This is a genomic window from Alsobacter sp. P4_H11, from assembly GCF_056400925.1.
This window is the reverse complement of record NZ_JBFUKI010000019.1, coordinates 1-56519: the sequence shown is the minus strand read 5'-3', so window position 1 is coordinate 56519 and position 56519 is coordinate 1. Positions and strand designations below refer to the sequence as shown.

52 protein-coding genes (1 of these 52 running past the window's edge) are annotated in these 56519 nt (G+C 68.9%); 25 read left to right on the top strand and 27 right to left on the bottom strand.

Features of this window, described 5'->3' with window-relative positions; all coding sequences use genetic code 11:
• From flhB to flgB, 6 genes are all read right to left on the bottom strand, one after another.
• Positions 1-969, bottom strand: partial view of a flagellar biosynthesis protein FlhB gene (flhB, locus tag AC1DSZ_RS23750; RefSeq protein WP_476840777.1) — the 5' portion only. 99 nt of this gene lie to the left of the window's left edge; only the first 969 of its 1068 coding nucleotides appear in the window; its start codon is at positions 967-969; its stop codon lies beyond the left edge, outside the window.
• A gap of 3 nt (positions 970-972) precedes the next feature.
• Positions 973-1734, bottom strand: coding sequence for a flagellar biosynthetic protein FliR (fliR, locus tag AC1DSZ_RS23745; RefSeq protein WP_476840776.1), 762 nt, complete (start codon positions 1732-1734; stop codon positions 973-975).
• A gap of 76 nt (positions 1735-1810) precedes the next feature.
• Positions 1811-2077 carry a flagellar biosynthetic protein FliQ gene (locus AC1DSZ_RS23740; protein WP_476840775.1) on the bottom strand — a complete coding sequence of 89 codons (267 nt, stop codon included), beginning with the start codon at positions 2075-2077 and terminating at the stop codon, positions 1811-1813.
• Between the two features lie 250 nt (positions 2078-2327).
• Positions 2328-2651 (bottom strand): flagellar hook-basal body complex protein FliE, encoded by a 324-nt coding sequence (gene fliE, locus AC1DSZ_RS23735; RefSeq protein WP_188518913.1) that lies wholly within the window; start codon positions 2649-2651, stop codon positions 2328-2330.
• Positions 2652-2697: 46 nt separating this feature from the next.
• Positions 2698-3108 carry a flagellar basal body rod protein FlgC gene (gene flgC / locus AC1DSZ_RS23730; RefSeq protein ID WP_476840774.1) on the bottom strand — a complete coding sequence of 137 codons (411 nt, stop codon included), beginning with the start codon at positions 3106-3108 and terminating at the stop codon, positions 2698-2700.
• A 6-nt stretch (positions 3109-3114) separates the two neighbouring features.
• Positions 3115-3504, bottom strand: a complete 390-nt coding sequence (flgB, locus tag AC1DSZ_RS23725) for a flagellar basal body rod protein FlgB (RefSeq protein WP_476840773.1) — start codon at positions 3502-3504, stop codon at positions 3115-3117.
• A gap of 191 nt (positions 3505-3695) precedes the next feature.
• Between flgB and AC1DSZ_RS23720 the strand changes: the two genes are divergently transcribed.
• The gene (locus tag AC1DSZ_RS23720) at positions 3696-5402 is read left to right on the top strand and encodes a hypothetical protein (protein WP_476840772.1); all 1707 of its coding nucleotides are present in this window, start codon (positions 3696-3698) and stop codon (positions 5400-5402) included.
• 956 nt (positions 5403-6358) lie between these two features.
• Positions 6359-7117 carry a flagellar type III secretion system pore protein FliP gene (fliP, locus tag AC1DSZ_RS23715; protein ID WP_476840771.1) on the top strand — a complete coding sequence of 253 codons (759 nt, stop codon included), beginning with the start codon at positions 6359-6361 and terminating at the stop codon, positions 7115-7117.
• Between the two features lie 33 nt (positions 7118-7150).
• On the opposite strand, the gene AC1DSZ_RS23710 is transcribed toward fliP, so the two are convergent.
• The 5 genes from AC1DSZ_RS23710 to AC1DSZ_RS23690 form a co-directional block, all read right to left on the bottom strand.
• Positions 7151-10669: a hypothetical protein gene (locus AC1DSZ_RS23710; RefSeq protein WP_476840770.1), complete on the bottom strand. Its 3519-nt coding sequence runs from the start codon at positions 10667-10669 to the stop codon at positions 7151-7153.
• Between the two features lie 143 nt (positions 10670-10812).
• Positions 10813-11667, bottom strand: a complete 855-nt coding sequence (locus AC1DSZ_RS23705) for a MotE family protein (protein ID WP_476840769.1) — start codon at positions 11665-11667, stop codon at positions 10813-10815.
• A complete protein-coding gene (locus tag AC1DSZ_RS23700; RefSeq protein ID WP_476840768.1) occupies positions 11667-12188 on the bottom strand; it encodes a DUF6468 domain-containing protein in 522 nt (173 codons plus the stop codon). Before AC1DSZ_RS23700 ends, AC1DSZ_RS23705 begins: the two co-directional genes overlap by 1 nt.
• Positions 12188-13300 carry a flagellar motor switch protein FliM gene (gene fliM / locus AC1DSZ_RS23695; protein ID WP_188518918.1) on the bottom strand — a complete coding sequence of 371 codons (1113 nt, stop codon included), beginning with the start codon at positions 13298-13300 and terminating at the stop codon, positions 12188-12190. The genes AC1DSZ_RS23700 and fliM overlap by 1 nt, the downstream gene beginning before the upstream one ends.
• Positions 13301-13312: 12 nt before the next feature.
• Positions 13313-13873: a flagellar basal body-associated FliL family protein gene (locus AC1DSZ_RS23690; protein ID WP_476840767.1), complete on the bottom strand. Its 561-nt coding sequence runs from the start codon at positions 13871-13873 to the stop codon at positions 13313-13315.
• Between the two features lie 342 nt (positions 13874-14215).
• Between AC1DSZ_RS23690 and flgF the strand changes: the two genes are divergently transcribed.
• Genes flgF through flgH form a run of 4 tightly spaced genes read left to right on the top strand, consistent with a single transcriptional unit; the run spans position 14216 to position 17604 of the window.
• The gene (flgF, locus tag AC1DSZ_RS23685) at positions 14216-14959 is read left to right on the top strand and encodes a flagellar basal-body rod protein FlgF (RefSeq protein WP_476840766.1); all 744 of its coding nucleotides are present in this window, start codon (positions 14216-14218) and stop codon (positions 14957-14959) included.
• A 12-nt stretch (positions 14960-14971) separates the two neighbouring features.
• The gene (gene flgG, locus AC1DSZ_RS23680) at positions 14972-15763 is read left to right on the top strand and encodes a flagellar basal-body rod protein FlgG (protein WP_188518921.1); all 792 of its coding nucleotides are present in this window, start codon (positions 14972-14974) and stop codon (positions 15761-15763) included.
• A gap of 3 nt (positions 15764-15766) precedes the next feature.
• Positions 15767-16813 carry a flagellar basal body P-ring formation chaperone FlgA gene (gene flgA / locus AC1DSZ_RS23675; protein ID WP_476840765.1) on the top strand — a complete coding sequence of 349 codons (1047 nt, stop codon included), beginning with the start codon at positions 15767-15769 and terminating at the stop codon, positions 16811-16813.
• 23 nt (positions 16814-16836) lie between these two features.
• Entirely contained in the window at positions 16837-17604 is a 768-nt protein-coding gene (gene flgH / locus AC1DSZ_RS23670; protein WP_476840764.1) for a flagellar basal body L-ring protein FlgH, read from the top strand.
• A 151-nt stretch (positions 17605-17755) separates the two neighbouring features.
• On the opposite strand, the gene dksA is transcribed toward flgH, so the two are convergent.
• From dksA to AC1DSZ_RS23655, 3 genes are all read right to left on the bottom strand, one after another.
• Positions 17756-18166 (bottom strand): RNA polymerase-binding protein DksA, encoded by a 411-nt coding sequence (gene dksA / locus AC1DSZ_RS23665; protein ID WP_476840786.1) that lies wholly within the window; start codon positions 18164-18166, stop codon positions 17756-17758.
• Between the two features lie 268 nt (positions 18167-18434).
• The gene (locus AC1DSZ_RS23660) at positions 18435-19805 is read right to left on the bottom strand and encodes an MBOAT family O-acyltransferase (RefSeq protein ID WP_476840763.1); all 1371 of its coding nucleotides are present in this window, start codon (positions 19803-19805) and stop codon (positions 18435-18437) included.
• 941 nt (positions 19806-20746) lie between these two features.
• Complete coding sequence (locus tag AC1DSZ_RS23655; RefSeq protein ID WP_476840762.1) at positions 20747-21160, bottom strand: flagellar assembly protein FliX; 414 nt, start codon at positions 21158-21160, stop codon at positions 20747-20749.
• A gap of 197 nt (positions 21161-21357) precedes the next feature.
• On the opposite strand from AC1DSZ_RS23655, the gene AC1DSZ_RS23650 reads away from it, so the two are divergent.
• The 12 genes from AC1DSZ_RS23650 to flaF (AC1DSZ_RS23595) all read left to right on the top strand — a co-directional run bounded on the left by AC1DSZ_RS23650 (position 21358) and on the right by flaF (AC1DSZ_RS23595) (position 32799).
• Positions 21358-22482 (top strand): flagellar basal body P-ring protein FlgI, encoded by a 1125-nt coding sequence (locus tag AC1DSZ_RS23650; protein WP_476840761.1) that lies wholly within the window; start codon positions 21358-21360, stop codon positions 22480-22482.
• Positions 22482-22916, top strand: coding sequence for a rod-binding protein (locus AC1DSZ_RS23645; RefSeq protein WP_476840760.1), 435 nt, complete (start codon positions 22482-22484; stop codon positions 22914-22916). Before AC1DSZ_RS23650 ends, AC1DSZ_RS23645 begins: the two co-directional genes overlap by 1 nt.
• A complete protein-coding gene (locus AC1DSZ_RS23640) occupies positions 22906-23376 on the top strand; it encodes a hypothetical protein (RefSeq protein ID WP_476840759.1) in 471 nt (156 codons plus the stop codon). Before AC1DSZ_RS23645 ends, AC1DSZ_RS23640 begins: the two co-directional genes overlap by 11 nt.
• A 261-nt stretch (positions 23377-23637) precedes the next feature.
• Positions 23638-24021: a hypothetical protein gene (locus tag AC1DSZ_RS23635; protein ID WP_476840758.1), complete on the top strand. Its 384-nt coding sequence runs from the start codon at positions 23638-23640 to the stop codon at positions 24019-24021.
• Between the two features lie 268 nt (positions 24022-24289).
• Positions 24290-25141 (top strand): flagellin N-terminal helical domain-containing protein, encoded by an 852-nt coding sequence (locus tag AC1DSZ_RS23630; protein WP_476840757.1) that lies wholly within the window; start codon positions 24290-24292, stop codon positions 25139-25141.
• A 203-nt stretch (positions 25142-25344) separates the two neighbouring features.
• The gene (locus AC1DSZ_RS23625) at positions 25345-26751 is read left to right on the top strand and encodes a flagellin N-terminal helical domain-containing protein (RefSeq protein ID WP_476840756.1); all 1407 of its coding nucleotides are present in this window, start codon (positions 25345-25347) and stop codon (positions 26749-26751) included.
• Positions 26752-26923: 172 nt separating this feature from the next.
• The gene (gene flaF / locus AC1DSZ_RS23620) at positions 26924-27298 is read left to right on the top strand and encodes a flagellar biosynthesis regulator FlaF (RefSeq protein ID WP_476840755.1); all 375 of its coding nucleotides are present in this window, start codon (positions 26924-26926) and stop codon (positions 27296-27298) included.
• A 282-nt stretch (positions 27299-27580) separates the two neighbouring features.
• Positions 27581-28873, top strand: a complete 1293-nt coding sequence (locus AC1DSZ_RS23615) for a flagellin N-terminal helical domain-containing protein (protein ID WP_476840754.1) — start codon at positions 27581-27583, stop codon at positions 28871-28873.
• A 302-nt stretch (positions 28874-29175) separates the two neighbouring features.
• Complete coding sequence (locus AC1DSZ_RS23610) at positions 29176-30480, top strand: flagellin N-terminal helical domain-containing protein (RefSeq protein ID WP_476840753.1); 1305 nt, start codon at positions 29176-29178, stop codon at positions 30478-30480.
• 199 nt (positions 30481-30679) lie between these two features.
• Positions 30680-31990: a flagellin N-terminal helical domain-containing protein gene (locus AC1DSZ_RS23605; RefSeq protein ID WP_476840752.1), complete on the top strand. Its 1311-nt coding sequence runs from the start codon at positions 30680-30682 to the stop codon at positions 31988-31990.
• A 58-nt stretch (positions 31991-32048) separates the two neighbouring features.
• Positions 32049-32441: a flagellar biosynthesis repressor FlbT gene (gene flbT / locus AC1DSZ_RS23600; protein ID WP_188518936.1), complete on the top strand. Its 393-nt coding sequence runs from the start codon at positions 32049-32051 to the stop codon at positions 32439-32441.
• Positions 32425-32799 (top strand): flagellar biosynthesis regulator FlaF, encoded by a 375-nt coding sequence (gene flaF, locus AC1DSZ_RS23595; protein WP_188518937.1) that lies wholly within the window; start codon positions 32425-32427, stop codon positions 32797-32799. Before flbT ends, flaF (AC1DSZ_RS23595) begins: the two co-directional genes overlap by 17 nt.
• Positions 32800-32881: 82 nt before the next feature.
• Here the strand turns inward: flaF (AC1DSZ_RS23595) and AC1DSZ_RS23590 are convergent, their stop codons facing one another.
• The 10 genes from AC1DSZ_RS23590 to AC1DSZ_RS23545 form a co-directional block, all read right to left on the bottom strand.
• On the bottom strand, positions 32882-34312 hold the full coding sequence (locus AC1DSZ_RS23590) for a flagellin N-terminal helical domain-containing protein (protein ID WP_476840751.1): 1431 nt from the start codon (positions 34310-34312) through the stop codon (positions 32882-32884).
• A 14-nt stretch (positions 34313-34326) separates the two neighbouring features.
• Positions 34327-36177: a flagellar hook-associated protein FlgK gene (gene flgK, locus AC1DSZ_RS23585; RefSeq protein WP_476840750.1), complete on the bottom strand. Its 1851-nt coding sequence runs from the start codon at positions 36175-36177 to the stop codon at positions 34327-34329.
• 26 nt (positions 36178-36203) lie between these two features.
• A complete protein-coding gene (locus tag AC1DSZ_RS23580) occupies positions 36204-37553 on the bottom strand; it encodes a flagellar hook protein FlgE (protein ID WP_476840749.1) in 1350 nt (449 codons plus the stop codon).
• Between the two features lie 293 nt (positions 37554-37846).
• Positions 37847-37939, bottom strand: a complete 93-nt coding sequence (locus tag AC1DSZ_RS23575; RefSeq protein WP_476840748.1) for a flagellar basal body rod C-terminal domain-containing protein — start codon at positions 37937-37939, stop codon at positions 37847-37849.
• Complete coding sequence (locus AC1DSZ_RS23570; RefSeq protein WP_476840747.1) at positions 37936-39195, bottom strand: flagellar hook protein FlgE; 1260 nt, start codon at positions 39193-39195, stop codon at positions 37936-37938. The genes AC1DSZ_RS23575 and AC1DSZ_RS23570 overlap by 4 nt, the downstream gene beginning before the upstream one ends.
• Positions 39196-39333: 138 nt before the next feature.
• Complete coding sequence (locus AC1DSZ_RS23565; RefSeq protein ID WP_476840746.1) at positions 39334-40383, bottom strand: YcjF family protein; 1050 nt, start codon at positions 40381-40383, stop codon at positions 39334-39336.
• 13 nt (positions 40384-40396) lie between these two features.
• Positions 40397-41854, bottom strand: coding sequence for a YcjX family GTP-binding protein (locus tag AC1DSZ_RS23560; RefSeq protein WP_476840745.1), 1458 nt, complete (start codon positions 41852-41854; stop codon positions 40397-40399).
• A gap of 227 nt (positions 41855-42081) precedes the next feature.
• Entirely contained in the window at positions 42082-42594 is a 513-nt protein-coding gene (locus tag AC1DSZ_RS23555; protein ID WP_476840744.1) for a SixA phosphatase family protein, read from the bottom strand.
• 73 nt (positions 42595-42667) lie between these two features.
• Positions 42668-43513 carry an AAA family ATPase gene (locus AC1DSZ_RS23550; RefSeq protein ID WP_476840743.1) on the bottom strand — a complete coding sequence of 282 codons (846 nt, stop codon included), beginning with the start codon at positions 43511-43513 and terminating at the stop codon, positions 42668-42670.
• 248 nt (positions 43514-43761) lie between these two features.
• Positions 43762-45015, bottom strand: coding sequence for a TIGR03862 family flavoprotein (locus AC1DSZ_RS23545; RefSeq protein ID WP_476840742.1), 1254 nt, complete (start codon positions 45013-45015; stop codon positions 43762-43764).
• 237 nt (positions 45016-45252) lie between these two features.
• On the opposite strand from AC1DSZ_RS23545, the gene AC1DSZ_RS23540 reads away from it, so the two are divergent.
• From AC1DSZ_RS23540 to AC1DSZ_RS23520, 5 genes are all read left to right on the top strand, one after another.
• The gene (locus tag AC1DSZ_RS23540) at positions 45253-45564 is read left to right on the top strand and encodes a hypothetical protein (protein ID WP_476840741.1); all 312 of its coding nucleotides are present in this window, start codon (positions 45253-45255) and stop codon (positions 45562-45564) included.
• A gap of 31 nt (positions 45565-45595) precedes the next feature.
• Positions 45596-46771: a vWA domain-containing protein gene (locus AC1DSZ_RS23535; RefSeq protein ID WP_476840740.1), complete on the top strand. Its 1176-nt coding sequence runs from the start codon at positions 45596-45598 to the stop codon at positions 46769-46771.
• A 45-nt stretch (positions 46772-46816) separates the two neighbouring features.
• The gene (locus tag AC1DSZ_RS23530) at positions 46817-47155 is read left to right on the top strand and encodes a type II toxin-antitoxin system RelE/ParE family toxin (protein ID WP_476840739.1); all 339 of its coding nucleotides are present in this window, start codon (positions 46817-46819) and stop codon (positions 47153-47155) included.
• A complete protein-coding gene (locus AC1DSZ_RS23525) occupies positions 47152-47448 on the top strand; it encodes a helix-turn-helix domain-containing protein (protein ID WP_476840738.1) in 297 nt (98 codons plus the stop codon). The genes AC1DSZ_RS23530 and AC1DSZ_RS23525 overlap by 4 nt, the downstream gene beginning before the upstream one ends.
• Before the next feature lie 80 nt (positions 47449-47528).
• Entirely contained in the window at positions 47529-48107 is a 579-nt protein-coding gene (locus tag AC1DSZ_RS23520) for a hypothetical protein (protein WP_476840737.1), read from the top strand.
• Between the two features lie 19 nt (positions 48108-48126).
• On the opposite strand, the gene AC1DSZ_RS23515 is transcribed toward AC1DSZ_RS23520, so the two are convergent.
• Positions 48127-48564: a universal stress protein gene (locus tag AC1DSZ_RS23515; protein WP_476840736.1), complete on the bottom strand. Its 438-nt coding sequence runs from the start codon at positions 48562-48564 to the stop codon at positions 48127-48129.
• Between the two features lie 208 nt (positions 48565-48772).
• Here AC1DSZ_RS23515 and AC1DSZ_RS23510 point away from each other — a divergent pair, with 208 nt between their 5' ends.
• Positions 48773-49756 (top strand): tripartite tricarboxylate transporter substrate binding protein, encoded by a 984-nt coding sequence (locus AC1DSZ_RS23510; protein ID WP_476840735.1) that lies wholly within the window; start codon positions 48773-48775, stop codon positions 49754-49756.
• Between the two features lie 326 nt (positions 49757-50082).
• On the opposite strand, the gene AC1DSZ_RS23505 is transcribed toward AC1DSZ_RS23510, so the two are convergent.
• Both AC1DSZ_RS23505 and AC1DSZ_RS23500 read right to left on the bottom strand, forming a co-directional pair.
• A complete protein-coding gene (locus AC1DSZ_RS23505; protein WP_476840734.1) occupies positions 50083-50403 on the bottom strand; it encodes a 2Fe-2S iron-sulfur cluster-binding protein in 321 nt (106 codons plus the stop codon).
• A 133-nt stretch (positions 50404-50536) separates the two neighbouring features.
• Complete coding sequence (locus AC1DSZ_RS23500) at positions 50537-50953, bottom strand: Hpt domain-containing protein (RefSeq protein WP_476840733.1); 417 nt, start codon at positions 50951-50953, stop codon at positions 50537-50539.
• Between the two features lie 441 nt (positions 50954-51394).
• On the opposite strand from AC1DSZ_RS23500, the gene AC1DSZ_RS23495 reads away from it, so the two are divergent.
• Positions 51395-56519: apolipoprotein A-IV repeat region-like domain-containing protein (locus AC1DSZ_RS23495; protein ID WP_476840732.1), on the top strand; the 5125-nt coding region annotated here is incomplete at its 3' end.

Here is a 56519-nt window from a genome sequence, read left to right as displayed (position 1 = left end):
GTAAAGCGCACGCGCGAGCGGTGGATTCTCCACCACCGGCACGTCGTTTTCCTCGGCCAGCGCGCGGATGCGCAGCGCCACGGCGTCGAGGCCCTTGGCGACGCATTGCGGCGCGGCCATGCCGGGTTCGTATTGCAGCGCGACCGCGAAGTGGGTCGGGTTCATCACCACCACGGTGGCGGTCGGCACCTTGGACATCATCCGCTGGCGCGCCTGCTTGGCGCGCAGCTGCCGGATCTTGGCCTTGATCTCGGGGTTTCCGTCCGTTTCCTTGTGCTCGTCCTTCACTTCCTGCTTGGTCATCCGCTGCCGGTTGTACCAGGTGAAGCGCTGGTAGACGTAGTCGCCGCCGGCGATCACCGCGTAGATGATCAGCACGGCCTTCATCAGCGTGACGGCCTCGGCCTTGGTCGCCTGCAGCAGCATGGCGACGTCCATGGTGGCGAAGCTTTCCAGCCGGGCCATCTCGGGCCACACCGCCATGTAGATCGCGACGCCCACCACGCCAAGCTTCAGGAGCCCCTTCAGGAACTGGACCAGCGCCTCCTTGCCGAACACGCGCTTGAAGCCCGACAGCGGCGAGATGCGCGACAGCTGCGGCGCCAGCGGCTGGGTCGAGAGCGAGGGCTTGTGCTGCACCATCCCGCCCGCCAGCCCGGCCAGCATCAGGATGCCGAGCGGAAAAGCGAGCGCGCTCAGCCCCGCCCATAGCCCGTATTCGCCGTAGATCTTCACCGCCCCGGGCTCGGCCGAGACCCGCCCGGCCTGCGCCAGCAGTCCGCCCAGCATCACCTTCAGCGAGCTCGCGGCGCTGTCGGCCACCGCCACCAGCGCCAGCGTGCCGCCGGCCAGCACGAACCAGGTGTTGACCTCCTGGCTCTTGGCGATGTCGCCTTTCTCGATCGCCTGTTCGAGGCGTCGGAGGGAAGGTTCTTCTGTGCGGTCTTCCTGGTCGTCCTCGCCCGCCATGGCTCACCGCGCCATGAAGGGCAGCAGGAAGTCCGAGACCTCCCGGAGGAACACCGCCATCATGGTCCCGATGGCGGCCAGAAGAATGATGAAGCCGATCATGATGGTGGCCGGCATGCCGAGAAAGAACACCTGCAGGGCCGGCATCAGCCGCGACAGCACGCCCAGCCCCAGATTGATGATCACCCCGAACACGATGAACGGCGCGGCGATCTGCACCGCGATCGAGAAGCCCTTGCCCATGGTGCCGAGCGCCAGCATGGCGGCGTCCCCGGTGGGCGGCGCGGCGCCGGGCGGCAGCGCCGTGTAGCTGCCCCCGATGGCGGCGATCACCATGTGGTGCCCGTCGGTGGCGAACAGCAGCGTCACGCCCAGCATGGTGAGCAGGTTGCCGAGCGCCGCCGCCTGCCCGCCCTGCGATGGGTCCACGGTCTCGGCGAAGCCCAGCCCCAGCGCCTGCGAGACGAAATTGCCCGCCGTCTGCAGGCTGGCGATCACGATGCGGGCGCAAAGCCCGATCATCAGCCCGATCGCGAGCTCCAGAAACAGCGTCGTGAACACCGCATTGCCCTGCAGGGCCTGCGCGGGCAGAAGCGGCCGCACGATCGGCATCATCGCGAGCGTCAGGAACACCGCCAAGGCCAGCCGCACCCGGGCGGGCACGAAGCGCTCGCCCAGCGCCGGCATCAGCATCATCAGGACGCCGACGCGCGCGAACACGACCATGAACAGGGCCGCGACCGCCGGCCCGAAGGTGAACCCCATCCCCGCCCCGTTCCGCGCGCCGGCCCCGGCATGAAGCCGCGAACCGAATCCGCCCGCCAGCGCGCCGGGGCTCATTCTAGCCGCCCGTTGCGATTCGCGTCGCCACCCGGGTCATGTATCCGGCCAGCGCATCTCCCATGAACGGCAGCAGCAGGATCATCGCCAGCCCGAGCACGATGATCTTGGGCACCGCCACAAGCGTCTGCTCCTGGATCTGCGTCAGCGCCTGGATCAGCGAGATCACGACGCCCACCGCCAGCGCGATCAGCATCAGCGGGCTCGCCACCTTCAGGAAGGTGAAGATGCCGTCGCGGGCGACGTCGAGAACTTCCGGGCCTGTCACGCTTGCTGTTCCAATTCCTGTTCGATCAAGGCCGCAACCGGCCCCCTCTTCCCACCAGGGGAGAGGGCTGGGGTGAGGCCTTCGCGCGCCTGGCGCCCGGCCGCCCAAACCCGTCATCCGGCCCTTCGGGCCACCTTCTCCCCGTGCCGGGGCGAAGGGCGCGCCCGGCGCCGCAGCCGCAACCGGCCCCCTCTCCCCACCAGGGGAGAGGGCTGGGGTGAGGGTCTTCGCAACCCTCCTCGGCCAAAAACTAGATCTGCATCCGCATGATTTCCTCGTAAGCCGCGATCACGCGGTCGCGCACCGCCACGAGGGTCTCCAGCGCGGTTTCGGTTTCGGCCACGGCCGTCACCACGTCCACCATGTCGGCCTTGCCCATCGCGGCCTTGCTGGCCTGCTGGTCGGCCTGCTTGCCGGCGTCCGCCACCGTCTGCAGCACGTTGCCGAGCGCCTCCGCGAAGCTGGGGCCGCCGCCGCCGGCTCCGCCCACGCCCGGCATCGCGCGTCCGGCGGTCGGGTTGGCGAGGCGCTGGGTCGCCGCATAGGCGCCGGCCGCGATTGTTGGGCTGGCCATGGTGGGCGTCTCCGTGGAAGGTCGGGCGGGTGGGTGTCAGGCGCGGCTAGATGCGGAGGATGTCGAGCGTCTTGGCGAGCATGCGGCGCGTGCTGCTGATCACGTTGAGGTTGGCCTCGTAGCTTCGCTGCGCCTCCCGCATGTCCATCTGCTCCACCAGCGGATTGACGTTGGGATATTTCACGTCGCCGTTGCGGTCGGCGGCCGGATGCCCCGGCTCGTGCCGCATCTCGAAGGGCTTCTGGTCCTTGCGCACGCGCCCCATCGTCACCGTCTGGGCTTCGAGCTCGCGCTCGAATTTGTGGTCCATGGTGGGGATCTTGCGCCGGTAGGGATCGCCGCCGGGCTTCAGCGCGGTGGAATCCGCGTTGGCGATATTCTCCGAGATGATCCGGATGCGGCCAGCCTGGGCCTTGAGGCCCGACGCCGCGATGGAAAGCGAGCGGAGGAAATCCATGATCCGTCAGCCTCTCTTGCCGATGGCGATCTTGAGAAGCGACAGGCTCTTGGAATAGAGGCTCGCGACGGCCTGGTAGTCCATCTGCGTGTCGGCGAGCTTGGTCATCTCGTCTTCCAACGTCACCGAATTGCCGGAAGGACGCGTCTCGAACTTCTGGCCGGCCTTGCCGCCGGGCGCGCCCGGGCCGCCGCCCGTCGTGATGTGCCCCGCCGACGTCGCCTCGAGCTGGATGCCGCCCGCCTGCCCGGGCGCCGACAGCGCCTGGAGATCGCGAGGCCGGAAGTTCGGCGTATCCGCGTTGGCGACGTTCTCGGCCAACAGCTTCTGGCGCGTCTGCAGCCACTGCATCCGCGTCTTCAGCTGGTCGACAAGGGGAAGTCCCATTCCGCTCATGGCGGGTCTCCGCGGCAGGTGGGCAAAAAATGCCGCCCCCATGGTTAACGTCGAGTAAACGAACTGTAGTGGAGCAGGCGTGTTGGGGGCTTGACGCATGCTGTTGAACGACGGCGTGCTATGTTCAACTCGCGGGTGGGGACCTTGCGGGCCAGTCGGGGAGTGTTTCAGCGTTGCAATCGATCTTTGGAGTGACCTTGCCGACGCCGGCCGTTTGGGCGGTCGCGTTCGTCGTCATCTTCATCCTTCTGGCCCTGTTCGCATTGCTGCTGCGCCGTCTGGCCGGCGCCAGGCTCAACATGGCCGGGGGCATGTCCCGCAACCGGCAGCCGCGCCTGGGCGTGGTGGACGCCTATGACCTCGACCGGCAGAGGCAGCTCGTCATCGTCCGCCGCGACAATGTCGAGCACCTGCTGATGATCGGCGGTCCGAACGACCTCGTGGTCGAGCAGACCATCGTGCGCGCCGGACTGAGCGCCCGCGAATACGCCGAGCAGCTGCAGCAGCGGCCCGAGGTCGCGCGCCCGGACGCGCCCCGCACCGAACCCGCCGCCGAAGCGCCCCCACGCGCCGAGCCGCCGCGGGCCGAAAACCTGCGCCCCGAAGCGCCCGCCGCCGCCGACCTGCGCGCCGAGACCCGGCCGGAGGCGCCGCGCCTGGATGCTCAGCGGCAAGAGCAGCAGCGGCATGAGCCTGCGCGGCAAGAATCCGCCCGGCAAGAGCCGCCGCGCTTCGAGCCCCCGCGCGCCGAGCCCCCGCGCCCGAACGGCTACCGGCCCGAGGCGCCCGTTTCTCCCGCGGTCGCGCCCGTGCCGCCCACCGCCGCCATGCCGCCGCGCCTGCCTGTCGACACGCCGCGCAACGTTCCGCCGCCTCCCCCGCCGCGCCGTCCCGACGTGATCCGCCCCGAGCCCGATCTCGGCGCCGAGCCGCTGCTGCGCGCCGAAGCGCGCCCGGAGCCGCCCCGCGCGGCCCGTCCGGAGCCGATGCCGCCCATGCGCCCGCAGCAGGCGCCGCCTCCGCCCCAGTTCCGTCCCGAGCCGGCGATGCGGCAAGACCCGCCCATGCGGCAAGACCCACCCATGCGGCAGGACATGCCCATGCGGCAGGATCCCCCGATGCGGCAAGACCCGCCGATGCGCCCGGAGCCCTCGCTCCGCCCGGAGCCTCGGAACGCGCCTGACTTCCGTCCGGTCGACGCACGACCCGCGGCCGAACCGCGGCCGAACGCTGGGCCCGGTCAGGATACGGGGGCGGCCGCTCCGGCCAGCCAGGCCGCCAGCGCGGCGGCCGCCCAGGCCGAGTTGTCCGACATGGCCCGCAAGCTCGAGGCGGCGCTGAAGCGCCCCTTCGCGGCGCCCGCCGACGCCCCGCGCCCTCCGCAGCCCGCCGCACCGCCTCCGCCCGCGGCCCCTTCGGCGCCCGAGCGGACTTCGCCGCCGGAGCGGTCTTCGCCGCCGGAGCGGTCTCTGCCGCCGGAGCAAAGCCGCCCGGTCCCGCCGCCCGCCCCCGAGCCGGCTGTCCAGGCCACTCCGCCTGCGCCTCCGCGTCCCGCCGAGCCCGCCATCCCGCCCGCTCAGGCCTTCACGCCCCCGCCCCAACCCCGGCCGGAACGACCCGCCGAGCCCGCGCCCCGCGTCGAGCCGCAGCCGCAGCCACAGCCGCCGGCTTTCACCGTCCCGACGCCGCCTGCGCCCACGCCGGCCGCCCCGCCGCCGGCCGCTCCGCAAGCCGCCGCTCCGCCGCCGACCCCGGCTCCAGCCGCACCGGCGCCGGCCCCCAACCCGGCCGCGGCGGCCCAACGCCCCGCCCCGCGCCCGACGGACCTTGTCGACTTCGACTCCCTCGAAGCCGAGATGTCCCGCCTCCTCGGCCGCGACGTCAGCCCCAAGGGCTGACGCCAAGCCGCCCGCCGCCGTTCCGGCGGCGCGCAGCGGGCGGGTTCCAGCCTTTGTGCGAAACGTCGGGCCACCCTCCCGTCATTGCGAGCGACAGCGAAGCAATCCAGCCTAAAGACCCGGCCATTAGGCTGGATTGCTTCGCCTCCGGCTCGCAATGACGGCGAGGCGTTGAGACGGTCGGGCCACCCCCCGTCAATTCCTCGGTGGGGCGCAGCTGGCGGGTCTAGCCTTCGTGCGAACCGCCGGCGCCACCCTCCCGTCATTGCGAGGGACAGCGAAGCAATCCAGTCTAACGCCAGCCCATTAGGCTGGATTGCTTCGCCTCCGGCTCGCAATGACGGCGAGGCGTTGAGACGGTCGGGCCACCCCCCGTCAATTCCTCGGTGGGACGCAGCTGGCGGGTCTAGCCTTGGTGCGAAACGCCGGCGCCACCCTCCCGTCATTGCGAGCGACAGCGAAGCAATCCAGCCTAACGCCAAACCCTTGGGCTGGATTGCTGCGCCTCCGGCTCGCAATGACGGCGAGGCGCTCGACCGGAGTGGTTCATCCTCCGCCCCTGAACGGTGCTGCTTCCGCGAAGCCGGGCCACCCTCCCCGTCATCCCCGGCGGCGCGCAGCGCCGGGAAGGGGATCCAGGGGTGAGCGCCTTTGCTCTGGATCCCCTTCCCGACCTGCTCCGCAGGTCGCCGGGGATGACGGCGAGACGGGCTTATCCTTCGTGCAAACCTCGGGACACCCTCCCGTCAATGCGAGCGACAGCGAAGCATCCCGTCTAAGACCCGGCCATTAGGCTGGATTGCTTCGCCTCCGGCTCGCAATGACGGCGAGGCGCACCACGGAGGGGCCCCAGACTTCCAGGGCCAGAAGCCGCACACTCGGTTCTCCACAGCCCACGCTTGCCTGCGACAGCTCCGCGGGTGCCCCCCGCACTGCGGATCTCCTAGGGTCGCAAGATGGCACGAGGGATTCGCTTCCGCATGATGCGCGGCCCGCTCGCCGCGATGCTGGTCGCGGCGGGCGTGCTCGTGGCCGGGGCCGCCGCCGCGCAGACGCTGTCGCTGGATCTCGGCGCCGGGCAGAGCGTCAACGAGCGGGCGCTGCAGCTCGTGTTCCTGGTCACGCTGCTGTCGCTGGCGCCCGCCGCCGTCGTGATGGTGACGTCCTTCACCCGCATCGTCGTCGTGCTGTCGCTGCTGCGCTCGGCGATCGGCGCGCCGACGGCCCCGCCCAACGCCGTGATCGTCAGCCTGGCGCTGTTCCTGACCGCCTTCGTGATGGCCCCGACGCTGCGCACCGTCTACGACACCGCCGTCACGCCCCTGCTCGCCAACCAGATCCAGGCCCAGCAGGCCTTCGACCGCGGCGCGCAGCCGATCCGCACCTTCATGCTCAAGCACGTCCGCGAAAAGGACCTCGAGCTCTTCATCAACCTCTCGCGCGAGGCGCGGCCGGCCACGCCCGAGGCGACGCCGCTCACCACGCTGATCCCGGCCTTCATGATCTCCGAGCTCCGACGGGCCTTCGAGATCGGCTTCCTGTTGTTCATCCCGTTTCTGATCATCGACCTCGTGGTCGCGTCGATCCTGATGTCGATGGGCATGATGATGCTGCCGCCCGTCACGGTGGCGCTGCCGTTCAAGCTGATCTTCTTCGTGCTGGTGGACGGCTGGAGCCTGGTGGCCGGCAGCCTGGTGCAGAGCTACGGCAGCTGAGCGCGGGCGCTCGCGCCGGACGACCACGGAGCGTCAGGCCTTGCCGTCGCCCGTCTTGTTCTCGGCCTTCTTGCCTTCGCCGGGCTCGGTCTTGCCGGGTTCGGTCGCGCCGGCCTGCGGCGGCACGGCCGGGGGCGGCGGCGCGGGGTCGCCGGGCTTCGGCTTGCGCGCCGCGCGCGGCGGCAGCGCGGGGGTCTCGGGATAGCGCTTGCGGTATTCGCTCAGGAACTCCGACAGCGTGTCGGCGCTCGCGACCGAGCGCGCCACGTCGCGGTATTCGCCCGACCGCATGCCGCTCGGCGACGTCACGATGCTGAAGCTCTTGGCGTCGGCGCTGTCGGCCATCTTGGTGGAGAACTTGGCGCGGAGTCGCTCCAGCGCCAGCCCCTCGTCGCCCAGCCCATACGCGATGGCGGCCCGCATGACGTCGGCCCGCATGCCGTCGGTCAGCGGGGTCGCGCCCTGCCACCGGTCGCCGACCATGCGCTCGAACACTTCGCCGGCCTCGCGCCAGCGCCGGCCCTGCCACAGGATGTCGGCGCGCAGGCGCTCCACGTCCGGCCCGGTTTCGGGGTCGATGATCTCCAGCGCCAGGTCGGTGCGCGACAGGTCGGACAGCGCGCGCGCCTCCAGCAGCGTGCGGCCGCGCTTCATCTCCTGCGGCAGCTCGGCCAGCCGGCTCTCGGTGAGCGCCCGGTAGGCCTTCGCGGGCTGGCGGTTCATCAGGTAGAGCACGGCCAGCCGCGACGCGATGGCGGCCTTGGCGGCGCCGTTCAGGCGGTTGTCGACCTGGTACTGCATCAGGTCGGTGGCCTCGCCCAGGAGGTCGAGCGCCACGAGCCGCTCGGCCAGCCGGCGGATCATCTCGTCGCCGCGCCTTCCGGGCGGGGTGAATTCCTTGAAGTCGAAATACAGCGCCAGCGCGTCGAGGCGCGGGATCGTGTCGGCCTTGCCCTCGAGGAACAGCGCTTCAAACCGGGTCGCCGCCTCGTCGTAGAGCGAGCGCGTGACCTCGTGGTCGGGGTAGAGGAGGCTCGCCTGGCGGGCGACCTGGAACGCGTTGCGCCAGCGCTCCTCCTCGGCGTAGAGACGGCCGAGCGTCGCCAGGGTCCTGATCTCGATGTCGTCGCCGCGCCACGCCACCGAGAGCACCTCGAGCGCCGGCACGGCCGCCTTGCGGTCGAGCGTGTGGTCCTTCAGGCCGAGCACGATGCCGTAGAGCCGCGCCGCCGCCTCCACGGGCCGCACCGCCGTCTTGGCGAGCTTCTCGTAGGCGTTCTGCGCCTCCTCGACGCGTCCCACGCCCTCCGCCACCCGGGCCGCCACCAGCAGGGCGTAGTCCCGGTCCGCCTTGGTTCCGGCGTGGCCCTGCACCTGGTCCAGCAGCCGCTGCGCCAGGCTGAAGTCCCGCCCCTCCAGCGCCGCCTCCGCGAACGCCGGGAGCATCATGGCCTGGAGGTCGTCCGGGTAGGCGGCGAGCACGGGCGCGGCGCGGCGGTAGCCCGCGAGCGCCTGCGGCCAGCGGCGCTGCTGCGCGTCCGCGTAGGCGCGCCACAGGAGCGCCTCGGGCTCGTTCGCGAGCGCGTCGGTGGACAGGAGGCGCACGCCCTCCGAGGCGCGACCCGCCATCACCTGCGCGGCCGCCAGGAGCACCTGCGTGGACTTGTCCACGCCCACGTCCGGGCTGTCCGCGACCGCGACCTCGATCGTGCCCACGGCCTCCTGGGCGAGCCCGGCCGCGAGCTCGAAGCGCGCGAGGTTCAGGCGCGCGTCCGCGCGCGAGGAGCGCGGCGCGTCGGCGGCCGCCCGCTCCAGCGCCCGGCGGTGATCGCGCACCGCGCCGGCGCGGCCCTGCGCCCACGCCTCCTTGTCCACGGCCAGGCGCGGGCCCTCGGCGCCCTCGCGCGCCGGCAGGGGCAGCTCCGGCAGCGCGGACACCACGAGCCCGCCGTCGCGCGTGATGCTCACGTCATCCACGCCCGCGCGCACGGCCACGTCGTCCGAGCTCGGGATCACGACCACGCCCTGCGCGCTCGGGAGCACGCGGAAGTCCACGAACCCCTGCGCCTTCACGACCCCGCGCGCGCCGCGGCGCCCGGCCACGATCGCGAGCTTGTCGCCCGCCTCCGGGTCCTCGACCCAGTGCACGGACGCGACGTCCGGGTAGGCCGCGCGCACCACCGTGCGGCCGTCCGGCGCGGCCCCGCGCGTGAACGCCACCTGCCCGCTCTGGGCCACGAGCTCGTCCCCGATCGTGACCACCCACTCGCGCTCGGTCGCGGCCGCGCGCACCAGCGCGGGCTTGCTCAGCGACAGGCGCAGGATCGAGAGCCGGCCCACGCGCCGCACGTCCGCCTTGGTGATCAGCCCGGGCGCGACCATCCCGATCTGCGACGGCTCGAACGGCGCTTCGGTTTCGGCCGCGATCCAGACCACGCCGGCGCGGTCGAACACCGCGAGGCCGACGGCGGGCGAGATCGGCAGGTTGAGCCGCACCGAGCCGCGCTCGGCCGACACGCCGACCTTGATCTCTGCATATTGCGCCGGAGTGGCGCTGAGGCCCCGGTCCTCGGCGTCTGCCGCGCGCGGGAAGGCCGGGATCGGCGCCGTGACGGCGTTGAAGGGCGTCGGCGCCGGAACGGCCGCGGCCTCGGCCGGCTTCGCGCCTGCCTCACCCTTCGGGGCGGCTTCCGGGCTCGGCGGGTTCTTGCCGCCGGCCGTCTTGGCGGGCGGCTTGGGCGGCGCGAGATCGAGGACGTAGTTGTCGTCCTCGCGAAAGCCGCGCACATCCACGCCGGGCGCGGTGGTGAGCCCGATCTTGAGCTGGCCGTCGGCGGTCTCGACCTGCACGTCCTTGATCAGGCTCGGCAGCGCCGCCTTCAGGCGCGCGGCGTCGAGGCGCAGATTGGCGAGGAACGCCAGGTCGACCCTGTCCTGGTCCTTGGACAGGTCCACGGGCGCGAACACCGGCAGCTCGAAAACGAGGCGCGAGAAGGTGGGCGTCGTCCCGACCCGGAAGGTGAGGTCCTTGACCTCCTCGCTGGCCTTCTTGCGCACCAGCTTGCGGGCAAGGTCCTCGGCCTCCTTGGCGCGGCGGCTGAGATCCTCGATCACCTCGCGCGGCAGGCTCGGCGGCAGGCCCTTCCAATTGTCGGGCAGGAAATCCAGGAACAGCTTGTCGCCGGCTTCCATCAGATTGGCGCGCAGCGGCTTTTGCAGCGCCATGCGGACCGTCTTGTTGTCCGGATCGAGCCTCACGGCGGAGATGTAGCTCGGCAACTCGGAGGTCAGCTTCTCGACCGAGAAATCCACCGGCCGATCAAACGTCACCAGCATGACGCCGTTCACGGACTTCACCGTGGCCTTGGGCAGGTCCTCGAAGCTGAACACGGCCCGCCCGTAGCCGTTCATCTCCATGGCCCGGAGGGTGGACTTGGCCGCAAACGCCGAGCCGCCGTCGAACAGCAGCGCGGCTGCGACGCACAGGCCCACGATCGCGCGGCTCGCCGGCCGCACGCCCGCATCGGATCCTCTCCAACGGCGCAAGGACATCCCGTCTCGACTTGGATCGACGCCGCCCAAAAACGCCGGGCGACCGGCAAAACCTATGGTGAAAGGGCTAACGGGCGATTACCGCGACGTGTAAAAGGGCCGCCGCCCTTAACGGTTGAGCCGCCGGCGGGGCCGCCCAGAGGTCAGTTCCGGCGCGGCTCGATCGCCGGCAATTCGCCGGCCGGCAGCGCCGCATCGCGTCCCGGTGGCATGGGCGCGGCGGCCCGCAGGCTCGGGCGCGCGAGCTCCACGGTCAGCTTCTCGGCGGCCTCGGGCGACATGGCGGCCAGCACCTCGGACATCTTGCGCGGGTTCATGGCGTTCACCACCGGCACGAGCACCTGCAGGCTCAGCCGGTCGAACACCTTGGCGGCGTCCTTGGGCTTCATGGCCTCGTACATGGTCACGAGGTTTTTCAGGCCGGCCGCCGCCGTCGGCGGTTTCGCGGGCGCGCCCGGCTCGGCGGGAGCAGCGCCGGGCTGGGCCCCGTCTTCGGACGCCGCGCCCTTGCCCTCCAGCTCCTTCAGTTCGTTGATGCGCGCCTCGATCTTCTTGTCGGCCGCCTTCAGCAGGTTTTCGCGCGTATCGAGTTCGCGCTGGCGATCGTCCAGCTGCTCGCGGCGCTCCCCGAGGCGCTGCAGCAGCGACTTCTCGGCCGGCGACAGCGGAACCGGCTGGTCCAGGTCCACGGCGCCCGCCTTCGGGGCGGCAGCGGGATCGGCCTTGTCGGTCTTGTCGGCCTTCTCGGCTTTTTCGTCCTTTTTCTTGGCCGGAGCCGTGGACCCGGTCGTCTCGGGATCCTTGAGCGGGTTGCGCAAGCTCGCCACCGCGGCGGTGCTCGCCTGGGCGAGCGGCGACGGCCCCGGAACCTGGGTCGAAGCGTCGATCATCTTGATCAGCAGCAGCGCGGCCGCCGCGCCGGCCACGGCCGGCAGCAGCCTCAGCCTGAGGTCAGAAGCCTTCCGCCGGCGAGTCGCCAGGGAGACGAACGGGCCCATCAGGCGGCCTGCCCGTTGACGCGGCGATGCGCGCGCTCTGCGAACGCTTCAGCGGCCGCGAGCGTGGCGGCGAGCCGGTTCTGGGCGGCCCCCACAGGGTTGTTGGCCGCCGCCGCCGCGACGGGAGCCGGCGCCGGCGCCACCGAGGTCGAACCCTGCCGCGCCACCGTTTCGCGCTCGGCCACGCCCGCCCCGAGACCGTTGCGGGCGCTTTCGACGATGCGCGAGATCCTGGCGATCACGTCGTCGCCGGAGCGGATCTGGCCCGCAAGGTCGGCCGATTGCTGCTCGGCCACGCGCAGATGGTCCGCGATGGTCTTGTCGCACTCGTCCACAACCGAGCGCAGGCCCGCCACGGCGCGCTCGGCGTTCTCGGTCGCGAGCATCAGGTCCATGATGGTGCGCCGCATCGCGCCCTCGTCGGCCTTGAAGGAGCGCAGGCGCCGGTCGAGCATGATGCAATAGGAGATCGTCGCCGCCAGAAGCACGCAGACGAGAAGCTCGATGAGGACGCCGATCATCACTTGTCCTTGGGGCCGGATGCGCTCGCCTCGTAGGCGGTAAACGTCGTCTTGGATTTTTTCAGGGGCTTCATCACCCGGATGGCGATCTTCTCGCCCACCCGCCCCATGCGGCCTTCGGTCAGGAACACGTCGCCGCATTTCAGCTTCACGGGCGCTTCCGGGCCCATGTCGAACATCAGCGTGTCGCCGACGCGCAGTTCCAGCATGCGCCGCAGCGGCAGCTGGGTTTCATAGAGGATCGCCTCCACGTCGCTGCGGGCCTGCCAGATCTCGGTCGCGAGGTGATCCTCCCAGATCGGGTCGCGGCCGAACTTCTCGCCCATGAAGCTCTGCAGCAGGAGCTCGCGGATGGGTTCGATGGTGGCGTAGGGCAGCAGGATCTCGACCGCGCCGCCGCGGCCTTCCATGTCGATGCGCAGCTCGATCAGGATGGCGGCGTTGGCCGGGCGCGAGATCGACGCGAAGCGCGGGTTCGTCTCGATGCGGTCGATGTTGAAATGCACCGGCGACAGCGGCCGGAAGGCATGCTCGGTGTCGCTGAGCACGATGTCGAGCATGCGGCGGACGAGGCTGGTCTCGATGGTGGAGTATGGCCGGCCGTCCAGCCGCGCCGCCGTGGTGGCGCGCCGGCCGCCCAGCAGCACGTCGATCACCGAATAGGCCAGCGTCGAATCGACCGTGATCAGGCCGAAATTGTCCCACTCCTCGGCCCGGAACACGGCCAGGATGGTCGGCAGCGGGATGGAGTTGATGTAGTCGCCGAAACGCACCGAGGTGATGTCGGAGAGCGAGACCTCGACGTTGTCGGAGAAGAAGTTGCGCAGGCTCGTCGTCAGCAACCGCACGAGGCGGTCAAAGACGATTTCGAGCATCGGCAGGCGCTCGTAGGACACCATCGCCGAATCGACGATGGCCCGGATGCCGGACCGCGCGCTCGCGCTGGCGTCCTCGCTGCTGAAGCCGAGGAGGTTGTCGATCTCGTCCTGGTTGAGGAGGCGGTCAATGCCGGTGTCCGGCACGTTGGCGGTCGCGGCCGCCTCGATCATGGCTGTCCATTCGGCCGCAATCGCGTCCGCGTCGCCTCCGCCTGTGAGCTCCTCGTCAGCCATGCGCGGGGCCGTTCACTGGATCAGCATTTCTTTGAACAGGATCGCCTCGACCTTGGACGGGTAGATGGCGATGTTGATGCGGCGCAGCAGCTCTTCCTTCAGCCGGTACACGCCGGCCGAGCCCTCGAGGTCGGACGGCCGCAGCTCGCGCGTATAGACCTGGAAGGTGTCCTCGATGCGCGGCAGCAGCGGCGTCACCTCGGTGACGAGCTTGGGGTCGGACACTTCCAGCGCAATCTTCATCTTCAGGAAGCGCGGACGCTCGCCGGTCTGCTGGGTGTTCTGCCCGCCCAGATTGACGATGAGCTCCTTCATGTCGACGAAGGCGGCCTTCTTGACCACCGCGGCGGCCTGGCTTTCGCCATGCTCGCCAGCCTCCGCCTGCGCGGCGGCCTGCTTCTTCTTCCACCACCAGAAACCGCCGCCGCCGGCGCCGCCCAGCAGCAGCGCCGCCGCCGCGACGATGATGATCAGCTTCTTGCGGCCGCCTCCGACCGCGATCTCGCTGGCTTCGGCCGGAGCCTGGGCTGCGGCGGGTTCTTCCGTAGCCCCCTTTTTCGGCTTCTTGGCCATGGTCGAACGATCCCTCACACGCGCGGCGATGCCTGCAACCCAGACCTTCGCCTCGGCACGGTTAATGAAGGTTTAAATCCGCGGCCAAACCGGCAGTTTCTGCCGGGTCGTTCGCGCCGAGGCGCCAGCCCTTGCCGGTCGGAACGGCAGGCCAGAGCGGCCTAACTCATTGCAATAACGACATTTCTGTTCGGAGCGGCTTGTTGGCACGCAGGTTGCGAACCTTCTCGTTGCGGCAGTCGGCGCTGGGGAGCGTCGCGGCGGTCGCGGGACAAGGGAGCGGAGGTCGCAAGGCCGCCGCAGCGGGGACTGGAAGGTCGCCGCCCAACGGGAGATCATCCGGTGGAGAACGCGCTTCTCATCGGCTTGTCGCGTCAGGTTGCCCTGGCGCGCGAACTGGACGTCATCGCCAACAACGTGGCGAATATCGGCACGACGGGCTTCAAGGCGCGTTCGCTTCGGTTCGAGGAATACCTCATGCCGAAGGCGAGCGGCGACAGCTTCCCGCGTCCCGACAAGCGCATGTCCTATGTGCAGGACCGCGAAACCGTTCTCGACCTTTCCGGCGGCCCCGTGGAGCGCACCGGCAACCCGCTCGACGTCGTCGTGAACGGCGACGGCATGCTGGCCGTGCAGACGCCCAAGGGCGAGCGCTACACCCGCAACGGCGCGCTGCAGATCAACGCCCAGGGCAATCTTGTGACCAGCGACGGATACCCGGTGCTGGGCGAGAGCGGCCCCATCGCGTTCACCGGAACCGAGAAATTCATCGCCATCGGGGCCGACGGCACGGTTTCGGCCGAGGACGGCGCGCGCGGCAAGATCAAGATGGTCGGCGTGAAGGACCCGCGCTCGCTCACCAACGAGGGCGGCAACGTCTTCGCGGCCAGCACGGCGCTGCAGCCGGCCGACAAGACGGTGCGGCTGGAATCCGGCGCGCTGGAGCGCTCCAACGTGAAGCCCGTGATCGAGATGAGCCGCCTCATCGAGGTCAACCGCTCCTACGCCACCGTGTCGGCGATGCTTCAGCGCAACGACGACATGCGCCGCTCGGCGATCGAAAAACTCGCCGCAATCCCGTCCTGAGGAGCCTGAACCATGCGCGCCCTTTATACCGCCGCGACCGGAATGGCCGCCCAGGAGCTGAACGTCCAGGTCATCTCCAACAACATCGCCAACCTGCGGACCACCGGCTTCAAGCGCCAGCGGATCCAGTTCCAGGACCTGCTCTACGAAAACCTGCGCCGCGCCGGCGCGTCCACGTCCGACCAGAACACCATGGTGCCCTCGGGCGTCGCGATCGGCTCGGGCGTCAAGACGGTGTCGACCGCCCGCGTGATGGGCCAGGGCACGATCACCACCACCGAGAACGAGAACGACGTCGCGATCCGCGGCGAGGGCTTCCTGCAGGTGACGATGCCGGACGGCCGCACGGGCTACACCCGCGACGGCTCGCTGGAGCGCGACCCGACGGGCCAGCTCGTGACGCATGACGGCTACGTGGTGTCGCCCGCCATCACGGTGCCGAGCACCGCGACCTCGGTGACCATCAGCGCCGACGGCCGCGTGCAGGCCAGCCTGCCGGGCCAGACCGCGCCGCAGCTGCTGGGACAGCTTCAGCTGGCGCGCTTCGTCAACAAGGCGGGCCTGGAATCCATCGGCGACAACCTCTTCGTCGAGACGGCCGCCTCCGGGCCGGCCACCTCCGGCAACCCCGGCAGCGAGGGCTTCGGCAACCTGCAGCAGGGCTACCTGGAAGAAGCCAACGTCAACGCCGTGACGGAAATCTCCTCGCTCATCGCGGCGCAGCGCGCCTACGAGATGAACGCCAAGGTGATCACCGCCACGGACCAGATGCTGCAGTCCACCACCCAGATGTTCAGGGGCTGAGCCATGGCGACCATGACCCTTCTGCGCGCCGCCGGGCTCGCCGGCCTCGCCTTCGCGGCCGCCCTCGACGCCCCCGCGCCCGCTTTTGCGCAGGCCGGCGCAACGCAAGCCGCCACGGCGCAAGCCGCCACGATGCGCCCGGCGCTTCGCCGCGACGTGACGGTGAGCGGCGAGGTGATCACGCTCGGCGACCTGATCGAGAATGTCGGCCCCGTGGGCGTCACGGCGGCCTTCCGGGCGCCAGCGCTCGGCCGCGCCGGCACCATCCAGGCGAGCCGCATCGTCGAGGCGGCGCGCGCCGCCGGCGTCGTGGTGGACGCCGGCGCCCTCGCCCAGGTGGTGGTGAGCCGCGCCTCGCGCCGGGTCGGCAAGAGCGAGATCGAGAGCGCGATCGCGCTGGCGCTAACCGAGCGCTACGGCCTCGACCGGCCGGACGTCACGGTCGGGCTGGAAGGCGGCGAGCAGGCGCTGCACATCGAGCCCGAGGCGACCGGGGCCCTGCGCATCGCCGAGCTCGCCTTTGATCCGCGCTCGCGGCGCGTCGATGCGTTGATCACGGCGTCGGGCAGCCGCTCGCTGACGCTGAAGCCCCTGCGGGTGATCGGCCAGACGGTCGAGATGGTGTCGGTGCCGATCCTGCAGCGCCCGGTCGTGCGCGGCGAGGCCGTGACGGCCGCCGACGTGGTGGTGGAGCGCCGTCCGCGCGCCGACTACCCGACGGGCGGCTTCGTCGACCCGGCCGCGCTGGTGGGGCGCATCGCCAAGGCGCCCATTGGCGCCGGCGCGGCGCTGCGCGACGCCGACGTGATCAAGCAGGAGATCGTCGACAAGAACGGCTTCGTCACCGTGCTTTACGAGACGCCCGGCGTGCAGCTCGCCATGCGCGGCAAGGCCATGGAGGCCGGCGGCATGGGCGATTCGATCCTGGTCCAGAACCCGCAATCCAAGCGCACCCTGCAGGCCGTCGTGACCGGCGCGGGCGTCGTGAAGGTCATCATGGCCGTGCCCGGACGCATGGCCGACGCCGGCTCCGCCCCGGCCATCCGTTGAACATGAACCCGCAAGGCTCCGCCATGACCGTTGTTTCGCGTTCTTCCCGCGCTTCCTGCCGCCTCCTGGCCGCCCTGCTGGCCGCAAGCGCCCTCGCGGGCTGCGGCTCGGTCGACCGGCTCTCCAATGTCGGCAAGGCCCCCACCCTCTCGGCCATCGAGGACCCCACCGCCCAGGCCGGCTACAAGCCCGTGCAGATGCCGATGCCCAAGCCCGAGCCGGTGAGCTACGCGCCGAACTCGCTCTGGCGCCAGGGCGCGCGCGGCTTCTTCAAGGACCAGCGCGCCCGCCAGATCGGCGACATCCTCACCGTGAAGGTGAAGGTCACCGACAAGGCCAACATCGACAACGCCACCAAGCGCTCGCGCTCCAACGCCGACAACCTGGCCCTGCCCAACCTGTTCGGCGCCGAGAACAACCTCGGCAAGGTCTTCGACGAGAAGACCGACCCGAAGGCGCTGGTGGACGCCTCCTCCACTTCCTCCAGCGCCGGCCAGGGCTCGGTGAAGCGCTCCGAGGAGCTCGTCACCAACGTGGCCGCGGTGGTCACGCAGCTGCTGCCCAACGGCAACCTCGTGATCGAGGGCAAGCAGGAGATCCGCGTCAATTTCGAGGTGCGCGAGCTGATCGTCGCCGGCGTGATCCGGCCGGAAGATATCGACAGCGACAACACCATCGACTCAAACAAGATCGCGCAGGCCCGCATCGCGTATGGCGGCCGCGGCCAGATCACCGACGTGCAGCAGCCGCGCTACGGCCAGCAGGTGATGGACATCCTGCTGCCCTTCTGAGCCGCGCACACCCTCCCGGAGCGGCGGCACGCTCCCCAAGTCACGCCGCCGGTCCACCCGCTCCCCGCCTCCCGCGGGGAGCGCACAACGCGAAACGGCGCCACTTTTAACGGGGGCGCCGTTTCGAGATCCCGACCCGCGGAACGGAGGATCAATCGTCGCGGTAGACGCGCTCGTTGCGTTCGTGGCGCTCCTGCGCCTCGATCGACAGCGTCGCGATGGGCCGCGCCTCGAGGCGCTTCAGCGAGATCGGCTCGCCGGTCTCCTCGCAGTAGCCGTAGGAGCCGTCCTCGATGCGCGACAGCGCGGCGTCGATCTTGGCGATCAGCTTGCGTTGCCGGTCACGCGCCCGGAGCTCGATGGCGCGGTCCGTCTCGGACGAGGCGCGGTCGGCGAGGTCCGGGTGATTCTCGCTCTCGTTCTGCAGCGCCGCCAGTGTTTCCCGGCTTTCACGCAGAATCTCGTCCTTCCAGGCGTTCAGCTTGCGGCGGAAGTACTCCTTCTGCCGTTCGTTCATGAAGGGCTCGTCATCGGTCGGCCGATATGCGGCCTCCAGAGTCATGGTAGCCATCGTACCCTTTCAGCTTCCGCAGCCTGTCCGACTTTCGTCGCGGCCTCCCCCGCGGGTGCGCCGCCTCTATATACGCCATGCAATATCCGGGCAATCGCGAAGAAAGCCCCAAAACGCCTGAAAACAACGGGTATTCGCAGCAATATCGCAACCGCGCACGCAAGTTTGACCAGCAATAGCCGGTGTGCGGGTCAAGCTTGACCGACGTCAAGTCGCCGAATCCCGCTTCGGCGCGTTTGGCGCCCGGGTGCGGGCGGCTTCAGAACTGGAAATAGATGAACTCGTAGTTGGCGTCGTCGCCGATCTTCAGCAGCACGGCGACGAACAGGAGCGCCAGCGCGAACGCGACCCAGCGGCGCGGCTGCATGCGCTGCGCCAGCGTCCAGGCCGTCGGCCCCACCATGGCGAAAACGGCAGCGAGCGCGATCGCCCGCCACTTGAAGCCCCAACCCACGGGGGCGAAGCCAAACAGCGCCGCGAAGATGCGCCGCGCGGCCGCGAAGCTCTCGGCCCGGAACAGCACCCAGGTCAGCGCCACGAACGCGAAGGTCAGCGCCCAGCCCAGCACGGCCGGCATGCGCAACCCGGCGCGCCGCCACAGCAGCGCGGCCGCCTGCCCCAGGCCATGCGCCAGCCCCCAGGCCAAGAAGGTGAAGCCCGCCCCGTGCCAGAGCCCGCCGAGCCCCATGGTGGCGACGAGCGCCAGCACCTGCCGGGAGAGCCCATGCCGGTTGCCGCCGAACGGGATGTAGAGATAGTCGCGCAGGAAGCGCGACAGCGTCATGTGCCAGCGCCGCCAGAAATCCTGCAGCGACGTCGCCCGGTAGGGGACGTCGAAGTTCTGCGGCAGCGTGATCCCGATCATCAGCGCCAGCCCGAGCGCCATGTCGGTGTAGCCCGAGAAGTCGAAATAGATCTGGAACGTGAAGGCCAGCACGCCCTGCCAGGCTTCCAGCACGGTGAGCGGGCTGCCGGCCGCCGCGGCCCGGAACACCGGCTCGGCGTATTCGGCCAGCGGATCGCCCAGAAACACCTTCTTGGCGAGGCCAAGCACCAGCAGCGCCAGCCCGCGCGCGAATGTCTCCTCCCAGCCGGGCCCGAAGGGCTTGCGGTCGAACTGGTGCATCACCTCGCTCCACCGCACCAGCGGCCCGGCGAGCACCTGCGGGAAGAACGCGATGTAGAGGCCGTAGCGGACGAGATCGAACCGCGGCGCACGCCCGGCCTTCAGGTCCGTCAGGTACATGATGTGGTGGAAGCTGAAGAAGCTGATCCCGAGCGGCAGCGCGACATCGAGCCTGGGGACGTGAAGCCCCGGCAGGTGGTTGGCGATGGCGGCGAAAAAGCCCGCATATTTGAAGACGCCGAGCACCGCGAGATTCAGCGCGATCGCGCCGACGATCAGCCAGGCCTCCCGCCGACGATCATAGAACTGCGCCACCAGCCAGTTGAGCAGCACCGACAGCACCAGCAGCGGCACGAAGCGCCAGTCCCAGTAGCCGTAGAACACGACCGAGAGCGCCAGCAGCACATGAAGCCGCGCGCCGGGCGCGAACCGCACCGCCAGCGCGTAGATCGCCAACGCCAGCGGCAGGAACCCGAGAAGGAACGGAAAGGAGTTGAACAGCATGCCCGGCCCGCACCCCGCCGTCCCGACGCCCGCTCAGGCGCCCCCGGCGGGCTGCCGCAGATGGGCTGAATCAGGAGGTTGCGTCAACCTAAGGCGGTGTTTTCGCCGGGACGGCGGCGTTCGGGGCCGGGCGTTTCCACCAAGCGTCCATGCCGCCCTCCCGTCATTGCGAGCGACAGCGAAGCAATCCAGCTGACGCCGGGCGTTACGCTGGACGCCGAGGCTGCTCCCAACCCCCTGGATTGCTTCGCTTCGCTCGCAATGACGGCGAGGCGGTTGATGGGGTCGTTTTGGGAGAGGCCGTGCCGCCCTCCCGTCATTGCGAGCGGCAGCGAAGCAATCCAGCTGGCGCCGGGCGTTACGCGAGGCGCCGCGGCTGCTCCCAACCACCTGGATTGCTTCGCTGCGCTCGGGATGACGGCGAGGCCGTGAATGGGTCGTTTGCGAGAGGCCGTGCCGCCCTCCCCTCATTGCGAGTGACAGCGAAACAATCCAGCTGACGCCGGGCGTTACGCGAGGCGCCGCGGCTGCTCCCCCCCCCTGGATTGCTTCGCTCCGCTCGCAATGACGGCGAGGCGGTGGATGGGTCGTTTGCGAGAGGCCATGCCGCCCTCCCGTCATTGCGAGCGACAGCGAAGCAATCCAGCTGACGTCGGGCGTTACGCTGGACGCTGAGGCCTAATCCCAACCCCCTGGATTGCTTCGCTGCGCTCGCAATGACGGCGAGGCGGTGGATGGTCGTTTGCTAGAGGCCGTGCCGCCCTCCCGTCATTGCGAGCGGCAGCGAAGCAATCCAGCTGACGTTGGGCGTTATGCGAGGCGCCGAGGCCTTGATCCCAACCGCCTGGATTGCTTCGCTGCGCTCGCAATGACGGCGAAGGGGCGCACCCCTTTCCCAAGGAGAGAGGGGTCGCGCGGCGATGATCCGCCTCGAAACGTCCTCAGCTCCGCCGCGCCAGCTTGGCCAGCTCCACCTCGGCCCGAAGCTCGATCTGCGCCAGCACGTCGTCCAGCCCCGGGTCATCGGTGGCGTCGCGGCGTTCGGCGAGTTGCTGTTTCAGGCCGAGGAGCTCGCCCGTGCCGATGCGGCCGTTGAGCAGCCCGGCCTTCAACTTGTCCAGCGAGGCCAGCATGTCGCGGCCGCGCTTGGCGACCTTGCGCTTGCGGGCGAGCGGGTCGTGCTCGGCCTGCAGCACCAGCAGGGCTTCGATGCCGCCGAGATTGGACGCCTGCGAGGGCCCCTGCGTGGAGCGGGCCGCCGGCGCCTCGCCGAGCGAGAAGGCGCCGCCCGCGGTCCGGCGCGGGGCGGCGGCGGGGACCTGGGCGCCGATCGGCGACTTCCCATCGATGCGCATGCGCGAACTCCATTCGACGACCCATGGTCGAGCGTCATGGTTAAGGCCGTGTTAAAAGCCCGGCAAGAGCTGCCGCATGCGGCCTTCCCCACCGGATCGTAACGGCCGGGCGCTGCCGGGCGGTTTCGGCCTTTGCTCGAATTTTCAATGCTTTGCGCCCCGCCCGCCGCTGGCACGCTTCTGGCGAAGCATGCGCCATGGTTCGCATCGTCCCTCGCCTCCTCTGCCTCGCCGCCGCGCTCGCGGCCAACTTCTCGGTCGTTCCGGCCGCGCAGGCGGCCTCGTCGCGCATCAAGGACATCGCCTCCATCGAGGGCGTGCGCCAGAACCAGCTGGTCGGCTACGGCATCGTGGTGGGCCTGAACGGCACCGGCGACACGCTGAACAACTCGCCCTTCACCAAGCAATCCGGCACCGCCATGCTGGAGCGGCTCGGCGTGAACATCCGCGGCGCGAACATGCGGACCGCCAACATGGCGGCCGTGATCGTGACCGCGAACCTGCCGCCCTTCAGCGCGCAGGGCACCCGCATCGACATCACGGTGTCGTCGCTGGGCGACGCCAAGAGCCTGCAGGGCGGCACCCTGCTGGCCACGCCGCTGCTGGGCGCGGACGGCGAGGTCTACGCGGTGGCGCAGGGCTCGGTGGCGATCTCGGGCTTCTCGGCCGAGGGCGACGCCGCCAAGATCACGCGCGGCGTGCCCACGGTGGGCCGCGTCGCCGGCGGCGCGCTGATCGAGCGCGAGATCGAGTATGCGCTAAAGGCGCAGAAGACGATCCGCCTCGCTCTGCGCAACCCGGATTTCACCACCGCGCGCCGAATGGCGGCGGCCATCAACGACTTCATGGGGGCGGACACGGCCGAGCCGGTCGACCCCTCCACGGTGACAATCCAGCCGCCGCCGAACTACCGCGGCAACATGGTGCAGCTGATCACCGAGATCGAGCAGCTGCGCGTCGACCCCGACCAGGGCGCGCGCGTGGTGATCGACGAGCGCTCCGGCATCATCGTGATGGGCAAGGACGTGCGCGTCTCCACGGTCGCGGTGGCGCAGGGCAACCTCACCGTGACGGTGACCGAGCAGCCGGCCGTGAGCCAGCCCGCGCCGCTCTCGCAGGGCCAGACCGTCGTGGTTCCCCGCACGGGCGTGTCGGTCACCACCGGCGAGGGCAACAAGCTCGCGCTCGTGAAGGAGGGCGTGACGCTGCGCGAGCTCGTGGACGGGTTGAACGCGCTCGGCATCGGCCCGCGCGACCTGATCGCGATCCTGCAGGCCATCAAGGCGTCCGGGGCCCTACAGGCCGACATCGAGGTGATGTGATGGGAATGACCGCACTCGCGCCCGCCGCCATCGGCGCATCGGCCTATGCGGCCGTGGCCAACAAGGTCGCCGACAAGGATCGCGACCCCAAGATGAACAAGACCGCCCAGGACTTCGAGGCGATGTTCCTGGAAAACGCCTTCGGGCAGATGTTCTCCGGTCTGCAGGGCGAGGGCCCGCTCGGCGGCCAGGGCGCGGGCGCGGAGATCTATCGCGGCATGCTCACGCAGGAATACGCCAAGACGGTTTCCAAGCGCGGCGGCGTCGGCATCGCCGACAGCGTCTATCGCGAGCTCATCCGCATGCAGGAGCGCGGCGGCGCGGCCGGCGGCGCGGCCCGCCACGCGCTTGCGGCCAACAAGGCGGCCGCGGCCGCCGCCACCGCTTCCGCGGCGACCGCCGCCAACCAGGACGGCGCCCGCCATGGCTTCTGAACCCAACGCGATGCGCATCGCCTCGGCGGCCGACGCCGAACGCTTCGCCGGCCAGATGATCGACGTGATGCAGACGCTGGAGCGCATCATTGGCGAGGAAACCGCGCTGCTGAAGCATTCGCGCCTGCGCGAGGCCACGACGCTGACGCAGGCCAAGACCGACGCCTCGCGCCACTATGTCCACGCCCTGGAGGCGCTGCGCGCCAATGCGGTGGCGCTGGCCCGCTGGGCCCCGGCCGCCGTGCCGAAGCTGAAATCCGTGCAGCGCAGCCTCTCGGACGCCGTGCAGATCAACATGGCGGTGATCGCCACCACGCGCTCGGTGTCGGAGAGCATCGTCCGCACCCTCGCCCAGCAGGTCGCGGCCCCGCGCACGCTCACCACCTACGGCGCCGCGGGCGCGGCCACCAAGCCGAACCGCCCTGTCGCCACGCCCCTGCTGGTGTCGCGCTCGCTGTAGGGCGCGGGTCCGCCTGCAGCCTCTCCGCCGTCATTGCGAGCCAGAGGCGAAGCAATCCAGTCTAAAGGGCTGGCGTTGGGCTGGATTGCTTCGCTGCCGCTCGCAATGACGCGAGGGCGGCATACTCTGGCGAGCATCTTCCCCGTCAAGACTCGCAATGCGCGATTTTTACCATCTTCCGATACTTTGGATTCAGTTTTGCACGTTATGGTCGCTTCATGCGGCCTAGAACCGGGCCGATCACGTCGAGAGGATTTCGACATGGACATCGGCCAGACCCCCCGGCCGGTCGCCAGCGTCGGAACGCCCGTCCGTACGGAGCCGTTGCCGACGCCTGACGCCGTGCGCACAGAATTGCCGCCCGCCTCCACGGTGGTGGCGGCCACCGAAACTCCCCCCGCCCGCCTCGACGTGTCCCGCTCGGCCGCCCGCCTGCAGGAAGCCGAAGCCGCCGCGCAGGACGCTATCAAGCGCAACCTCACGGTGGACCAGGAAACCCGCCAAGTCGTCTACAAGGCCGTGGACACCCGCTCGGGCATGACGGTGGAGCAGATCCCCGACGAGTCTCTCCTCAAGCTGCGCGCCTATGTGCGGGCGAGCGCCCAGGCCGGCGAGAACAAGCCCTCCGCCGGGACCACGGCCTGACGGGCCAAACCCGAGAGCCAGACCCGTTCCATGAGGCCGCCCCCTGGGCGGCCTTTTTCGTTGGCGCCGCAGCATGCTTACCAAGGCATGAATCCAGCTTGTAAAAAGCCCGCGAATCGCGAAACGAATACTTGGTACTATATTTTGACTGTTCATTATCGCTAATATCAGTCAACTCTATTTGTTTAATAGTTGTTATGACCCGCCGTGACATTACTTGCCTCAACAACCAGGACGGTTGGCAAGTCATCCAGAAGGAAACACAGTCATGGCCATCTCGCTCTCCGACAGCATGCGCGCTTCCCTCGTCGCCCTCACGAGCATCAACGACGACATGAGCACCTCGCAGACCCGCCTCGCGACCGGCAAGAAGATCAACACCGCTGCCGACAACGCCGCCGTGTACTTCCAGGCGAAGTCGCTGACGGACCGCGCCGCCAGCCTCGACACCAACACGGCCGCGATGGGCCTGGGCATCAAGACGATCTCGGCCGGCGCCGAGGGCCTGGCCGCCATCAAGAAGATCATGAGCGCGCAGCTCAGCTCGATGAAGAACGCCAAGACGGGCAGCAACGACGAGCGCCAGGCGGTGGCGGACTCCTTCCGCACCATGCTGGGCCAGATCAACGGCTACGTGAAAGACGCAGACGTGCTCGGCCAGGGCAACCTGCTGAAGGGCAACACGCTCACGCTGAAGATGAACGACGACGGCTCCAGCACGCAGACCGTGAAGCTGGGCGCCGCGGTCGACACCACGACGCTGGGCTTCAACTACACGGACGCAACGGGCGCCTCGACCGACGCCACCAACAATTTCCAGGATACGGCCGCCGGCAACACCGAGCTTGACGCCGCCATCACGCTGATGACCACGGCGCTCTCGAAGGTGAACACCTCCGCCCTGTCGCTCGGCTACCAGAACTCGGTGGTGAGCTCGCGCATGGACTTCAACAAGACGCTGCTCTCGGCCCTGAAGGACGGCGCGGACAGCCTGACGGCCGCGGACGTCAGCGAGGAAGCCGCCAAGGTCGGCGCCGCGCAGACCCGCCAGAGCTTCGTGATGAACGGGCTGAGCATCACCAAGCAGTCCGAGCAGAGCCTGCTGCAGTTGATGCGCTGAGTTTTTCTCTCAGCACCGAAGAGCAGGGCGGGAGCAATCCCGCCCTTTTTCGTGTCTGCAGGTAAGATCACGGGGTTGGTTGCAAGTAAAAAGTGAACAACTTATACGAGTTTACTTATTATTTTCGGTTACCGCGCAATTATCCTTACCAAGTTTAGATGCGAGGCCGATGCGGCCTGCAGCAAAGCGTTGGGAGTTCCAAGATGCCCACCCCGATTTCCGGACAGATGCGCGCCAGCATGCTGGCTGTCACCTCGCTCAACGACGACATCACGACGGCCCAGACCCGGCTCAACACGGGCCGCAAGGTCAACACCGCGCTCGATGACCCGGCGACGTACTTCAAGGCCCAGAACTATACGACCAAGTCGATGGCCATCGATGACGTCAACAAGAACATCGCACTCGCGATGAGCAACGTGAAGGTCGCCGACGCCGCGATGACCACGATGCTGAAGAACATGAACACCCAGCTGTCCGCCATGAAGGACGCCAAGTCGGTTCCCGTCGGTTTGGCTGGAAACGCGGTATCCACAACCGGCCGGACGACGTTCGCCGGTACGACGGACTCGCTGGTGTCTACAACTCTCGACGATGCGAACGCCTTTCAAAACAATGACACCATAGCCATCAGCCTGACCAACTCGTTGGGCACGACCTCGACCATGAACTTCAAGGCCGTGACCACGACTACGCCGACGCCGGCACAAGACGGAACGGCTGCCAAGCCGTATGTCTTCAACACCATCGCCGACCTCCAGGCGCGCGTTCAGGACGCATTCGGCGACGACTCGCTGAAACTCACCATGACGGGCACGGGCACAAACCTGCAGATCAGGTTCAACGTCATCGATCCGAAAACGACGCTTTCGATCGCTCAGACGAGCAACGGCGCAAGCGCTGCCCTCTCCACTGCGGCAAACAACGTCTATACGGACCTGGCGTCCCTGTTTGGAGCCTCAGCGACGCAGACGCAGGCGTCCTACCAGAACTTCGGAACAGCGGCGGCTCCGAACAACGTTCAGTCTGGTTACAAGGTAAGCTACAGCCCCGTCGCCGCGAGCACCAACCAGACCAGCCTCGACAACCGCAAGGCGGTCGCGGACGGTTACCAGACCATGTTGACGCAGCTTCAAGCGCTGGTATCCGACGCTTACGTGCCCGGCCTCGCGAACCTGCTCAACAATACTGCCGGTAACACGGTGAACCTGAACGCAGATGGTTCGACCACCCAAACGATCAAGCTGGCGACCAGCCTCGACAACGCCAGCATTGGCTTGGCGGTCGGAGACACCGGCACTGGTGTGGCTGCGAACTTCGCCAATGATCCTCAGGTGGACGTCGGCATCAATGCCGTCACGAAGGCGATCGCGATCGTGACGTTCGCGCAGAAGTCTTTGGCCAATCAAAGCACCATGCTCAACAACCGGTCTGACTTCAACAAAAGCCTCATGAACGTCATGAACGGGAACGCGGACCTGCTGCTCTCGGCCGACACCACAACCGAGGCCGCCAACCTGGCTTCCATGCAGACGCGCCAGTCCTTCGCGACCAACAACATGGCGTCGACGAAGCAGCAGGAATCCGGCCTCATCCAGCTCCTGCGCTGATATCGCTCCACCACGCAAAGACAAACGGCAGGCCTCGCGCCTGCCGTTTCTGTTTTGGCCGTTATCGCAAGCTGATCAGCACACTTCGCTAACGCCACCTTAACCATGTTCTGCTTCAATATGCCATGGATCCCGAAGGATCCACGCTGTCCAGAAGGAGCAAACGACGCCGATGAGCTACGCCAAGCACGCGCATGCCTATGGCCAGGCGAGCAAGGCCGGCCTGTCCGGCCGGGAGCTGGAAGCCGCCGTTCTGATCGAGTGCGCCGCCGACCTGCAGCGCGGCGTGATGGCGCTCGAGAGCCAGCCCAGGCTGCTGGACGAGGCTCTCACAAAAAACCGGAAGCTGTGGAGCATCCTGGCGGCGGGCGCGACCGAGGCCGACAATCCGCTGCCGCCCAACCTCAAGGCCAATATGGGGCGCCTCGCGATGTTCGTGTTCAACCGGACGCTGGACCTCATCATGAAGCCCACCCCCGAAGCCGTGCAGCCGCTGATCGACATCAACCGCAACATCGCGGCCGGCCTGCGCGGCTCGCCCGCCTGAGCGCCGCCGCGCCTCGCCAAAAGCGTGAGCCGCCAAGGCCGCTCCGCCGTTGATCGCCTCCCCGAAAGCCGCCGCGCGCCCCCGCCGGCGGCTTTTCGCGTTCTTCACCCTTCCTTCACCACGTCGGCCAATCAGCCGCCCTGCCCGCCTGCACAACCCCCACAACCGCAAACACAACCATTCCGAGTAAGCAGTCCTTCAGAAGTACACGCCTAGGTTGTCCCCTGTCGCGAGTATCGCGGCCCGGCAGAACGCCGGTTCATACCAGAAAGGTGACCTCCCATGGCCGTAGCCATTTCCGCTGGCGTCCGTAACGCCCTCGCCTCCCTCCAGTCCGTTCAGTCGCAGTCCATGGCGACGCAGAACCGTCTGGCGACCGGCCGCAAGGTCAACTCCGCCGTCGACAACGCCGTCAACTACTTCACGGCCGCCGGCCTGAACGATCGCTCCAGCCAGCTCTCGGGCCTGCTGGACGGCATGAGCAACGCGGTTCAGACCATCCAGGCCGCTTCCAAGGGCCTCGACAGCATCACCAAGCTGGTGCAGTCCGCCCAGTCCACGATCAAGCAGGCCCAGGCGGACGCTCTCGCGAACCGTCCGACGAAGGCCGGCTCGGTTGGCCTCTCGAGCACGGCTGAAGCCGCTCTCACGGGCAAGAGCGTCAAGGACACCACCCTCGACAAGGTGCTCGAAGGCACGACCGCGACCGCGACCGCGTCCAGCGCCGGCGTCGTCGGCGTGGCGGCCGGCAGCGACGTCGTGATCACGGCGGGCAACACCACCTACAAGTTCACCACCAACAGCACCATGACGGTGCGTGACTTCGTGAACAACATCAACAGCTCCGGTATCGCGAACGCTTCGATCGACGACAACGGCAAGTTCACGATCACGGGTTCGGGCTCCAGCGCTCTGAAGTTCAGCGTCGGCACGGCCGCCTCCACGGACGGCGCGTCCAACACCAAGCTGAACGGACCGTCGGGCACGGGCTTCGCCGCCACCGACTACACCACCACGGCGTTCACCTCGACCGCGACCTCCACCACGCGTTCGAACCTGATCCAGCAGTTCAACGACCTGCGCACGCAGATCGACAACCTGTCCAAGGACTCGGGCTTCAACGGTTCGAACCTGCTCGACGGCAACAAGCTGTCGATCGTGTTCAACGAGAAGACCGGCTCCAACCAGAACAAGCTCGACGTGCAGGGTCAGACCATCACTTCGGCCAACCTGGGCATCGGCACGGCGGCGAACGGCGGATCGGGCACGGCCGGCGCGACCAACTTCCAGGACGACGGCGAGCTCGCCACCGCCGGTCAGGCGCTGACGAACGCTCTCAGCTCGCTCCGGTCGTTCTCGTCGACCCTGGGCTCCAGCCTGTCGATCGTTCAGACCCGTCAGGACTTCACCAAGTCCATGATCGACACCTTGAGCGTCGGCGCCGACAGCCTGGTCAACGCCGACCAGAACCAGGAAGCCGCTACCCTCCTCGCGTTGCAGACGCGCCAGCAGCTCTCGCAGACCTCGCTGTCGCTCTCCAACCAGGCGGACCAGGGCATCCTGCGCCTGTTCTGATCCAGAACGGATCTTTCCACCAAGGGAGGCGGGGCCAAAAGCCCCGCCTTCTTTGCGTTTGAGCGGCGCTCTTCAGGCGGTGGATGAACACGCTCAGGTTGCCAAAGAAACCTCACGCACTGCGTGAAGGCGTTTAACCATTCGTTGACCATACTGGCGAGACGCACAACTTTGGGTTGATCTAGAAATGATTTCAATCAAGCATTTAAGCAGCGCTTCATAATTGCAGCCCTAGCGTGTCACTGCCCGGCGAAACAACCGGGTCGGCAGAATGCCGTTTCTGACCAGAAAGGTGACATCCCATGGCTACCGCAATCACGTCCGGCGTTCGCAACGCCCTCAACGCCCTCCAGTCCGTCTCCACCGACTCGCAGGTCTCGCAGCAGCGCCTGGCCACCGGCCGCAAGGTGAACTCGGCCGTCGACAACGCCGTCAACTATTTCACCAGCATCTCGCTGAACTCCCGCGCCGACCAGTTCACCGGCCTGCTCGACGGCATGTCCAATGCCGTGCAGACCATCAACGCGGCCTCCAAGGGCATCGACAGCATCACGACGCTGATCAAGTCCGCCCAGTCCACCGTGAAGCAGCTGCAGGCGGAAGCCGTCGCCAACCGGCCTACCAAGACCGGCACGGCCCTGACAACCGCGGCCGAAACCGCCCTCACCGGCAAGAGCCTCAAGGACACCACCCTCGACAAGCTGATCGGCGGCGCTTCGGCCGTCACCGCGACGGCCTCCGTGGTCGGTAACCTCGGCGCCGGCGCCGGCGTCGCGACCTCGCTCAGCATCGTGTCGGGCACCAACACGTTCACGTCCAACGCGCTCAGCAGCACGACGTCGACGGTTCGCGACTTCGTCAACGAGATCAACAAGTCCGGTCTCGCCACCGCGTCCATCAACGACAGCGGCCAGCTCGTCGTGAACGGCACGGGCTCCAACACGGTGCAGATCGGCTACGGCCAGGGCGCCACCAACGCGGCGGCCCTTACGGCCGCGCAGGCCGGCACGGGCAACACGTTCTTTGGCCTCGCCACCACGGACTACACCACCGGCATCACGGCTTCGGGCGGCAACTCCGCCGTGCGCTCCAACCTCATCCAGCAGTTCAACGACCTGCGCTCGCAGATCGACAACCTGGCCGAGGACGCGGGCTTCAACGGCACCAACCTTTTGAACGGCAACAAGCTGTCGGTGGTCTTCAACGAGAAAACCGGATCGGACCTAAACAAGCTCGACGTGCAGGGCCAGACCATCTCGTCCGCCAACCTCGGCGTCCTGCAGGCCTCCACCAGCACGACCGCCACCACGTTCAACGTCCAGAACGACTCGGACCTCAGCACGGTGGCGGATTCGCTGACCACGGCGCTGGCCTCGCTGAAGTCGACCTCCTCGAGCCTCGGCTCCAGCCTGTCGATCGTGCAGGCCCGGCAGGACTTCAGCAAGACGCTGATCACCAACCTGCAGACCGGCGCGGACAACCTCGTCAACGCCGACCAGAACCAGGAAGCCGCCACGCTACTGGCCCTGCAAACGCGCCAGCAGCTCAGCCAGACGGCGCTGTCGCTGTCCAACCAGGCGTCGCAGGGCGTGCTGCGCCTGTTCTGATCGCGACGCGCAAACACCAGCTATCCAGAAGGCGGGGGCCCTCCCCCGCCTTCTCTTTTTTGGCGAGCGAGGTCATCCATTTGCGCCTCTTGGTTGTTTTTTTCGAATTCGGTTAACCTTTGGTTAGGGTTAACAACCAATGATTGCGTCGATCGGCGGGGTGCAACCCGCTCCGTCAGAATGAAACGGATCGACGCCCATGGCCACCAACACCGTCCTGTCTCAGGGAGTTCGCAACAACCTTCTCGCCCTGCAAGACGTCGCGGGGCAATCAACCGTCATCCAGCAAAGGCTGGCGACGGGCCGGAAGGTGAATTCCGCGGTCGACAACGCAGTGAACTACTTCACGAACCTTGGGCTCAACGATCGAGCCAACCAGCTCTCGAGCCTGCTCGACGGCATGTCCAACTCGGTGCAGACCATCCAGGCCGCATCCAAGGGCATCGACTCGATCACCAAGCTGATCCAGACGGCGCAATCCACCATCAAGCAGGCGCAGGCCGACGCGCTGGCGAACAGGCCCACCAAGTCCGGCACGGCTCTCTCAACGGCGGCGGAAGTCACCGCAACGGGATCGAGCCTCAAGGACGTGACGCTGAACAAGGTGCTGGGCGGCGCCGCGGCCGTGGCGGCGACCTCCACAACGGCGGGCGCGGTCGGCATCGGCGCGGGCGCCTCCGTGGCGCTGACGCTCACCTCCGGCAGCACGACCTACACGTCCTACGCGCTGACTCAGACGTCGACGGTGCGGGACCTCGTGGCCGAGATCAACAAGTCCGGCATCGCCACCGCCAGCGTGGACGACAACGGCAAGCTCGTGGTCACGGGCTCGGGCTCCAACACGCTGCAGATCGGCGTCGGCCAGGGCGCGAGCAACGCCGCGGCGCTGACCTCCGCGCAGGCCGGCGGCTCCAACGTGGCGCTCGGCTTCCTGGCGGCGGACGCCACCACGGGCGTGGCCTCGGCGGGCGGCTCCTCGGCCATTCGCTCCAACCTGATCCAGCAGTTCAACGACCTGCGCACGCAGATCGACCAGCTCGCCAAGGACGCCGGCTACAACGGCACCAACCTGCTCGACGGCGACAAGCTCTCGATCATCTTCAACGAGAAGACCGGGGCCAACCAGAACAAGCTGGACGTCCAGGGCACGACCATGACGGCCGCCAATCTGGGCATCCTCCAGGCCAGCACCACCACGTCGGCGACGAGCTTCAACATCCAGAACGACGTCGACCTCACCCAGGCGTCGGACGCGCTCACCACCGCGCTGGCCTCGCTGCGCTCCACGGCGTCCAATCTCGGCTCCAACCTGGCGGTCGCGCAGACCCGGCAGGAATTCACCCGCAACATGATGACGACGCTGCAGACCGGCGCCGACTACCTCGTGAACGCGGACCAGAACGCCGAGGCCGCGAACCTGCTGGCCCTTCAGACCCGCCAGCAGCTCAGCCAGACGGCGCTGTCGCTCTCCAACCAGGCCGACCAGGGCGTGCTAAGGCTGTTCGGCTGATCGCCGGGCGGCCGGGGCCAGCCCCGATCAATCAGGTTTCCGGTCCAGGAGGGACGACATGGCGCTCAAGGTCGAACTCAAGCCCAACGAGCGGATCATCATCGGCAACGTCGTGCTGCGCAACGCCGACGCGCGCATCCGCTTCTTTATCGAGGGCCATGCGCCGATCCTGCGCGAGAAGGACATCCTCACCGCCGAAACCGCCGACACGCCGGCCAAGAAGATCTACTTGGCCGTGCAGCTCATGTACCTGGACCAGGACACGGCGCGCTACCACGATGCTTATTTCCAGCTCGTGCGCGACTTCCTGAGCGCCGCGCCCAGCGCTTTACCATTAGTTGCAGAAATCAATAACCTAATCTTAAGTGGTGATATCTACAAAGCCTTGAAGGCTTCGAAGAAGCTGATCGATTACGAGGCGGAGTTGCTATCCCATGCAGTACGCGGCTAACGCATACGCGAAAACGCAAACAGCCGCCCTGCCTCCGCGCGATCTCGAAGCCACCCTCCTGCTGAAGGCGGCAAGCCGCCTCCAGGCCCTGCTCGACGACTGGGAAGGTCGCAAGCAGGATGTCGATTCCGCCGTCACGTATAACCGCAAGCTCTGGACCATCCTGGCCTCGTCGGCCACCGAGGAAACCAGCCCGCTGCCGATGGCGCTGAAGCAGAACGTCGCCAGCCTGGCGTTCTTCGTGTTCAACCGCAGCCTGGACGTGATGATCGCGCCCGCTCCGGAAAAGATCTCGCCGCTGGTGAACATCAACCGCGAAATCGCCGCCGGCCTGCGCGCCCGCCCCCAGGCCGCCTGAGCGGCCCGTTCGCGTTCCGGCCGCCCGCCTGGCGGCCTCCCCCGGTCATCACGCCGAAGCCGGACGACGCCGCCTCCCTGCCCTACAGGTAGTTGACCAGCGACAGCTTCGAAAGCATCGAGGTCGTCTGGTAGCTGGCCTGCAGCTGGTTCTGCACGGCCAGGAGCTGCGCGGCGACCGACTCGGTCGTGACGTCCTCGACGCTCGACAGCGCGTTTTCCAACTGCGCCTGCGTGTCGGTGTTGCGCTGCTTCGCCTCCTTCACGGCGACCTGCCCGAGCGCCAGATCCGTGTGCGCGCTCTGGATCGTGTAGGCCTTGCCGGCGACCGGGCTGGCCGGGACCACGGGATTGCGGATCTGGTCCGCAACCCGGGTCTTCAGCGCCGCGTAGCGGTCGCCGTCCGTCGTCACCGTGGTGGAGAAGCTCTCGGCCGCGAAGACGCCGAGCTGCGCCAGCAGGTTCTGGAACGCCGGCTCGGAAGCCTCCATGCCGAGCCCGACCGTCTGGTCCTCGTCCACCCGCGCGGTCGCGCTGGCGCGCGGCGTCGCGCTGGTGTCGCCGCCATACCAGTTCGCCGTCGTGGCGAAGTAATCCTTGGCGCCCGCCACCGAGGAGGCCGCCGAGAAGTCGGGCGAAGTCGTGAGCGCCGTGACCGCCGACGTCATGGCGGTGTTGAAGGCCCCCGCCGTCGCCGCGCCGCCGCCGCCGATGAGAAACGAGATCTCGCCGGCCGCCGCATTGGGAGACGGCACGACGCTGCGCGCCACGACCTTCACGGTCGAGGTCGCGCCATCCGGCATCAGGACGTCCATCGAGAAGGTCTGGCCGTCCGTGGGCGTCGTCGCCGAGAAGTCGAAGCTCTTCGGCGCGGAAAGCTGCAGCCCATAGGTGGGCGCCGGGGCGACCGCAGGCGCGGGAGCCGTCACGGTCACGACGGCGCCGGCCGTCGCGATCGTCAGCCTTCCCGGATTGGCCGCCGTGCCGACGTCATTGGTCTTGCGCGCCGCAATGGCGGACTTGATGCCCGCGATCATCGTGTCGGCGTCCACCGTCACGGCCTTCTTGTCCGCCGCGCGGCCGGCGAACAGCGATCGGCCGGCGTAGTCCTGGTTCAGGAGGTCGATCGTCTCCTGCAGGTTGGACTTCGCAGACTTCTGCCGCAGCGTCTGGCCGTTGGAGTCGAGCTCATAGGCGGAGAGCGTCAGGGACTTGGAGAGGTCTGAGCCGATCTTTTCCATGCGGGTCAGCGCCAGGTCGGCGACGCTCGTCCGCGCGGTGGCGTCCTGGATCGTCTGCGCGTAGCCGCTCAGCGCCGTCAGCGTCTGGCGCACGTCGAGGCTCTTGGCGCGGCCGGCGCCCAGCCCCTCATAGGTGTCGGAGAGCTTGCCGGTGCTGAGCTGGCGCTGCAGGTCCGTGAAGTTCGCCTTCATGTCCAGGATGCGGGACGTGCTCTGGCGGTTCCGGACCGTGTCCAGCGAGAAGGCTCCATAGCCGCTTGGCGTGATCGACATCGGGTTGTCCTTCCTCACATCCGCATCAGGAGATCCATCATCTCCTTGACGGCGCTCATGATGCGGGCGTTGGCCGAATAGGCGTTCTGGATCTGCACCAGGTTGGCGAGTTCCTGGTCGACGCTGACGCCGCTGGTTTCCGAGAAGCGGCTCTCGATGGAGGCCTGCACGACCTGCTGGCCCTCGTCGAGACGCTTGGCCGACTCGGCGTTGGAGCCCTGCACGTCGACGATGCGGTTCAGGAAGTCCGACACCGTTCCGGTATAGGGCGACGATGTCGTGCCGACGCCGCCGACCGGCGTAAACGGGGCGGTGGTCCTGGTCAGGGCGTCCAGCAGCGCCTTCGGGCGCGTGTCGTCGCCGGCCGGCGTGGTCGGCGAGTACATGACGAGGTCGCTGGCGCTCAATGTTGAATTGAGGCTGATCCGGCTTGCGAAGCCGGCCCGCTGCGAGATGCCGCCATCCAGCGAGCCCGTATACGCGACATTGCCGCCGGCCGAGTCCACGAACAGCGGCAACGCCGCGCTCCCGGGCGTGCCGGACGAGGCCGTCGCCGTGATCCCGGCGCTCATGCCGGTGACGTCGGTGGTTCCCGCCGCGCCGTCGTCGACGATGCGCAACGTCGAGCCCGTGTTGCTGACCGTGAACTTGCCGGCGCCGAAAGCCGCATCGAGCTGGCTTTGCACGGAGGCCAGCGCGCCCGCCGGGCCCGACGCGAAGGACGCGCCGATCTCGATGTCGTTCGGGTCCGGCGTGGCGTTGGCCGGCAGCGTGCCGCTGGTCAGCGAGACGATCGAGATCGTCCGGGCGACGCCCCCCACGGTGGCGCTGATCGTGATCGCGTTGCCGGGCTTCAACCCGGCCGTGTCGACCTCGAAGCCGCTGGTCCCGACCGCGACGCCCGCCTGCTGGCGCGTCGAGGCCGCGCTGGCCAGCGACGCCGCCAGTGTATCGAGCTGCGCCTGCGCGTCGACGAGCGACTTGTCGCGCATCTCCACCAGGGCGGCGATCTCGCCCGAGCGGATCAGGCCCTGGCCGAGCACGTCCACGGTGCGGCCGGACTGGTCCGTCATCGTGATCGTGCCGACCGAGCGCTTGGTTGGGTCGATGTCGTAGAGCGCCGTCGCGCTCATCGGGCGCTGGTCGAAGCTGAACTGAGCCGGCGTCCCGGTGTCGTAGAGCCGGAGGCCGGCGCTTGTGGCCAGCGAAACCGTGCCGAACGGCCCGTCCGTCACCTTCACGTCGATCAGCGTGGCGAGCTCGTTGATCTGGGCGTCGCGCTGGTCGAGCAGGCCGGCGTCCTTGCCCTGCGTGGCCGCCACGCGGGCGTCCGACGCCGCGATGCCTTTCAGCAGCGCGTTGACGCGCGTCACGTCGGCCCCGATCGCGCTTTCGGCGTTGGCGCGCAGATCCTGGATGTTCCGCGACGCCGTGTTGATGCCGCGCGCGAGGCTGCCGGCGGCGTTCAGCGCCGCCGTGCGGGCCGAGGCGTTGGACGGGTCGGACTGCAGCGCCTGCAGGGCGTTGGTGAACGAGCCCATCATGCTGGTCAGCGCCGAGCTGGAGCCCGGCTGTCCGAACACGTTGCTGAGCTGGCTGGCGTAGCTCGCCTTGGCGGCCGTGTAGCCCGAGCCGCTGGTCTCGGTGCGCAGCTCCTTCTGGAGCACCGAGTCGAGCAGGCGGATGATGCCCTCGATGCGCACGCCGCCCGTGCCGCTGCCGTTCACGGTCTCGACCGTGACGGCGCTGCGACGGGAATAGCCCTGCGTCCCCGCATTGGAGACGTTGCCGGAGATTACTTCCATCTGGGCCTGCGTCGCGCGCAGGCCGCTGAGGGAGTTGCCGAGGGCTGAGGTGAGGCTCATGGCTTCATCCGTTCATTCATCCGGCTTCACCGGATGATGTTGATGGCGTCCTGCAGCATCTGCTGCGCCGTCGTGACCACGCGGGTGTTCGCCGAGTAGGCCTGCTGGGTGACGATCATCTTGGAGAACTCGTCCGCGATGTCCGTATTGGAGGCCTCGAGCTGCGCGCCCATGATGTTGGCGCCGTTCAGGCCGTAGAGCGGCTGGCCGGATTCGAGCGTCTCCTCGAAGGTCGAGCCGTCCATTCGCTTCAACGAGTCCGGGGCGTTGAAGCGCGCGATCTGGAGCTGGGCCAACGCCACCGTCTGGCCGTTGGAGTAGCTCGCCACCACGCGGCCGTCGTCCGAGATGGAGACGTCGTTGAGCTTGCCGGCCGGGTAGCCGTCCTGCCGGATCGAGGTGGTCTTCACCTGGCCGGAAACGTCCTCGTACTGGCTGACGCCCGTGCTGACGTCGAGCTTCAGGGTCACGCCGTCCACCGTCAGGCCGGTCAGATCCGCCGTGCCGGCGGCCGGAGCCGTGAGCTTGCCAGCCGAGTCGAACGTGAACGCCGTCGGGGTGGAGGCCAGCGTCGTGCCCTGCCCGGCCGCGATCCATTTCAGCGAGGTGGCGCTGGTCGAGTCGTAGGCCGGGTTGGCGTAGTACACGTTCCAGGTGTCCGTGCCCGTCTTCGCCCAGCGCAGCTCCACGGTGGTGGGCGTGCCCTGGCCGTCATAGGCCGTCACGGTTCCGCCCGTGACCGTATGGTTCTGGAAGTTGGTCTCTTCCGCCGCCGTCACGCCGGTCGCCGGCACGGCGTAGAGGTCGCTGCCGGGCGTGGCAGGCGTATAGGATGTGGTCTGCGGCGTGCTCGGGATGTTGGCGCGATATTCCACCGTGGTGGTCGCCCGAGCGCCGACGAGGTCCGAGCCGATCTTCAGCACGGTGGGACCGCCCGCGACGTTGCCGGTGATCGGGTCCAGCGCGGTGCCGACCATGTAGCGGCCCGCCCCGTTCACCAGGAAGCCGTTCTTGTCGACCGTGAAGTCGCCGCGGCGGGTGTAGAGGTCGCGCTGCGAGAACACCGGCAGGCCCGCCTGTGTGTCCGCCCGGTCGCGGACCACGAAGAAGCCTTCGCCGTTCAGCGCCACGTTGGTGGAGACGCCCGTGGACGTGTAGTTGCCCGCGATGGTGTTGGTGCCGCGCGAGAAGGCCGTCACGGAGCCGCCGACCTGCTGCTTCAGCGGGTAGCTCGGGACGAGGTCCATGAAGCTCGTGTCGACGCGCTTGTAGCCCACCGTCTGCGAGTTCGCGATGTTGTCGGAGATGTTCTCGAGCGCGTAGGACTGGGCCCTCAGCCCCGTCACCGCATTGGTCATCGCCCCGAAGATACTCATGTGGCACAGCCCTCTGGATGCGCGCCGCCCCCCGGGGCGTGTCGCTCGATCGAGAAGGAAACACGCAACGCGTGTGCCACACTGGATTACACGTGATTGCAAAGACTTAGGACGTAAACTTTCGGTTGCAAAATTACTGGATGCACGCGTCTGGTCCGCCGCCCCGGCAGAATTTGCCGGGATCGGGAAGCCTTGGGCCGCCCACCATGCCGATGACGCGAGATCGCAGCCCTGCTTGTCCGACGCTTCGGACAAGCAGGCGATTTCGGAAACGGGTTGGCGCGCGGACCGCATCAGCGCACGATGTTGATGGTGTCTTGCAGCATCTGCTGCACGGTGGTGATGATCTTGGTATTGGCCGAATAGGCCTGCTGGGTGACGATCATCTTGGAGAACTCCTCCGCGATGTCGGTGTTGGAGCCTCGAGCTGGCCGCCCATCACGCCGCCGCCATTCAGGCCGTCCAGCGGCAGGCCGGCTTCGAGCGTCTCCGAGAAGGTTGATCCATCCTCGCGCTTCAGGCTGTTCGGCGCATTGAAATGCGCGAGCGCAACCTGTGCGAGCGGGGTGGTGACGCCGTTGGAGTAGCTCGCGACGATCCGCCCGTCCGCGGTGACCGACACGTCGTTTACGGTGCCGGCCGCGTAGCCGTCCTGCTTCAGGGAACGGACATTCACCCCGCCGCTGCTGCTGGTGTCGTTGTACTGGGTCAGCCCCTTGCTGAAATCGAGCTGCATCGTGACGCCCCCGATCGTCAGCCCGGTCAGGGCCGTGGTCCCGCCGGTCGGCGACGTGACGGCGCCCTTGGCGTCGAAGGTGAACGGCGTGGCGGTCCCTGTGGTCGTGCCCTTGCCGGCCGCGATCCACTTCTGCGACCCCGCCACGGTCGAGTCGTAGGCCGGGTTCTGGTAGTAGACGTTCCAGGTCGACGCCCCGGTTTTGGCCCAGCGCAGTTCCGTGGTGGTGGGCGAGCCGACGCCGTCATAAAGCGTCACGGTGCCGCCAGTGACCGTATGCTTCACGAAATTGGCTTCCTCCGCCAAGGTCACGTCACCCGTGAACGCATATATGTCGCTGCCCGGGACCTTGGGGTCGTAGCTGGCGGTGTGGGGCGTTTCGGGCAGGTTGCCCATGAACTCCACGGTGGTGCTTGCCTTGGCCGGCACCAGCCCGGCGCTGAGCTTGATCGGCGCGGGCGCCCCCACGGCCGCGCCGGTGTTCGCGTCCAGCGTGTTGCCGACCAGGAAGTAGCCGGCGCCGTTCACCAGATAGCCGTTCCGGTCGACCCCGAAGTCGCCGCGGCGCGAGTAGAGGTTGTTGGTCGCGAAGGTGGGGACGCCCCCGACGCTGCCCACCGCCCGGCGGACCTGAAAGAACGAGTCGCCGGTGACCGCCATGTTGGTGGAGATTCCGGTCGCCTGGTAACTGCCCGTGATCGTGTTGGTGCCGCGGGCGAACGCCATCACGGTGCCGCCGATCTGCTGGGAGAGCGGGTAGTCGGGCACCAGGTCCATGAAGCTCGTGTCCACCCGCTTGTAGCCGGTGGTCTGCGAGTTCGCGATGTTGGAGGAGATGTTTTCGAGGGCGTAGGACTGGGCCCGCATACCCGTGACCGATGTGGTCATCGCGCCAAAGAGACTCATGGCAAAAACCTTCTGGTTTCAGGCGACGTTCTGTCGTGCAACCAGCGACGCAACCGCCATGCCAAGCGGTTGCGCATTGATAATCAATGGCTTGCGAATTATGGGCAGGCTCTCGCCCGGCGAAACGCTCCCTTTCTGTCAGGCGTCCGCGGCAGTTTTTGCCGGGCCGCGGTCGAACAGGAAGCCCGCGACCTCCCGGATGGAGGGCGGCGGCCTGTCCGCAAACGGCAGCGGCCGGCAGACCGCGATGGCGGAAAGGCCGACCCGGGCGGTGAGCAGCCCGTTCAGCACGCCCTCGCCGAGCTTGGCCGAAAGGCGCGCCGCGATGCCGTGGCCTAGCACCTGCTGCACGAGGCTGTCGCCCATCGCCATGCCGCCCGTGACCGCGAGGTGGCCGGCGACCGCCTTCACGAGCCGGATGGAGCCGAGGAAACCCGGCCGGCCGCCATAGATCTCCGACACCCGCCGCACCAGCCGGAGCGCCTGCGCGGCCACGAACAGCACGTCCAGCAGCGCCTTGGGCGAGATCGTGGTAACGATGGACACCCGCCGGGCAGCGGCCGCCACGGCGGCGCGGGCCTCGATGTCGAGCGGGCCGAGCAGCTCGCGCTCGGCGAGGCGCACGAGGTCGGCGCCGTCGATGATGTCGTTGGCGGTGTCGTCCAGCCGCGCCCGGCCCCGGGCCGTCTCGGGCCGCGCCGCATAGAGCGTCGCCAGTGCGGCCGCGATCGCCCGGCCCTCGCGGGCGTCGTCCGACGCCAGCGCGGCCTCGGCCCGGATCTTCAGCTTGCCAATGGCGCGGCCGCGCCAGATGGAGCGGATCTCGCGCAGCGCCAGCGCCAGCAGCGCCAGCCCGGCCAGCGCGGCGAGGCCCAACGCAACCGCGCCCAGCACCGGGTTGTCGGCCAGCAGCGAGGCGACGAAGCGCTCGATGGCGACGCCGAGCCACAGCGTCAGCAGCCCGCCGGCCGCGCTCGCGAACAGCCCGCCCCAGCCGAACAGCCGCTTGCCGAGGCCGAGCTCCGCCTCGCGCTCCTCGATCGCTTCCTCGACGACGGCCTCCTCGAACACGGCCTCGTCGTCCGTGTCGCGGATCGCGACCGCGGCCTTGGGCAGCTCCTCGCCGGCCGCCATGGGGCCGAGGCGGACATTCGGGTCATCGAGCCGAAAGGCGCGGGGCGCTTTCATCGGGCGGCCTCCGTCATGTCAGGCGGTCTCCGAGCAGATATTCGAGGGTCCGGTCCAGCCGGATATGCGGCAGCACGCCGGCCTGCCCGTCCGGCCCCGTGGCGACGGCCGGCGGCCGGAACCGAACGAAGCGCAGCCCGTAGTCAGCCACCCCGGCCTCGGCCAGCGCCTTCGCGGCATCCTCGGGCAGCTCGCCCGGAAACACGGCGGCCTCGGCCGTTCCGTCGAAGCGCTCGCCGCCGATCACTTCGCCGGCCAGCGGCGTGCCCACGATGGCGGCGAGTTCGTCGCGGCCCTGCCGCACCTGCGCCTCCCGGGTCGCCCGGATGCTCGCGATCGCGACCACGTCGGCCCGGGCGCCCAGCCCCTCTGCCCGCCGCTTGGCGCGGTCCACCAGCAGGGCCAGCACCTTCTCGAGCCGGTCGTGGCTGGTGTGGTGCAGGTGGTCGGCTTTGGTGGCGGCGAACAGCACCCGGTCGATGCGCGGGCTGAACAGGCTGGAGAGCAGCGTGTTGCGGCCGGTGCGAAACGACAGCAGCACGTCGTCCAGCGCGGTTTCGAGATCCGCCACGGCGGCCGGCCCGGCGTTCAGCGCCGCCATGGCGTCGACCAGCACGATCTGCCGGTCCAGCCGGGCGAAGTGGTCACGAAAGAACGGCCGCACCACATGGGAGCGGTAGGCCTCGTAGCGCCGCGCCATGGTGGCGGCGAGCGAGCCGGCCGGCGGCTCGGCCCCGGGCGGCAGGTCGAGCGGCGCGAAGGTGAGCGCCGGCGAGCCCTCGAGGTCGCCCGGCATCAGGAAACGCCCTGGCGGCAGCGCCGAAAACGACAGCGGCTCGACGCGCGCGGCCTTCAGCGCCTGCCGGAACAGCTCGGACAGGCGCCGGGACGCGTCCTCGCCGGCCGGCTTCATGGGGTCGAGCGCCGCCAGCGCGTCCAGAAACGGCTGCGAGCCTTCCAGGCGCCCCGGGCTGCGGCAGGCCGCGACCGCCTCGGCGGCCCATTCGGCGTAGCTCTTGTCCAGCAGGGACAGGTCCAGCAGCCACTCGCCCGGGTAGTCGACGATGTCGAGCGTCAGCGTGCGCGGGCCGGAGCGCCAGCTCGTGGCGCTCTCGTATTCGATCACGACCCGGAGCTCGGCGATGCGGCTGGTCGACTCCGGCCAGCGCCGGTCCGGCCCCGACAGCGCCGCCAGATGCTCCTCATAGGCGAAGCGCGGCACCGCGTCGTCGGGCTGGTGCTCCAGCGTCACCTTGCGGATGCGCCCCTGCGCGTAGGCCCGGAACACCGGCAGCCGCGCGCCGCGCAACAGCGCATGCACGAGCGCGGTGATGAACACGGTCTTGCCCGAGCGCGACAGCCCGGTGACGCCCAGCCGCAGCGTCGGCCGGGCCAACCCGCCGAGGCTGTCCGCCAATGACTGTGCGGCGATGCGCGCCTCGAAGGCGAAATCGGAAAGGGAAGGAGGCACGTGCGGGCGGATCCGGAGGGCGGGCTTGGGGGACGCCTTATGTGGGCACGCCAGGCGCGGATGTCGAGCGTGCACGCCGGCGAAGCGCGTCCCCTCTCCCCACTCGGGGGGAGAGGGACAGGGTGAGGGCAGCCAGGCAAGGAGCCCCCAATCGTATGGAAACACGCGGCGGCGCCGCCCTCACCCAGCCCTCTCCCTGTTCCAGGGGAGATGGGGCGGATCGAGCCTCAGTCTTCCGACGAGCCCGGGGTGACGAACCTGTCCAGCCGGCCCTTGCCGAAGCCGACCTCGCTCCACTCGTCTACGGGGAAATCCAGCACCGCGATCGCGGAGGTCGGGAAGCCGCCGCGCAGGCGCGAGAAGGCGTAGCGGTCGCCGTGGCCGACCAGCGCGCGGGCGAACTCGGCCATTCCGGGGTTGTGGCCGACGATCACGGCCGTGCGGGCCTTGGGATCGGCAGCGCGCACCACCGCCAGAAGGTCGTCCGGCAGGGCCTCGTAGATGCGCTCGTCCGTCACCACCGGGGTCTCGCCCACCGCCAGCGCGGCCTGCGCCCAGGTCTGGCGCGTGCGCAGCGAGGGCGACACCAGCGCGACGTCCGGCAGCAGGTGCTCCTCGGCCAGGTAGCGTCCGGTTTCGGCCGCGTCGGCCAGGCCGCGCTCCGCCAGCGCCCGGTCGAAATCCGGCGCCGCGCCATGCGGCACGGCCTTGGCGTGGCGAAAGATGATCAGGCGTCGCATGCGGCCTCCCGCCCTGGAGCATCATCCCGCCAAGTGGGCGCCGGTTGGCGGATCAAGATGATGCACATTCAAATCACCGCTTCTCGCGCCGCGCCATGAAGGCGATGCGCTCGAACAAGTGCACGTCCTGCTCGTTCTTCAACAGCGCGCCATGCAGCGGCGGGATCAGCTTGGTGGGATCGCGCTCCAGCAGCGTCTCGGGGCCGATGTCCTCCGACAGCAGCAGCTTCAGCCAGTCCAGCAGCTCGGACGTGGAAGGCTTCTTCTTGATGCCGGGCACGTCCCGCACCTCGAAGAACACCTTGAGCGCCTCGGCCACGAGCCGCTTCTTGATGTCCGGGAAATGCACGTCGACGATGCGCTCCATCGTCTCGGCGTCCGGGAACTTGATGTAGTGGAAGAAGCAACGGCGCAGAAACGCGTCCGGGAGCTCCTTCTCGTTGTTGGACGTGATCACCACGATGGGGCGCTTCTCGGCCCGGATGGTCTCGCCCGTCTCGTAGACGTGGAACTCCATGCGGTCGAGCTCGAGCAGCAGGTCGTTGGGGAACTCGATGTCGGCCTTGTCGATCTCGTCGATCAGCAGCACCGGCCGCTGGTCGCTCTCGAAGGCCTCCCAGAGCTTGCCCTTGCGGATGTAGTTGCGGATGTCGCTGACGCGCGGATCGCCGAGCTGGCTGTCGCGCAGGCGCGACACGGCGTCGTACTCGTAGAGCCCTTGATGTGCCTTGGTGGTGGATTTCACGTGCCAGGTGATCATCGGCGCGCCGACCGCCTTGGCGATCTCCTCGGCCAGCACGGTCTTGCCGGTGCCGGGCTCGCCCTTCACCAGCAGCGGCCGCTGCAGCGTGATGGCGGCGTTCACCGCGACCTTCAGGTCGTCGGTGGCGACGTAGTTTTCGGTGCCGGAGAAGCGCATGCGGGGTCCGCTCGGTGGGTTCTGGAGTCCGCCGGGCGGACGCGTGTGGGCGAACTTAGCGCATTTCGAAGCGGCGTCATCCCCGGCGGGCGGCGAAGGGCAGCCCCTCATCCGGTCCTTCGGACCACCTTCTCCCCGAGCCGGGGAGAAGGGATCGACGGCGCCGGCTTGCCGCAACGAAAGAGACACGCGAGCGCGGCCCCCTCTCCCCGACGCGGGGAGAGGCTGGGGTGAGGGCCGGCGCGCGTTCAGGCGCCGAGACGCAACCGCTCCACCACGCCCCGCCCCGCCACGACCCCGGAGGACATGCACGCCTGCAGCAGGTAGCCGCCCGTCGGAGCCTCCCAATCCAGCATCTCGCCGGCTGCGAACCCGCCGGGCCGGCGCTTCAGCATAAGCGCCTCATCCACCTCGTCGAACGATACGCCGCCGGCGGTCGAGATGGCGCGCTCCAGCGGGCGGACGCCCGTGATGCGGATGCGGCAGCCCTTGGCGGCGCGGGCCAGCAGAATGGGCTCGCGCGGCAGGTCGGCCCCGAAGGCCTCGCGCAGCAGGCCGGCCGCGACGGGCGACAACCCGATCGCCTTGCGCAGCACATTGGCGAGCGACTGCCCGGCCTTCATGGCGCCGACCCGCTCGGCCAGTTGCTCGGCCCGCAGGTCCGGCCGCAGGTCGATCCACAACGCGGCCTCGCCGCGCTCCTCGACTTCGGCGCGTAGGTCCGCCGAGAGCGCGTAGATGACGCCGCCCTCGATGCCATGGCGGCTGATCACCGCCTCGCCCTTGAGCCGGCGCCGGCCGACCGTGAAGGCCGCGCCCTTCAGCGGCTCGCCCTCGAACCGGTCTCGGAACAGGTCGGTCCACGCGACATCGAAGCCGCTGTTTGCAGCGCGCAGAGGCGAGATCGCGACGCCCTCGGCCTCCAGCAGCGCCGTCCATCCGCCGTCGGAGCCGAGCCGGGGCCAGCTGGCGCCGCCCAACGCCAGCACGGTTGCGGCAGCCTCCACGGTGGTTTCGCCATCCGGCGTGGCGAAGCGAAGGCGCCCGGCCTCGTCCCACCCGGTCCAGCGATGCCGCAGGGCGACGCGCACGCCGAGCCCGTCCAGCCGCCGCAGCCAGGCGCGCAGCAGCGGCGACGCCTTCATGGCCTTGGGAAACACGCGGCCGCTGGTGCCCACGAAGGTTTCCTGCCCGAGTTCGTCCGCCCAGGCCCGCAGTGCTTCCGGCGCGAACGCGTCCAGCAAGGGCCGCACGCGCGGCGCCGCCTCGCGGTAGCGCTCCGCGAAAAACTCCATCGGCTCGCCATGCGTGAGGTTGAGCCCGCCCCGTCCCGCCAGCAGGAACTTGCGGCCGAGCGACGGCATGTGGTCGTACACGGTGACGCTCACCCGCCCGGCCGCCTCCGTCGCGATGGTCTCGGCCGCCATCAGCCCGGCAGGGCCGCCGCCCACGATGGCGACATGCGGAAGTGCGGACGGCGTGGCTGTTTTGGCGTCGGTCATCCCGCTGCGTACGCGGGCGGCGCCTTCGCCGCAAGGGCCGCATGACGACCTCCCTCCGTCATTGCGAGGAGCGGAGCTACGCGGCAATCCAGGGGCCGGGCCGGGAGCTCCACGCCCGGCCCCTGGGTTGCTTCGCTGCGCTCGCAATGACGGCGAGGGTGCGGCAAGCGTCGCCCAAGGCTGCCCCGCCTTGAAAACACCGCCCTCACGGCCCACCTTGCGGGCGAGGAGAAGCCCGTGATCCGCCTGATGTTCAACGACCGCACCGGAACCCGCGTCGCCAACGTGCCCCGCTGGGCCGTCTGGTTGGGCGTCGCGGCGGCGGCCGGCGTCGGGCTGCTGATCGCGCTGATCGGCTTCAGCCTGATCCTCGTGCTCGCCCCCTTCGTGATCGCGGCCGGCGTCCTCGCCCGCTGGCGCCTGCGCAAGGCGCTACGCGAGATGCAGGCGGCTAGGCCGGCCGGGCCGAGCGGCCGTCCGGCCCCGGCCGGCGTGATCGACGTCGAGTATCGGGTGATCGAGGAAGCCCGCGCGCCTGATCCCCGGTGACGCCGGGCGGGAGCCGCCCTAAACTCCCCCCATGCTCCTGACCTTCTTCACCAATCTGCGCGCCGCCAAGGTCCCCTGCACGCTTCGGGAATACCTCCTGCTCATGGAGGCGCTGGAGGCGGACCTCGCCGACAAGTCGGTGGACGAATTCTACTACCTCTCCCGCGCCTGCCTGGTGAAGGACGAGCGCAATCTCGACAAGTTCGACCGGGTGTTCGGGCAGACCTTCAAGGGCGTGGTGAGCCTCGGCGAGGCCGTGGAGCAAACCGCGATCCCCGAGGAATGGCTGCGCAAGCTGGCCGAGAAGTACCTCACCGACGAGGAAAAGGCGCAGATCCAGGCGCTCGGCTGGGACAAGCTCTGGGAGACCCTGCAGGAGCGCCTGAAGGAGCAGAAGGGCCGCCACCAAGGGGGCAGCAAGTGGATCGGCACGGCCGGGACGTCGCCCTTCGGCGCCTACGGGTACAATCCCGAGGGCGTGCGCATTGGGCAGGACAAGAACCGCAACTTCCGCGCCGTGAAGGTGTGGGACAAGCGCGAGTTCAAGGACCTGGACGACACGGTCGAGCTTGGCACGCGCAACATCAAGATCGCGCTGCGCCGCCTGCGCAAGTTCGCCCGCACGGGCGCGGCCGAGGAGCTGGATCTCGACGCCACCATCAAGGAAACCGCCTCGCACGGCTATCTCGACGTGCAACTGCGCCCCGAGCGCCGCAACGCCGTGAAGGTGCTGCTGTTCTTCGACGTCGGCGGCTCCATGGACTGGCACGTCGCCCAGGTGGAGGAGCTGTTCTCGGCCGCAAAGACCGAGTTCAAGCACATGGACTATTTCTACTTCCACAACTGCCTCTACGAGGGCGTGTGGAAGACCAACCGCCGCCGCCGCGAGGAGCAAACGCCCACTTGGGACGTCATCCGCACCTACCCGTCGGACTTCCGCGTGGTGTTCGTGGGCGACGCCTCCATGAGCCCCTACGAGGTTGCGATGCCGGGCGGCGCGGTGGAGCATTTCAACGAGGAGGCCGGCCAGGTCTGGCTGCAGCGCGTGCTGGATCATTTCCCCCGCACGATCTGGCTCAACCCGGTGCCGAAGAACCACTGGGGCTACACGCACTCCATCCAGATGATCAAGGACCTGATGGGCCAGCGCATGTTTCCGCTGACGCTCAAGGGGCTGGACGGCGCGATGCGGGAGCTGGTGCGGTGACGCAGTTGATTTTTGATCCATTTTTGGTACATTGCAGAGGGCGCCATGAAACGTGTCCAGGCGCGGTTTTTCCGCACCCGGCAAGGCCGCGAGCCTGTTCGCGACTGGCTGCTTGAGCTGGCCGCCGCGGACCGCAAGCGCGTCGGCGAGGAGATCAAGGATGTGGAGTTCAGCTGGCCCATCGGCATGCCGCTCTGCCGCCACCTCGGCGACGGGCTCTGGGAAGTTCGGTGCTCGCTGAGCGCGCGGCGGATCGCGCGGGTTCTGTTCTGCCTCCGGGGCGACACGATGCTGCTGCTGCACGCCTTCATGAAGACGACCCAGAAAACGCCCCAGCACGACCTGGAACTCGCGCGGACGCGCTTGAAGGAGTTTTTGCAATGACAGATCATCCCAACATCGGCTCATCCCTCGATGATCTCCTCGAGCAGGACGGCGTGCTGGCCGAAGTCACCGCGCGGGCGCTCAAGCGCGTGATCGCGCGTCGATTGGTGGCCGAGATGGCGGGACGGAAGCTCACAAAGGCGGGCCTGGCTTTGCGGATGGGAACGAGCAGGTCGCAGCTCGACCGTCTGCTCGACCCGGAGAACGACTCGCTGACGCTCAACTCCCTCGTGCGCGCGGCCCACGCGGTCGGTCACCGCGTGAAGGTGGAGCTCATCCCGAACGAGTCCTGAGCGGCCCCCGCGCAAGATGACGTCCGTCTTGCAATCGCGCCCGGGCGGCCCGATAGCTGCGCCGCAGCCACGAGGATCGCATGCAGGACGCGCCCATCGCCTACGCCCACCGCCCGAAGCCCTTCGGCTATGAGGTGAGCTATCGGCTGGAGCCGGACGCGCTGTTCGTTGACACCGGGCGCAAGCAGGAGCGGATCCCCTATCGGTCGATCGTGCTGGCGAGGCTCGCCTATGCGCCCACCAACTTCACCACCAAGGGCTACAGGCTCACGCTGGTGCTCGGCGATCGCCGCACGCTGAAGATCGCCAACCTGTCCTGGAAGACCTATTTCGAGTTCGACCGGCAGGACGCCGGCTACACGGCCTTCGTGCGGGCGCTGCTGGCGCGCGTCGCGGCCGCCAATCCGCGCCTGGCGTGTCGCACCGGCACGCCGCCCGTACTCTGGGGGCTCGCCGCCGCGGCGGGCGCCCTGGTGGTGGCGGGGCTGATCGCGATGGGGCTCGCGGCGACGCAGCGCGGCGGGCTCACGGTGGCGCTGCTGGTGATCCTGTTCGTGGCCCCGCTCGGCTGGCAAGTCCACGCCATGGTGATGCGCAACTGGCCCGGATCCTTTGATCCGGGCGCGCCGCCCGAGCGCGTGATGCCGGCCCCGGGCTGAGGCCGGCGCTCGCTGGCGATTACTTCTTCTGCGGCTCGCGCACGACCAGCACGGAGGATTCCGCGTGCCGGACGATCGTCGACGCGTTGGAGCCGAGCAGGTAGGTGGCCATTCCGGGCCGATGCGAGCCGACCACGATCAGGTCCGCGCCGATCTTCTTCGCCTCGGCCAGCACCTCGTTGTAGACCGCGCCCATGCGCACCGCCGTGGTGACGGCGCCCCCGGGAACGTGGAGGGTGGCGGCCAGCTCGGCCAGCCGCTTCTCGGCGTCGCCCTGCTGCTCCTCGTCAAAGGACGGCGGCACGTATTCCATGAACGTGACCGGCAGGATCGAGCGCACGTAAACCAGCGCGACCGTTCCGCCGCTCACGCCAGCGAGCGCCGTGGCCTTCTCGATGGCGGGGCGTGCGACCTCGACCTCGGACAGGTCGACGGGAACCAGGATCGTCTTGAACATCGGGGGGCCTCCATTCACGGGACCGCACCTTAGCGCCACTTTGCGGCAACGACATTGCGCGACGTCAAAGGCTGGCGCGACGTCAAAGGCTGGCGCGACACCAAAAGCCCCTCGCCCGTCGCCCCGCCCCGCCGCATGGACATCCGGCGAGGCGCGCGGCTACCATCCGGCATCCGGCCCGCCAAGAGGCCGGGAGGGGAGGATCACGGTGACGCACTTCACGATCGACCGGCGGACATTGATGTTGACCGCCGCCGCGATGGCGGCCGGCGTAGGCGCCGCCCGCGCCCAGGAGGCCTGGCCTAAGGGGCGGCAGCTGCGCGTTGTGGTTCCGTTTCCGCCCGGCGGCGCGACCGATGTGGTCGGCCGCATCGTGGCCGACAAGCTCGGGCAGATCTGGGGCCAGACGCTGGTGGTCGAGAACCGCGCCGGCGCGGGCGGCAATATCGGCAACGAGGCGGTGGCCCGGGCCGAGCCCAACGGCGACACGCTGCTGGTCGGCACGGTGGGGCTCACCACCAACCAGTTCCTCTACCCCAAGCTGAACTATGATCCGGTCGCCGATTTCGCGCCCGTCAGCCTGCTCGCGATGGTGCCGAACCTGCTGGTCGTGTCCAAGACCCTGCCGGTCAACTCGGTCGCGGAGCTCATCGCCTACGCCAAGGCCAACCCGGGCAAGCTCAACTACGGCTCGTCGGGCGTCGGCACCTCGATCCACCTCTCGGGTGAGCTGTTCCAGCGCATGACCGGGGTGAAGATGGTGCATGTGCCCTACCGCGGCAGCGCGCAGGCGACGCAGGACCTCATTGCAGGGCGGCTCGACCTGATGTTCGACAACATCTCGCAGGCGCTTCCGCACGCCCAGTCGGGCTCCACCAAGGCGCTCGCGATCACCACCGCCAAGCGGTCGCCGGTGACGCCGGAGTTCGAGACCGTCGCCGCCACGGTGCCGGGCTTCGACGTGTCGTCCTGGTTCGGCTACCTCATCCACCGCAAGACGCCGGCCGCGATCCTGCAGAAAGCCGCCGTCGACACGCGCGCCGCCGTGATGGACCCGGCCGTCCAGGACCGGCTGAAGGCCACCGGCGCGATCCCGGTCGGCTCCACGCCAGACGAGTTCGCCGCCATGATCGCGGCGGAAACCAAGATGTGGGGAACGGTGATCCGCGAGGCCAACATCAAGGCCGATTGAGCCGCGTCCTGAAGCTTAGCCCGAAAGTCGTTCGGACTGCCTCAATCCCCTCATCCTGAGAGCCTGGCCGAAAAGTCGTCCGAACACCCTCGATACCCTCATCCTGAGGAGCAGGCCGTCTTCGGCCTGCGTCTCGAAGGACGAGGGAGACCAGATGGGACGACAAATTCAGCCTTCTGGACCCCTCGTCCTTCGAGACGCCATGCGAAGGTCGCATGGCTCCTCAGGATGAGGGGTGTTGAGCGAATAGTCGGCCAGGCTCACAGGATGGGGGGTTTTGGGCAGGCTTGGAGGATGGGGCGTCGAGCGAGTGACCGGCCAGGCTCTCAGGCCTGGCGCTCGGGCGTGTGGACCACGAGGCCGTCGAGCTCGGGCTTCACCTTGATCTGGCAGGACAGGCGTGAGGTCGGCCGCACGTCATAGGCGAAGTCGAGCATGTCCTCTTCCATGGAGGCGGGCTCGCCAACCTTGGCCTTCCAGGCCTCGTCCACATAGATGTGGCAGGTCGCGCACGCGCAGGCGCCGCCGCACTCGGCCTCGATACCCGGCACGCCGTTGCGAACGGCCGTTTCCATCACGGTGGCGCCGTCCTGGGCGTCGATCGTGCGGGACGCGCCTTCATGGTCGATGAAAGTGATCTTGGTCATCGGGATCTCGGGTGGAACGCCGCCGCAGCTAGCGCCGCGGCGCACAGTCCCGCCCTACTTAGGACAGTCCCGCCCGGTTGGCGAGAGGTGGAAACGAGGCGCACGGGGCGTTGCCGGCTTGAGCGCCTTGGGCTCAGAGCCCGCCGACCCGCCGGTCATGCAGCCGGGCGGCGATCACGGTGCGCGCCTCGGCGACGGCCGCATGGAGGCCCGCGAGGGCTTCGAGAACCTCTTCCTCGTCGGCAGCGTCGTCCAGCGCCTCCACGGCGCCGGCCTGCCGGGCCACCACGAAAGCCCCGACCGCGCTGGCCGAGCCCTTAAGCAGGTGGGCGGCGTCGCTGCGGCTGCGGCCGTCGACGGCGTCGCGCACGCTGCGCAGCACGTCGTTGGACTGCTCCAGGAACATGCCCAGCACGTCGCGGGCGAGATCGACGTCACCCATGGTCTGGGCCGTGAGGTGCCGGAGATCGAGAATGGCTGGGCCGTCGGACGGCGATCCGCCATCCTGCCGCGCCGCCAGATCGTGCGTCCCTAACTCTGCGCCGAACATGGTCTCAGGTCCTTTGTGCGACGAGCCGGCGTGAGACACGGCCGATCAGAGAGTGTGTGCGGCGGCTTCAACATTCCGCAAGTCGCCATCCTGCGGAGGATTGGGGCGCAACGGTGTCAATGGTGGCGGCCGGCGGCACGTCTTTCGTTGTAGATAGACGTGCGTCTCTCATCCAATCGCCAGCGGCGGCGCTCGCGCAACCTCATGGTTACGCTTATGGTAACCGAGGCGTTAACGACGTTTTGCGACGGCCGGGTGGGCCGGGTTCCCTTCGGGGGGGCCGCCGACTAGAGTGGACTTTGGTTAACCGATCCCGAATGCGGGGCCGGCCGACCGCCGCGAGAGGCGCCACGCGTGGCTCTCGCCCGCGCATGGTGCATGCGGGGGCGGGAATGCGCGTGGAAGCGGCTGCGTGACGCGTACCGATGCGAGGCAAACCTGATGGCTATCCAACCCAAGGTCACCGACCCCACAGAGGCGGCGCTTTCGGCGATCGAGGAGGCGCTCAATCTCACGGGAACGACGCCGTCCGGGAAGCCCAGGGATGATGCCGAGACCGCCGTCGCCGCCCCGTCGCCCGCCGCCGACGAGGAGCCCATCGGCCCCAAGCTGCCGGCCGTGAACGACTCGGAGATTTTCCCGGAAGTCAGGATCGAGAAGCCGCGCGACCGCGCCCGTCCCCAGCGCGAGGCGTCCGCCGACCAGCGCCGGCCCGAGCCCGGCCGCCCCGCCAATGACGACCGCCGCGCCGTGGGCGACATCCTGCAGGCCCTCCAGGTGCGCCCGTCCCGCGTTCCCCACGTTCTCGCCACGCTTGCGTCGCTGCTCTGGCTCGGCGTTTTCGCCGCCTTCGCGGCCGGCCGCTGGATGGCCCTCGGCGGCCCGGACCAGACGCTCGCCGAGCGCCTGCTGACGCCCGAGGCCGGACTGGCGGCCTTTGCGGCGCTCGCCCCCATCATCATCTTCTTCGTGCTGGCCTCGCTGGCCGTGCGGGCGCAGGAAATGCGCCTTGTCGCCCGTTCGATGACGCAGGTCGCCATTCGGCTGGCCGAGCCCGAGACCGTGACGTCCGAGGGCGTCGTCAGCCTGTCGCAGGCCATCCGGCGCGAAGTCGCCGCCATGGGCGACGGCATCGAGCGCGCCCTGGCGCGCGCCGGCGAGCTGGAGACGCTGGTTCATTCCGAGATCGCGACGCTCGAGCGCGCCTATGGCGAGAACGAGATCCGCATCCGCTCGCTGATCGACGAGCTGGTGGTGCAGCGCGAGGCGATTCTCTCCAACGCCGAGCGCGTCCGCACCTCCATCACGGGCTCGCACGATACGTTGCGCGAGGAGCTGAACGCCGCCGCGACCCGGATCTCGGAATCCGTCGGCGAGGCCGGCGCCCGCGTGACGCAGTCCTTCGGCTCCAAGGCCGAGGAAATCAGCGGCGCGCTGTCGCGCACCGGCGACCGGATGATCCACGAGATCGCCGAAAAGGGCGAGAACCTGATCTCCCGCCTCGCCTCCACGACGGACGACGTCAATGGCCGCCTGACGCAGGCCACCACGGTGGTGACCGACACGCTCGGCGCCAAGGCGCGCGAGATCACCGACAACCTGACCGCCACGGGCGAGCAGCTCACCACCCAGATCGCCGAGCGCGGCGCGCTCGTCTCGCAGGCGCTGGAGCAGACCAGCCAGATCCTCACGACCTCCCTCGCGGAAGGCTCCGAGAAGGTCACGCGCGTGATCGCCGAGACCGGCTCCGGCGTGGCCGAGGCCATCGCGCAGCGCGCCATGGAGGTGAACGCCACCCTGAAGTCGACCGGCGAGACGCTGGCGGCGGACCTGGGCGGCCGCGGCGACGAGGTCGCACGGCGCATCGACGAGACCGGCGCGCGCATCGCCGACACCATCACGGCGCGCGGCGAGGACCTCGCCACCCGCCTGTCGGCCACCGGCGAGCGCATCCACGAGAGTGTCACCGTCAACGGCAAGACGCTGGGCGAGGCCCTGGCCCAGACCGGCGAGCAGATCGCCACCCTGATCGGCGAGCGCGTCGACTCCACCCGGACCGTGTTCGAGGAGACCGCCACCCGCCTGCAGGACGCCCTCGCGGCCCGCACGCAGGACAGCGAGCGCGCCTTCGTGACCAGCGCCGAAGCCGCCGTGCTGGCGCTGTCCACCCGCGCCGAGGCGGCCGAGGCGGCCTTCGCCGAGCGCGCCGAGGCGATCGCCGAGACGCTCGCGACCCGCGCCGCCGAGGCGCAGGCCGGCATGGCGTCGAGCTCCGAGGCCGTGGCCCGCACCCTGGCGAGCCGCACCGCCGAGGCCGAGCGCGTCTTCGCCGAGAGCACCACCGAGCTCGCCCGCAGCCTCTCCGAGCGCGTCGCCGCCGCCGAGGAAGCGCTGACCGGCAGCGCCGAACGGCTCGGCGCCTCCGTGACCGAGCACACCGCCGCGGCCGAGCGGCTGCTGGCCGAGAGCGCCGAGCGCATCAACGACGTCATCGCCCAGCGCCTGCTGTCCGCCGAGGAGCTGTTCACCACCAGCGCCGAGACGGTCGCCCGCACCATCGCGGACCGCACCGGCGAGGCCGAGCGGACCTTCGCCAACAGCGCCGAGCACGTCACCCGCACCTTTGGCGACCGCATCTCGGACGTCGACGGCCACCTGGCCGCCCGCGCCCGCGAGGTCGCCGAGATGCTGGCCAACCGCACGGTGGAGACCCGCGCGGCCTTCGAGACGGCAACCGAATCGGTGCTCGCCGCCCTCACGGCCCGGGCTGCCGAGACGCAGAACGCCTTCTCGGAGCATGGCGACGTCGTGCAGGCGCGCCTCGCCGCGATCGCCCGCGACGCCGTGATGGCGGTCGCGACCCAGAGCTCGCGCATCAACGACGCGCTGGTGCGCAACGCCGAGCAGATCGTCGAAACCATCGGCGAGCGCGGCGGCGAAGTATCCCGCACCATGGCGAACACGCTCACGGCCTTCGAGGAGACCGTGATCATCCGCGGCGGCAACCTCAACGAGCGCCTAGCCGGCCATCTGGCGGCGTTCGAGGAAACCGCGCAGCAGCGCAGCCAGCGCCTGGAGCAGACCCTTACCGACCGCATCGGCGCCTTCGAGACCGTGCTCGGCCAGGCCACCGCCCGGCTGGACGACGCCTTCACGGCGCATGCCGGCGCCTTCGAGAACCGCGTCCAGAGCCGCACCGAGGCCCTGCAGGAGGCGCTCGACGGCGTCGTTGCTGGCTTCGAGGGCAAGGTGCTGGAGCGCGGCGACACGCTCGCGACCACGCTGGTCGGCCGTCTCGATCACTTCGAGGAGAAGGTTCTGGGACGCGGCGGCGAGCTCGTGGAGCGCATCGGCTCCGACACGCAGGCCTTCACCAACGCCGTGGAAGCCCGGCTCGCCCAGGTGGAGACCATCTTCGGCAAGCAGGGCGAGGTTCTGGCCGGCCGCGTCGCGGCGAGGGCCGAGCAGGCCGCCCGAGACCTCGAGAAGCAGATCGCCGACTACGAAGTCAAGACAGCGGCGTCGGGCGTCAACGTCGCCCGCACGCTGGACAGCATCTTCGTCCGCATCGACCAGGGGCTCGACGCCCGCGCCAAGTCGCTCAGCGAGACGCTGGCCACGCGCACGCTGGAGATCGCCCAGCTGCTCGGCAACGGCGGCAAGGAGATCGCCCGCGCGCTCGACATGCGCGTCGAGACGGTCGAGACCGCGATCGCCAACCGCACGGACGTGCTGGCCCAGACGCTCTCGGCCAAGGCCGAACTGGTCAACGCCACGCTCGGCGCCCAGGCGAGCGCCATCGCGGCCACGCTGGACGGGCGCGTCGCCCGCTTCGAGGAGCGGGTCGTCAACCGCCTCGACAGCGTCAGCGCCCTCCTGGACGAGCGCGCCCGGCTGTTCGGCGAGACGCTCACGGGCGGCGCGTCGTCCGTCACGGCCGCGCTCGGCCAGCGCACCGAGGAGCTCACCAGCCTCTTCGAGAACTCCACGCGCCAGCTCGACACCATCCTGTCCACCGGCGCGGAGGCCGTCACGGCTGCGCTCGGCGGCCGGACGGAAGCCATCGTCGAGATGGTGAGCGGCGCCGCGCGCTCCATCGACCAGGCCCTGACCACGGGCGTGCAGGCCATCGAGCGCGCCGTGGAAGGCCGCTCGGACGAGATCGCCAACGCGATCATCGCGTCCAGCAGCAAGCTCGAGGAGGTTCTCTCCACGGGTTCGCAGGGCGTCACGGGGGCGTTCGGCGACCGCATCGGCGAGATCGAGGCCCTGCTCGGCCCCGATGGCGTCGCGTCCACCCGGCTGGCCAAGGTCGGCGACGACACGACCCGGCAGATCGCCAAGGTCGGCGAGGACACCACCAAGCAGATCGCCCATATCGGCGACGCGGTGCTGCGCGCCCTGGAAGGCCGCGGCTCGGAGATGATCAACGCGCTGCGCGAGCGCAGCGACACGCTGGCCGAAGTGCTCCAGTCCTCGGCCGCGAACCTGCAGCAGGTGATGGACGAAGGCGCGACCCGCTCGGTCGGGCAGCTCACCGCCACCAACGACCGGCTCAAGGCCGAGATCAACGAGAGCCTCGAAAAGCTCGCCCACACCAACGCCCTGCTGGAGCAGGCGATCAGCGGCGTGGGCCAGAATCTCGGCAGCCTCGACCAGGATCTCGGCGCCCGCATGGTGGCGCTGCGCGACACCCTGCACGCCATCACGAGCGAGACGAGCGCCGTGTCCGATCGCGCGGCCGAGCAGGTGGAAGCCCTGCGCGGCCTCTCGACCGGCGCCCTGCGCGACGCCGCCGGCCTGTTCGAGCGGCTGGACCAGCAGGGCCGCTCCGTCGCGGCCTCCAGCCAGGAGCACGCCCGCGCGCTGGCGAGCGTCGCCGCCATGCTGGAGCAGGTCGAGAGCCGCGTCGGCACGGCCCTGGAGGAGCGTCGCGCCGGCCTCGACGCCGCCCTGTCGGCGATCACGTCGCGCACGGACGACATCGAATACGTCACCCGCACCTTCAAGGCGCTGGTGGAGGACAGCCTCACCTCCGCGGAGGACCGGGCGCGCCAGATTGGCCAGGTGCTGAACGAGACGACGCAGTCGGCCACCCAGGCCATCGGCGAGCAGTACGAAACCATCCGCATGGCCACCAGCAAGGAGCGCGAGCGCACCACGGCGGCGTTGCGCGCCGCCTACGAGCAGGTGATGGGCGAGATCGGCTCGGCGCTGACCTCCGCCACGGATCGGTTCCGCGAGGCCGCCAACGAGATGCGCCACCTCGGCTCATCCGTGCAGCAGCAGCTCGAATCCACCCGCGAGGAAGTGCGCCGCGGCGTGCTGGAGCTGCCGAAGGAGACGCAGGAATCCGCCGCCGCCATGCGCCGCGTCGTCACCGACCAGATCCGCGCCCTGAACGAGCTCACCGCCCTGGTGGCCCGCTCCGACCGCGGCATGGACGTGTCGCGTCCGCAGGAGCGCGTCGCCGAGGAAGCCCCGCGCCGCGCCTCGGCCTATTCGGCCGCCAGCGACGCCGGCCTGCCGGTGCGCGCCCCCGAGGCGCCCCGCCGCGCCCCCGAGC

Excerpts from the sequence above, each read along its gene's own strand:
- AC1DSZ_RS23690 (WP_476840767.1), bottom strand. The coding sequence starts at position 13,873 with ATGGCCAAGAAGCCGAAAAAGGGGGCTACGGAAGAACCCGCCGCAGCC.
- AC1DSZ_RS23530 (WP_476840739.1), top strand. The coding sequence starts at position 46,817 with ATGAAACGTGTCCAGGCGCGGTTTTTCCGCACCCGGCAAGGCCGCGAG.
- AC1DSZ_RS23500 (WP_476840733.1), bottom strand. The coding sequence starts at position 50,953 with ATGTTCGGCGCAGAGTTAGGGACGCACGATCTGGCGGCGCGGCAGGAT.
- fliM (WP_188518918.1), bottom strand. The coding sequence starts at position 13,300 with ATGGCTGACGAGGAGCTCACAGGCGGAGGCGACGCGGACGCGATTGCG.
- flgG (WP_188518921.1), top strand. The coding sequence starts at position 14,972 with ATGCGCGCCCTTTATACCGCCGCGACCGGAATGGCCGCCCAGGAGCTG.
- AC1DSZ_RS23545 (WP_476840742.1), bottom strand. The coding sequence starts at position 45,015 with ATGACCGACGCCAAAACAGCCACGCCGTCCGCACTTCCGCATGTCGCC.
- flbT (WP_188518936.1), top strand. The coding sequence starts at position 32,049 with ATGGCGCTCAAGGTCGAACTCAAGCCCAACGAGCGGATCATCATCGGC.
- flaF (WP_476840755.1), top strand. The coding sequence starts at position 26,924 with ATGAGCTACGCCAAGCACGCGCATGCCTATGGCCAGGCGAGCAAGGCC.
- AC1DSZ_RS23565 (WP_476840746.1), bottom strand. The coding sequence starts at position 40,383 with ATGAAAGCGCCCCGCGCCTTTCGGCTCGATGACCCGAATGTCCGCCTC.
- flgB (WP_476840773.1), bottom strand. The coding sequence starts at position 3,504 with ATGAGCGGAATGGGACTTCCCCTTGTCGACCAGCTGAAGACGCGGATG.
- AC1DSZ_RS23515 (WP_476840736.1), bottom strand. The coding sequence starts at position 48,564 with ATGTTCAAGACGATCCTGGTTCCCGTCGACCTGTCCGAGGTCGAGGTC.
- AC1DSZ_RS23555 (WP_476840744.1), bottom strand. The coding sequence starts at position 42,594 with ATGCGACGCCTGATCATCTTTCGCCACGCCAAGGCCGTGCCGCATGGC.
- flgA (WP_476840765.1), top strand. The coding sequence starts at position 15,767 with ATGGCGACCATGACCCTTCTGCGCGCCGCCGGGCTCGCCGGCCTCGCC.
- AC1DSZ_RS23570 (WP_476840747.1), bottom strand. The coding sequence starts at position 39,195 with ATGAGTCTCTTTGGCGCGATGACCACATCGGTCACGGGTATGCGGGCC.
- flgK (WP_476840750.1), bottom strand. The coding sequence starts at position 36,177 with ATGAGCCTCACCTCAGCCCTCGGCAACTCCCTCAGCGGCCTGCGCGCG.
- AC1DSZ_RS23615 (WP_476840754.1), top strand. The coding sequence starts at position 27,581 with ATGGCCGTAGCCATTTCCGCTGGCGTCCGTAACGCCCTCGCCTCCCTC.
- AC1DSZ_RS23645 (WP_476840760.1), top strand. The coding sequence starts at position 22,482 with ATGGGAATGACCGCACTCGCGCCCGCCGCCATCGGCGCATCGGCCTAT.
- fliP (WP_476840771.1), top strand. The coding sequence starts at position 6,359 with ATGGCACGAGGGATTCGCTTCCGCATGATGCGCGGCCCGCTCGCCGCG.
- AC1DSZ_RS23705 (WP_476840769.1), bottom strand. The coding sequence starts at position 11,667 with ATGGGCCCGTTCGTCTCCCTGGCGACTCGCCGGCGGAAGGCTTCTGAC.
- dksA (WP_476840786.1), bottom strand. The coding sequence starts at position 18,166 with ATGACTCTGGAGGCCGCATATCGGCCGACCGATGACGAGCCCTTCATG.
- flgH (WP_476840764.1), top strand. The coding sequence starts at position 16,837 with ATGACCGTTGTTTCGCGTTCTTCCCGCGCTTCCTGCCGCCTCCTGGCC.
- AC1DSZ_RS23550 (WP_476840743.1), bottom strand. The coding sequence starts at position 43,513 with ATGCGCTTCTCCGGCACCGAAAACTACGTCGCCACCGACGACCTGAAG.
- AC1DSZ_RS23525 (WP_476840738.1), top strand. The coding sequence starts at position 47,152 with ATGACAGATCATCCCAACATCGGCTCATCCCTCGATGATCTCCTCGAG.
- AC1DSZ_RS23630 (WP_476840757.1), top strand. The coding sequence starts at position 24,290 with ATGGCCATCTCGCTCTCCGACAGCATGCGCGCTTCCCTCGTCGCCCTC.
- AC1DSZ_RS23700 (WP_476840768.1), bottom strand. The coding sequence starts at position 12,188 with ATGATCGGCGTCCTCATCGAGCTTCTCGTCTGCGTGCTTCTGGCGGCG.
- flaF (WP_188518937.1), top strand. The coding sequence starts at position 32,425 with ATGCAGTACGCGGCTAACGCATACGCGAAAACGCAAACAGCCGCCCTG.
- AC1DSZ_RS23505 (WP_476840734.1), bottom strand. The coding sequence starts at position 50,403 with ATGACCAAGATCACTTTCATCGACCATGAAGGCGCGTCCCGCACGATC.
- AC1DSZ_RS23660 (WP_476840763.1), bottom strand. The coding sequence starts at position 19,805 with ATGCTGTTCAACTCCTTTCCGTTCCTTCTCGGGTTCCTGCCGCTGGCG.
- AC1DSZ_RS23580 (WP_476840749.1), bottom strand. The coding sequence starts at position 37,553 with ATGAGTATCTTCGGGGCGATGACCAATGCGGTGACGGGGCTGAGGGCC.
- fliR (WP_476840776.1), bottom strand. The coding sequence starts at position 1,734 with ATGGGGTTCACCTTCGGGCCGGCGGTCGCGGCCCTGTTCATGGTCGTG.
- AC1DSZ_RS23535 (WP_476840740.1), top strand. The coding sequence starts at position 45,596 with ATGCTCCTGACCTTCTTCACCAATCTGCGCGCCGCCAAGGTCCCCTGC.
- AC1DSZ_RS23710 (WP_476840770.1), bottom strand. The coding sequence starts at position 10,669 with ATGTCCTTGCGCCGTTGGAGAGGATCCGATGCGGGCGTGCGGCCGGCG.
- AC1DSZ_RS23640 (WP_476840759.1), top strand. The coding sequence starts at position 22,906 with ATGGCTTCTGAACCCAACGCGATGCGCATCGCCTCGGCGGCCGACGCC.
- fliE (WP_188518913.1), bottom strand. The coding sequence starts at position 2,651 with ATGGCCAGCCCAACAATCGCGGCCGGCGCCTATGCGGCGACCCAGCGC.
- AC1DSZ_RS23590 (WP_476840751.1), bottom strand. The coding sequence starts at position 34,312 with ATGTCGATCACGCCAAGCGGCTATGGAGCCTTCTCGCTGGACACGGTC.
- AC1DSZ_RS23650 (WP_476840761.1), top strand. The coding sequence starts at position 21,358 with ATGGTTCGCATCGTCCCTCGCCTCCTCTGCCTCGCCGCCGCGCTCGCG.
- AC1DSZ_RS23575 (WP_476840748.1), bottom strand. The coding sequence starts at position 37,939 with ATGATCGTCACCCAGCAGGCCTATTCGGCCAATACCAAGATCATCACC.
- AC1DSZ_RS23610 (WP_476840753.1), top strand. The coding sequence starts at position 29,176 with ATGGCTACCGCAATCACGTCCGGCGTTCGCAACGCCCTCAACGCCCTC.
- AC1DSZ_RS23605 (WP_476840752.1), top strand. The coding sequence starts at position 30,680 with ATGGCCACCAACACCGTCCTGTCTCAGGGAGTTCGCAACAACCTTCTC.
- AC1DSZ_RS23655 (WP_476840762.1), bottom strand. The coding sequence starts at position 21,160 with ATGCGCATCGATGGGAAGTCGCCGATCGGCGCCCAGGTCCCCGCCGCC.
- AC1DSZ_RS23625 (WP_476840756.1), top strand. The coding sequence starts at position 25,345 with ATGCCCACCCCGATTTCCGGACAGATGCGCGCCAGCATGCTGGCTGTC.
- AC1DSZ_RS23520 (WP_476840737.1), top strand. The coding sequence starts at position 47,529 with ATGCAGGACGCGCCCATCGCCTACGCCCACCGCCCGAAGCCCTTCGGC.
- flgC (WP_476840774.1), bottom strand. The coding sequence starts at position 3,108 with ATGGATTTCCTCCGCTCGCTTTCCATCGCGGCGTCGGGCCTCAAGGCC.
- AC1DSZ_RS23635 (WP_476840758.1), top strand. The coding sequence starts at position 23,638 with ATGGACATCGGCCAGACCCCCCGGCCGGTCGCCAGCGTCGGAACGCCC.